The organism is Sphingopyxis sp. (genome assembly GCF_965279725.1).
Lineage (GTDB): Bacteria > Pseudomonadota > Alphaproteobacteria > Sphingomonadales > Sphingomonadaceae > Sphingopyxis.
The window spans coordinates 848,088-899,720 of record NZ_CBDIIL010000002.1 but is presented as its reverse complement, the minus strand read 5'-3'; the positions used below and the strand labels follow the sequence as shown (position 1 = coordinate 899,720).

The window sequence follows — 51,633 nt, the reverse complement described above, 5'->3', positions numbered from 1 at the left end:
TCAGCCAGCGTTTCAGCTAAGAAAAGAACCATGAACAAACGCGCCCAATCCCGCTCCGCCGCCCGTCTCGCCGCCGTCCAGGCGCTCTATCAGCACGAGATGGAGGCGACGCCGGTCGCCAAGCTGATCCATGAATTCCACCAGCACCGCATCGGCGCGACGATCGAGGACGCCGAATATGCGGGCGCCGACACCGAATTTTTCGACGACATCGTCAAGGGCGCGCTGGCACGTCTGCCCGAGATCGACGCCGCGATCGTCGCGCGGCTGGCCAGCGGCTGGTCGATGGAGCGGCTCGACCGCACGATGAAGGCGATCCTGCGCGCCGGCGCGTATGAACTGATCGCGCGCGGCGACGTGCCGGTCGGCGCCGTGGTCAGCGAATATGTCGATGTGGCGAAGGCGTTCTTCGATGCGCGCGAGGCGGGGTTTGCGAACGGCCTGCTCGATGCGATCGGCAAGGATGTGCGTTCCTCCAACTAACGCGCCCACAAAGCCGTTCGCCCTGAGCTTGTCGAAGGACCGTCCTTTTTCTGCTAGGGCGTAAAGGAAGAACGGCCCTTCGACAAGCTCAGGGCGAACGGAGAAGGGTTGGCGTTGTCCGAAACCGATTTCATCGCCCGCCTGCGGGCCATCGCCACCGATCCGGCGGCGCGCGGGCTGGCCGATGATGCGGCGGTGTGGGACGGCCTTGTCCTCACTCACGACATGATCGTCGAGGGCATCCATTTCCTGCCCGACGACACGCCGCAGGATATTGCGTGGAAACTCGTCGCGGTGAATCTGTCGGACCTTGCGGCGAAGGGCGCCGCACCTATCGGCGTGCTGGTCGGCTATAGCCTGGGCGACGAGGCCTGGGATGCGGCTTTTGTCGAAGGGCTCGACCTGGCGTTGCGAAGGTTCGGCGTCATCCTGCTGGGCGGCGATACCGTCCGTGTGCCGGCTGGCGCGCCGCGCAGTTTCGGGCTGACCGCGATCGGCCGCGCGCCGCCGGGAGGTGCGCCGTCACGGAGCGGGGTGCGGCCCGGCGACCAGCTGTGGGTGACCGGATCGATCGGCAACGCCGGTCTGGGGCTGGCGATGCGGCTGGGGCACGTCGACCCGAATGAAACCTGCCTGGCCGCCTATCGCCGCCCGCAGCCGCAACTGACGTTTGGCCAGGCGGTGGTACCGCATGTCCACGCGATGATGGATGTCTCCGACGGCCTGCTGATCGATGCACAGCGGATGGCGGACGCCAGCGCGTGCCAGTTCGTCCTGATGCTGGAGGCGGTGCCGCTGTCGGCGGCGCTGCTCGCGGTGCGGCCCGATGTGGTCGACACGCGGATCGCGGCGGCGACCGCGGGCGACGATTATCAACTGCTGTTTGCCGCCGATCCTGCCGAAACCGGCGCGATCCGCGAGATCGCCGCGGGGCTGAACGTCGTGGCGACCCCGGTCGGCCATGCCGGGGTGGGGGAGGGCATCGTGCTGACCCACCGCGCCCAGCGCATCGCGCTGCCGGAGCGTCTCGGTTTCACACACTGACGCAAAACCGTTACAAAAGTGCCGAAAAACCGGGGTTGCCCTTGGCTTTCTTTCTTCCCATAACGCGGCGTCCAAATTTTGGGGCGGTCGCATCAGGGGAGAGGGGCGAACCGGCAATCATAGTCGGACGTGCTCGACTGTTCACCTGGGTCCGCCCCCGCTCAATGGGGAAGGAAATCCACGAATGAATCCCGTTTTGATCGCGATAGCGTGCGGCCTGGTGGCCGTGCTCTATGGCTTCATTACCTCCCGTCAGGTGCTCAGCGCCTCGGCCGGTAATGAAAAGATGCAGGAAATTGCCGCCGCCATTCAGGAAGGCGCCAAGGCCTATCTCGGCCGTCAATATCGCACCATCGCCATCGTTGGCGTCGTCGTCGCCGTTCTGGTCGGGTTTTTCCTCGGCCCGATTTCGGCCACCGGCTTTGTCATCGGCGCCGTCCTGTCGGGGGTTGCCGGCTTTGTCGGCATGAACATCTCGGTGAAGGCGAACGTCCGCACCGCGGCGGCGGCCCAGACCAGCCTTCAGGCCGGCCTGACCATGGCGTTCCGCGCCGGCGCAATCACCGGGCTGCTCGTGGCGGGGCTTGCGCTGCTCGCGATCTCGGTCTTCTTCTGGTATCTGATCGGCCCCGGTGGTTTTACCGTTGGCGGTGATGACCGTACCGTCGTCGACGCGCTCGTCGCGCTCGCGTTCGGCGCGTCGCTGATCTCGATCTTCGCGCGCCTCGGCGGCGGTATCTTTACCAAGGCTGCCGACGTCGGCGCCGACCTCGTCGGCAAGGTCGAGGCCGGAATTCCCGAAGATGATCCACGCAACCCCGCGGTGATCGCCGATAACGTCGGCGATAACGTGGGCGACTGCGCCGGCATGGCGGCCGATCTGTTCGAAACCTATGTCGTGACCGTCGGCGCCACCATGGTGCTTTTGGCGCTGTTGCTGAAGAGCGCGGGCGACCAGCTGCTGCCGCTGATGAGTCTGCCGCTGCTGATGGGCGGCGTCTGCATCATCACCTCGATCATCGGTACCTATTTTGTCCGCCTCGGTGGCGGCAAGAATGTCATGGGCGCGATGTACAAGGGTTTCCTTGTCACCGCGGTCCTCTCGGTCCCGGCGATCTGGTTCTCGACCAGCTATGTGCTGAAAGGCGACATGGCGACCGACATCACCGGCCAGACGTTCAACGGCAGCGACCTCTTCTATTGCTCGCTGCTTGGCCTGATCATCACCGGGCTGATCATCTGGATCACCGAATATTACACCGGCACCAACTATCGCCCGGTGCGCTCGATCGCCAAGGCTTCGGAAACGGGGCATGGCACCAACGTCATCCAGGGTCTCGCCATCAGCCTTGAATCGACCGCGGCACCGACGCTGGTGATCTGCGCGGGCATCATCGCCGCGTTCCAGATCGCGGGCATCGTCGGCATCGCCTTTGCCGCCACTGCAATGCTGGCGCTCGCCGGCATGGTCGTCGCGCTCGACGCTTATGGTCCGGTGACCGACAACGCTGGCGGCATCGCCGAAATGGCGGGTCTCGACGATTCGGTTCGTGAAAAGACCGACCTGCTCGACGCCGTGGGCAACACCACCAAAGCGGTGACCAAGGGCTATGCGATCGGGTCTGCCGGTCTGGCAGCATTGGTGCTGTTCGGTACCTATACGGCCGACATCACCGAATATTCAGCGAAGCTCGGGCTGACCGAGCCGCTGACTTTCTCGCTGTCGTCGCCCTATGTCATCGTCGGGCTGCTGCTCGGCGCGCTGCTGCCGTACCTCTTCGGGGCGTTCGGCATGACTGCGGTCGGCCGTGCGGCGGGTGAAGTGGTCAAGGATGTTCGCGACCAGTTCAAGAACAACCCGGGCATCATGACCTATGAATCGAAGCCTGACTATGCGCGCACGGTTGATCTGGTGACCAAGGCGGCGATCAAGGAAATGATCATCCCGTCGTTGCTGCCGGTGCTCGCACCGATCGTCGTGTTCTTCGTGATCCGTGCAGTGGCCGGTCCGGCTGAGGCGCTCGAAGCGCTAGGCGCGCTTCTGCTCGGCGTCATCGTCAGCGGCCTGTTCGTCGCGATCTCGATGACCTCGGGCGGCGGCGCATGGGACAATGCGAAGAAATATATCGAAGACGGCAACCACGGCGGCAAGGGCAGCGAGGCCCACAAGGCCGCGGTGACCGGTGACACCGTCGGCGATCCGTACAAAGATACTGCGGGGCCGGCGGTCAACCCGATGATCAAGATCACCAATATCGTGGCGATCCTGCTCCTCGCAGCACTGGCCAACGGCGCGCTGTAAAACGCAACGCTTTCGGGCAAAGACAAGGCCCCGTCGGAGTGATCCGGCGGGGCTTTTTGTCGCCGCGTTGAGGCGGAAAGCTTCCCACATCTCTTCGTCATCCCGGACTTGATCCGGGATCCATAGCCGCGCCGTCGTCGTGGATCCCGGATCAAGTCCGGGATGACGAGGAGGGATAGTTCCTCCCTGTTGCTAGGCCGTGGGGAGGGGGACCGCTCGCGACGCGAGTGGTGGAGGGGCGGCAACGGTGGCGCTGTTGCCCCTCCGTCAGCGCGTTGCGCTGCCACCTCCCCATCGCTTCGCGACAAGGAGGATCAAAAGCCGTATTCCGTCGTTAGCCGCCACCTAGGCCGCCGACTTTGCCTTCATCTGCGCCGCATAGCCCGCTTGCACCATCGCGCTCATCCGGTCGAACAGCGCATTAGGATCGCTGCGGCGCAGGCTCGCGACCATCGCTTCGGCGCCCTCGGCCACTACCAACTCGCGCGTGCCCGCATCGACCGCCGTCAGTATCTGGGCCGCGGCGAAATCGGGCGACAGGCCGTTCTCGATTGCGGCGTCGCTTTCCCCGCGAGTGCTGCCATCAGCGTTGAGCGCGTTGCGGCTGACGTTGGTCTGGACCGATCCCGGCGCCACCACCAACACCTTTAGCCCCAGATGTTCATTCTCGGCGCGGACGCTGTCGTGATAGCCGATCAGCCCGTGCTTGGGCGGCACAGTAAGCGCTGCGCAGCGGCACCCCCGCGATGCCCGCGACGCTGGAGATGGCAACAATCTGACCGCCGCCCGCGCCGATCATGCGCGGCAGTAGTTGCTGGGTCAGCGCGATCGGGGCGAGGAGGTCGACGGCGACAATCTGCTGATAGACCACAAAATCAGTGTCGATCGCCAGGCTGCGCTGCGAGATGCCGGCATTGTTGACCAGCCCGTCGATGCGGCCCTGCCACCCCCAGGCCCGATCGGCGATGGCGGGCAGGGCGTCATAGTCGGTCGCCTCGAACGGCAGTACCAGCGTCTCGGTCGCGCAATCCGCGGCAACCGCCTCCAGCGCGCCGACATTGCGCCCCGACAGGATCAGCTTTGCGCCGCGCGCCGCTAGCGCTCGTGCCAGCGCCGCGCCGATGCCGGACGATGCGCCCGTGATCCACCAGATCTGATCGTTCATATCCGCTCCCATTCCATGATTTCGTTGCAACCTGAAACGGGTTCAGCCAGCCGTCAAGGCGCCGCGCTCGCACGTTCCCGGGCGGGGGTGGCAATTTTGTTGCGAATCTGTTATAATAAATATCAACGCGCTGACATTCTGCCTCTTCCCGTCTCGGGCTGGGGCGTTTCGCGGCGTTCCGATGGAGCCATATCCCTTGTCACTCTGACTGGCTAGCGCCGAGCGATTGTTGTTCCCCCTTGGCTAGAGGGCGGGATGCGCCGTTGTTGTCGCACTTTCAGATCAGGGTCAAGGCACAACAAAAGGAATTTGCATGTCCGTAAACACGCTCTTGTTCGAAGTCGGTGATTATGTCGTTTATCCCAAACATGGCGTGGGGCGCGTCATCGAGTTGCAAAAATCGGAAATCGCCGGGATGCAACTCGAACTCTATGTGCTGCGCTTCGAAAAGGAAAAAATGACGCTTCGCGTGCCGACGAACAAGGCCGAAGGCGTGGGCATGCGCAAGCTGTCGTCGGACAAGACGCTGAAGGAAGCCCTTCAGGTCCTCACCACCAAGCCGAAGGTCAAGCGCACCATGTGGTCGCGCCGCGCGCAGGAATATGAAGCGAAGATCAATTCGGGGGACCTGGTGTCGATCGCCGAAGTGACCCGCGACCTGTTCCGCGCCGACGACCAGCCCGAGCAGAGCTATTCGGAGCGCCAGATCTTCGAAGCGGCGTCGAGCCGCCTCGCGCGCGAACTCGGCGCGATGGAAGAAAGCGACGAAAAGACCGCGCAGGCGAAGATCCTCCAGATCCTCAACGAACATGCCCCGCTGTATTACGTCGAAAAGGTGTAAGCGCGCAGCATCGCGATAAGGGAAGGGGCGGTCCGCGAGGTCCGCCCTTTTTCGTGGCGGTCATTGCGAGCAGAGCGAAGCAATCTCCAGCTATCGGCCGCGCGTTCCGATAGCTGGAGATTGCCGCGTCGCTACGCTCCTCGCAATGACGGGCTAGGGATACACCGCCCCCACGAAATACAGTCCATCGGGCGGCGCATTTAGCCCCAGTGCGGTTCGGTCCGCCGCCTCCAGCGCCACTTTCAAATCGCGCGCCGACCATTTGCCGTGCCCGACCAGCGACAGGCAGCCGACCATTGATCGCACCTGATGATGCAGGAAGCTGCGCGCTGCCGCCTCGATGATCAGCTCGTCGCCGTGGCGGCTGACGGTCAGTTTATCGAGCGTCTTCACCGGACTTTGCGACTGGCAATGCGCCGAGCGGAAGGTGGTGAAATCGTGGAGGCCGACCAGCTGCTGCGCGGCGGCGTGCATCGCATCGGCGTCGAGCGGCGGGATGATCTGCCACGACAGCCCCTTGTCCCACGTCAGCGGCGCGCGGCGGTTGACGATGCGATATTCGTAACTGCGCCCGGCGCAGGTGAAGCGCGCGTGCCAGTCGTCGGGAACGATCTCGCACCCAACCACCGCGATCGGGGCAGGGCGAAGCTGCGCGTTCAGCGCCTCGGTCAGCTTGAACGGGGTCAGCGGCTTGCCGATGTCGACATGCGCGCGCATCGCGATGGCGTGGACCCCGGCGTCGGTGCGGCCGGCGCTTAACACCGACACCGTCTCGGCGGTAAAGCGGTGAATCGCTTCCTCGATTGTCTGCTGGACGCTGGGGCCGTGCACCTGGCGCTGCCAGCCCATATAGGGGCGGCCGTCATATTCGATTGTGAGGGCAAATCTTGTCATTGCCGCCCCCTTAGCCGTTCGTGTCGAGCGAAGTCGAGACACCGTTACGACCCTCTCCCCTTGCGGGAGAGGGCAGCGAGACTTGGTGGCTTCGCCACCTAGTCGCAGCGGGAGAGGGGGCAGCGCCCCATCGCTACGGTGCTACCCCTCTCCCAGCTTCAGCTAGGCAGCAAGCTGCCAAGCTTTCGCAACCCTCTCCCGCAAGGGGAGAGGGATTAGGCTAGTCGAGTGCCTGCGACGATTCCCCGCCCGCGCAGCAATTCGCCTGCCTCCATCGCGGGCTTCCCCGCCCGCTGCACCCGCGTCGCGCGGATCGCGCCGGGGTTGCAGGCGATGGTGAGGGCATCATCGAGTGTCGTGCCGGGGGTGACGCCCGCGACGGTCTCGCCCGGATGCACAACCTCGGCCGCCAATATCTTGCACCGCTCGCCCTCCAGTTCGAAAAAAGCCCCCGGTACCGGGTTGAACGCGCGGATCTGGCGTTCGACCTGCACCGCGCTGACCAGGAAATCGAGCCGAGCTTCGCTCTTGTCGATCTTGGCAGCGTAAGTGACGCCGTCGTCGGGCTGCGGCACCGGCGGAAAGGCGTGGAGGTCGCTCAGCACCCGCCGCATCATCGACGCGCCCATCTCGGCGAGTTCGTGGGTCAGCACCCCGGCGGTCTTGCCGTCGATCGGTGTCCCCCCGACCAGCCACATCGCTCCGGTGTCGAGCCCGACGTCCATCTGCATGATCGTAACGCCCGTTTCGGCATCGCCGGCGAGGATCGCGCGCTGCACCGGCGCCGCGCCGCGCCAGCGCGGCAGGATCGAGCCATGGACGTTGAGGCAGCCCTCGCGGGGCGCATCGAGAATCGCGGCGGGCAGGATCAGACCATAAGCGGCAACCACCGCGACATCGAGGTCCAGCGCGGCGAAGTCGGCCTGTTCGTCGGCGCCTTTCAGGCTCTTCGGGGTGCGGACGGGCAGGCCGTGCGCCTCAGCCCAGTCATGCACCGCGCTCTGCTTCACCTTCTTGCCGCGCTGCGCCGGGCGCGGCGGCTGGGTGTACACCGCCACGATCTCATGCCCCGCGGCATGAAGCGCGGCGAGCGTCGGTACCGCAAAGGGCGGCGTTCCCATGAAGGCGATACGCATGGTGCGGGGCTTTGGCGGACAGCCGCTCGACATTCAAGCCCCTCTCCCCTTGCGGGAGAGGGCAGCGAGACTTGCGAACTTGTTCGCTAGTCGCAGCGGGAGAGGGGGCTGCACCTTCGCAACCCCTCTCCAGCCTCCGCTAGGCGCTGCGCGCCAAGCTCCGGCATCCTCTCCCGCAAGGGGAGAGGGCTGTTGTGCGGCCGCGCGGGCCGCGATAGGTGATGTGCATGGCCTCCACCGAAATCGAAGCCCTCGTCCAGCAACTCGCCCGTCTCCCCGGCCTCGGCCCGCGGTCGGCGCGGCGCGCGGTGTTGCATTTGATGAAGAAACGCGAATCCGCGTTCGTGCCGCTGCTCGCGGCGCTCCAGACGGTCTCCGAACGGCTCGTCACCTGCACGATTTGCGGCAATGTCGACACCCACGACCCCTGCGCGATCTGCGCCGACCCGCGCCGCGATGCGCGCAGCCTGTGCGTCGTCGAGGAAGTGTCCGACCTGTGGGCGCTCGACAAGTCGCGGCTGTTCCCCGGCAAATATCATGTGCTGGGCGGGCGATTGTCGGCGCTGGAGGGCATCCGCCCGCAGGATCTGGCGATCGACGCGCTGGTCGCGCGCGTCGCGGCGGGGGGCATCGACGAGGTCGTGCTGGCGATGAACGCGACGCTGGAGGGGCAGACAACCGCCCATTATCTGGCCGAGCGGCTGGAGGGCTATCCGGTGCGGCTGACCCAACTGGCGCATGGTTTGCCGGTGGGGGGCGAGCTGGATTATCTCGATGAGGGGACGTTGGCGCAGGCGCTTAGGGCGCGGCGTCCGGTGGGTTGACGGCGGGCGTTCGAATTCATACCTGCACCCCATGGCCATTCTATCCATCATAGAGACCCCGGATCCCCGGCTGCGCGTCATTTCGAAGCCCGTCGAGACCTTTGACGCCGAGCTGAAGCAGCTGGTCGCCGATATGTTCGAGACGATGTACGACGCGCCCGGCATCGGGCTGGCGGCGATTCAGGTCGGGGTGGCGAAGCGCATTCTGGTGATCGACCTGCAGGAACCCGATCCCGAGGATGAAGAGGGCAAGAAGGTGATCCGCGAGCCGCGCGTGTTTATCAACCCCGTGTTTTCCGACGAGAGCGAGGAGCATAGCGTCTATTCGGAAGGCTGCCTGTCGGTCCCCGAACAATATGCCGATGTGACGCGCCCCGCCGAGGTCACCGTCGATTGGCAGGACGAAGACGGCAAGCATCACCAGGAACGCATGACCGGGCTGATGGCGACGTGCATCCAGCACGAGCATGACCATCTGGAGGGCGTTCTCTTCATCGACCATCTATCGCGGTTGAAACGCGATATGGTGCTGAAGAAGCTGCTCAAGATGCGGAAGGCGGCGTGACGCTTAAGCCCCTCCCCCTTGCGGGGAGGGTTTGGGGTGGGGGTCCGCGCGCTCGCGCGCGAACAAACTCTGGCCCCGACCTTGAAGTTGCAAATTCTTATGCGGCGCAGACGCGCCGCTACCCCCACCCCTTGGTCCCCTCCCCGCAAGGGGGAGGGGAGAATGACTTCAACCCGCCTTCGCCACCGCGACCATCGCGGGCCGGAGCAAGCGGTCTTTCATCATATAACCCGCCTGCATTTCCTGCACGATCGTGCCGGGCTCGGCATCGCTGCTCGGAATCTCCAGCATCGCCTGATGCTGGTTCGGGTCGAGCGGCAGGCCGATCGCGGCGATGCGGGTGATGCCGTTGCGTTCGAACACACCGAGCAATTCGCGCTCGGTCGCTTCAAGCCCGATGATTAGCGGCTTGATCGCGTCCGATGCGCGCTGTTCCTCGCTGAGCGCGGCAAGCGCGCGGCCAAGGTTGTCAGCGACCGACAGGATGTCGCGCGCAAATTTGGTCGCGGCATAGGCGTGCGCGTCGGCAATTTCCTTTTCCTTGCGACGACCGAGATTCTGGGTCTCGGCGCGTGCGTAGAGCAGGTCCTGCTGCACCGCGGCGAGTTGTTCGGTCAGCAGTGCCACTTCGTCGTTGACCGCCTCGGCGGGCGCGGCAGCTTCGGTTTCGGTGTCTTGTCCATCGTCGATGGGGGTGTCGTTTTCGATGTTCGTCATAAACCTATCGTATCAGTCTGGAGAGCGATTGTGCGGTGAAATCCACCATGGGAACGATGCGGGCATAGTTCAAGCGGGTGGGGCCGATTACGCCCACCACGCCGACCACGCGCCCGTCCGATCCGCGATAGGGCGCCGCTATCACGGAAGAGCCCGAAAGCGAGAATAATTTATTTTCCGACCCTATGAAAATACGGGTTGCGGCGCCATCGCGCGCGCTGTCGAGCAACCCTGCGATCTCCTGCTTGGTTTCGAGTTCGTCGAGCAGTTGCCGGACGCGGTCGAGATCACCAACCGCATTTTCGTCGAGCAGATTCGCTTGGCCGCGCACGATCAGCACCGGGCGGTCGGCGCCATCGGACGACCAGATGGCGAGCCCGCGCGACACCAGATCCTGCGCGGCACGGTCGATCGCGATGCGCTCGGCCTCGATCTCATGGCGCACCCGCGCCATTGCTTCAGTCAGCGTCAGCCCCGCCAGCATCGCGCTGATATAATTGCCCGCCTCGACCAGCGCCGACGGGTCGAGTCCGGGCGGGGTGTCGATGACGCGATTCTCGACCGCGCCGTCGCCCGCGACCAGCACGACGAGCGCCTGCGCGTCGGACAGCGGCACGAACGCAACTTGTTTCAGGATACGCTCATGCTTGGGGACGAGGACCAGTCCGGCGCACGCCGACAGGCCTGACAGCGCCGACGTCGCCTGCGCCAGAGCGCTTTCGATCGGGCCGGGGTCGGACAGGCTCGCCTCGATCTGGGCGCGGTCCTCGGCGCTCGGCTCGGCGACCTGCATCATGCCGTCGACGAACAGGCGCAGGCCTTGTTCGGTCGGCAGGCGGCCGGCGCTGGTGTGCGGGCTGGCAAGCAGGCCAAACTCCTCCAGATCCTGCATGACGTTGCGGATCGACGCGGGGGAGAGGTTGAGGCCGGTGAATTTCGACAGGGTGCGCGACCCCACCGGCTGTCCGGTTTCGAGATAAGCGTCGACGACCAGCCGGAACACGTCGCGGGCGCGCGTGGTGAGTTCGGTGATCGGCGCGGTGGTCATAAGGGGGATTTAGGGATGCGTGGGCGTGGGGGCAAGCGGACGATCCTCCCCATCGACTTGCGATGGGGAGGTGGCAGCCCGCAGGGCTGACGGAGGGGCCGCGACGTTGCTGCCCCTCCACCACCGCCTGCGGCGGCGGTCCCCCCTCCCCATCGCAAGTCGATGGGGAGGATCAGGTTTGCGCTCGCCGCGCTTCACCGCTAAGCGCGCCGCACACAATCACAGGAGAATCCCCCCATGCGCCCATCCGGCCGCGCCCCTGACCAAATGCGCCCCATCGCCATTGAAACCGAATTCACCATCCATGCCGAGGGCAGCGTCCTCGTCAGCTTTGGCAACACCAAGGTGCTGGTGACCGCCAGCGTCGATGAAAAAGTGCCGCCGTTCCTGCGCGGCAAGGGACAGGGGTGGGTCACCGCCGAATATGGCATGCTGCCCCGTGCGACGCACACCCGCGGCAACCGCGAAGCGGCAAAGGGCAAGCAGTCGGGAAGAACGCAGGAAATTCAGCGGCTTATCGGGCGTAGCTTGCGCGCCGTCGTCGATATGAAGAAGCTCGGCGAGCGCCAGATCATCATCGATTGCGACGTGATTCAGGCCGATGGCGGCACCCGCACCGCAGCGATTTCGGGCGCCTGGGTCGCGCTCCGCATCGCAGTCGACAAGCTGCTGGCGGCGAAGACAATCGCCGAGGATCCGATTGAGGACAAGGTCGGTGCGATTTCGTGCGGCATGTACAAGGGTGCGCCGGTGCTCGACCTCGATTATGACGAGGATAGCAACGCCGAAGCCGATGGCAATTTCGTACTGACCGGCAAGGGGCAGATTGTCGAAGTGCAGGCGAGCGCCGAGGGCGCGACCTATGACGAGGAAGGCCTGCTGCGCCTCCTGCGTCTAGCACGCATCGGCTGCACCGAAATTTTCGCGGCGCAGGACAAGGCGACGGGGCGGTAGTCTCCATCGTCACCCCGGACTTGATCCGGGGGCCATCGACCGCGAGGGAATGGATGCCGGATCAAGTCCGGCATGACGGCAGATAGGGTCGTTGGATGTCGCATAGAAAACTCACCCCCGGCAGGCTCGTCATCGCCAGCCACAACGCGGGCAAGGTGCGCGAGATTCGGGCGCTGCTCGAACCCTATGGCATCGAACCGGTGTCGGCGGGCGACCTCGGTCTGCCCGAGCCCGAAGAAACGGGAACGACGTTCCGCGACAATGCGCTGCTGAAAGCGAATGCGAGCGCGTCGGCATCGGGTCTGCCCGCGCTCGCCGACGACAGTGGGCTGGAAGTCACCGCGCTTGGCGGCCGCCCCGGCGTTTACACCGCCGACTGGGCCGAACGGCAATGGTTCGAGGGCGAACCCGGCCGCGACTGGTATATGGCGATGGGCAAGGTCGAAGGCCTGCTCGCCGAGCAAGGACCGGACGTCGACCGCAGCGCCTGCTTCGTCTGCACCCTCGCGCTCGCTTGGCCCGACGGCCATGCCGAAGTGTTCGAGGGCCGCGCGCAAGGCAGCCTGACCTGGGCCGCCGCGCGGGATGCTGGGTTTTGGTTATGATCCGGTATTCATTCCAGTCGGTAAGTCACTGACTTATGCCGAAATCGATCCGGCGGAAAAACATGCGACTAGTCACCGAGCCGATGCGTTTGCGAAGCTGGTGGCGGGGGTGTTTTAGATCGGACGACGAAACGTGAAGAGCGGATGCGCTATGAAATGGATCCTCTTGTTTTTTTGCGGGGCGTTGTCGTCGTGTACCACGCCCATTTCGCGAGAAGAGCGCCTGATGGACGCGATCGATCGTGAGGTGCGCCTTCCCGCAACTGCGCGAGCCATTGACGAGTATGCTCGCTACTACAGCCATGGTGCGGAGGGCCAAGTCGTCGCGGTATTTCTGCTTCCGCTGACGCCTCGTGAAACGGTTACAATGGATCGGGAAATGGCTGCTGGCAAACGGCGCTGGATGGCCAAAGAGGCAGACCTCCCCTGGATTTCCGACGGCCTTTGTGACCAAATTACTGTTCGCTATGAAATCGCATCGGAGCGTTTTCTGAGTGTTAGATGCAACGGGTCATAACATTCAACGCTGGAAGACAGAGCCCAAAACAATCCCTATATCGCCCCGCATGGCCGAACCGCTTGCCCTTTATGTCCATTGGCCGTTTTGCGTGTCGAAATGCCCTTATTGCGACTTCAACAGCCATGTCCGCGAGAGCGTCGATCAGGCGGTGTGGCGCGATGCGCTGCTGGCAGATCTGCGGCATGAGGCGGCGTTGCTGCCGGATCGCACCGTCGGCTCAATCTTCTTTGGCGGTGGCACGCCCAGCCTGATGCCCCCCGCCACCGTCGCGGCGGTGATCGCGGCGGCGGAGGTCGAATGGGGGCTGACTGACGATGTCGAGATCACGCTGGAAGCGAACCCCAACTCGGTCGAGGTCGCCAATTTCGCCGACCTCGCGGCCGCCGGGGTCAATCGCGTGTCGATTGGCGTTCAGAGCTTCGATTCCGAAGTGCTTGAATTTCTTGGCCGCGCGCACAGCGAAGACGAGGCGCGGCGCGCGATTGCGACGGCGCAGGAGCATTTCGCGCGGGTCAGTTTCGACCTGATCTATGCGCGCCCCGGCCAGACGATGGCGGCGTGGGAAAGCGAGTTGGCGGGCGCGCTGGCGTTTGGCACCGGTCATCTGTCGCTCTACCAGCTCACCATCGAGCCCGGCACGCGCTTTGCGACGCTCGCCGCCAAGGGCGACCTCACCATTCCCGACGGCGATGCGGCGGCCGACCTGTTCGACACGACGCAAGCGATGGCAAGCGCCGCGGGCTTGCCGCGTTACGAGGTGTCGAACCATGCCCGCGTCGGGCAGGAGAGCCGCCACAATCTCTCTTACTGGCGCTACGCCGATTATGCCGGGGTCGGACCCGGTGCGCATGGACGGCGGTTAGGACAGGCGACCGAGCGGCACAAAAAGCCCGAGAATTTCATCGCGGCGGTGGCGCGCAACGGGCATGGGCTGAAGGTCGAAGCCGATCTGTCGGCGCACGAGCGCGCGACCGAGGCGATGCTGATGGGGCTGCGGCTGACCGAAGGGATCGACCTGTCGCGCATCGAGACGCGTAGCGGGCTGGCGCGTGAGGCTTTCGTCGATGTGCGGGCGGTGGTGCGGTTGGTCGATCAGGGGCTGATGGCGCAGGACGGCGACCGACTGGCTGTCACCGACGGCGGCATATTGCTGCTCGACAGCATCCTTTCCGAGGTGGTGCAGACCAGCTAAACCCCACCAGACCCGTTCGTGTCGAGCGAAGTCGAGACACCCCTCGGCGTTGCGTGACTCCGATGGGCATCTCGACTTCGCTCGATGCGAACGGAATTTGGGAAAACGGTTTGCCGCAGCAGTTGATCCACGATTGGGATGCCCATCTGGCGCATGAAAAGCGCCGGTCGGAACACACCCGCCGCGCCTATATCGCGACCGCCGAGCGGTTCTGCGCCTTTCTGTCCAAGCACCGCGGTGGCGCGGTCGATGCCAAGCTTCTTGTTTCGCTGACCCCCAATGACTTGCGCGCCTATTTGGCCGACCGCCGCGCCGAGGGGCTCGGCAATGCATCGGCGGCGCGCGAGCTTTCCGCCTTGCGCGGATTCCTGCGCTTCGTTGGCGGATCGGGCGCGAGCGTGCCGCCCATGCGCGGCCCGCGGGTCAAGAAAGGCCTGCCGCGCCCCGTTGCGCCCGCCGAGGCGTTGGCATTGGCGCAAGATGTCGAGGATAACGCGCGGCAGGGCTGGACCGGGGCGCGCGATTTTGCGCTATTGTTGCTGCTCTATGGCGCAGGGCTGCGCATTGGTGAGGCGCTGGGGCTGACCGGCGCTGCGCTGCCGCTGGGCGAGACGCTGCGCGTGACCGGCAAAAGGAACAAGACGCGGGTCGTGCCGATCCTGCCGGCGGTCGCCAGCGCGGTGGCGCGCTATGTGGCGGCTTGCCCTTATCCGATCGCCAAGGATCAATCGCTGTTCTTGGGCGCACGCGGCGGCCCGCTGGCGCCCGGCGTGATCCGCGCCAGCGTGCGTTCGGCGCGGCGCGCGCTGGGGCTATCGGAGCGGACGACGCCGCACGCTTTGCGCCACAGTTTCGCGACGCATTTGCTGGCGGGAGGAGCCGACTTGCGGAGTTTGCAGGAATTGCTCGGCCACGCGAGCCTCGCCTCGACGCAGATCTATACCGCCGTCGATGCCGCGCATCTGCTCGACATCTATCGCAGCGCGCATCCGCGGGCGGGTTAACCCGCCGTCGTCATTGCGAGCGAAGCGAAGCAATCTCCAGCTATCGACCTCGCGCTGGGAGCGATAGCTGGATATTGCCGCGTCGCCTACGGATCCTCGCAATGACGATTTTTGTTATTCGGCCTGCTTCGGCTTCCAGGTAACCACCCGATAAAGATAGATCAGCACCAGCGAGCCGATCGCGATGAGGGCGACGGGGCCGACGAACGCGTCGAGATTGGCGAAATTACCCCCGAACCAATGCCCGGCCCCCGCGAGCGCGGCGATCCAGATCGTCGATCCGGCTGCGGTCCAGAGCAGGAATTTCGCCTGATGCATCTTCACCATCCCGGCGGGCAATGACACCATCGTCCGCGCGACGGGCAGGAATCGCGCGACGAAGACGATACCGGGGCCATATTTCAGGAAAAAGCTATGGAGCCGCTCAACCTCGGCCCAGTCGAGGGTCAGCCAGCGACCGTGGCGGTCAATAAAAGGTTTCAGCCGCTCGTAACCGATCCAGCGCCCGATGCCGTACCACACCCAGTTGCCCGCGGTTGTCCCCGCGACGGCGACCGTGATCAGCGTCCAGAAATCGAAATGGCCCTTGGCCACAGCGATGCCGCCGAGCCCCATGATCACTTCCGACGGGATCGGCGGGAACACATTCTCGAGGAACATGAGGATGAATATCCCCATATAGCCCCAGCTCTGAATCAGGTTCAGGATGAAATCGGTCATGGCAGGGGTAACGCGCCGGACTGGTCAGCCGATCCCATGCCGTCATTGCGAGCGAAGCGAAGCAATCTCAAGCCATCGCGATTAGCGAAACCCCGACGGCTGCAGATTGCTTCGTCGCTACGCTCCTCGCAATGGCGAGATCGCATCGTTCAACCGATCCGCCGGACGATCGCGTCCCAGATCATGCCTGCGGTATCGCTGTTGTTGAACCGGTCGATCGCGACGATGCCGGTGGGCGAGGTGACGTTGATTTCGGTCAGCCATTCGCCGCCGATCACGTCGATGCCGACGAACACCAAGCCACGTTCGCGTAGCTGCGGGCCGAGCACGGCGCAGATTTCCTGTTCGCGCGGGGTCAGCGTCGCGGCTTCGGCATAGCCCCCGACCGCTAGGTTCGAACGGAATTCGCCCTCGCCGGGTTTGCGGTTGATCGCGCCCGCGACCTCGCCGTCAACCAGCACGATGCGCTTGTCGCCCTGCGAAACGCTCGGCAGGAACTGCTGGACCATGAAGGGTTCGGGCCACACCTGGCCGAACATCTCGACCAGCGCCCCCAGATTGCCGCCATCGGCGTCGATCTTGAATACCGCCTTGCCGCCATTGCCGTGCAGCGGCTTGATGACGACGGCGCCGTGGCGCGCCTGAAAATCCTTCACCGCGTCGAGATCGCGGGTAACCATCGTCGGCGGCATATATTCCGGGAAATCGAGCACGAATATTTTTTCGGGCGCATCGCGGACCGCAGCGGGATCGTTGACTACCAGCGTTTCGCCCTTGATGCGTTCAAGCAGCCAGGTGCCGGTGAGGTAGCCGAGATCGAACGGCGGATCTTGCCGCATCAGCACGACATCAACGTCGCGGCCAAGGTCGAGCGTCACCTCGTCCCCGAAGCTGTAGTGCGCCCCGGCTTCGCGCTTTACGTCGATTACGGGATAGGCCTTGGTCGTCAGCCGCCCGGCCTCCCACGTCAGCCCGCGGACATCATAGTGATAAAGGGTGTAACCACGCGTTTGCGCCGTCAGCATCAGGTGGAAACTGCTGTCGCCCTCGATGTTGATGCCATCCATCGGGTCCATTTGTACCGCGGCGCGCAGGGTCATTCGATATTCCTCAGGGTTGCCAGACGTGGACCAGATGGCGTGGCGGGCGCCCGGGCGCAAGGAGCATCACGTCGATCCGTATATCGTCGGTCGGCCCGGCGAAGCGTGGGCTGAGCATCGCCGCCGCTGCCGCGACCCGGCGCAGCCGCCATTGGTCGATCGCCAGGTCCAGATCTTCGGGCCTTTCGCGCCATTTCACTTCGATAAAGGCGACAATGCGTCCGCGCCGCGCGACAAGGTCGACTTCGCCCGTGGGGACGCGCAGCCGCTCGCCCAATATGCGCCAGCCGTGCAGCCGCAGCCACCATGCGGCGCGGCGTTCGGCCTTACGGCCGCGCGCTTCAGCGGCGGCGCGTTTCAACCAGCGTCTTTCAGCGTCAGGGCGCGGGCATAGATGTCGTGGCGGTCGAGTCCGAAGCGCTTGGCCACCGCTTTTGCCGCCTGTGCGACGGGCTTGTCGGCCATCGCGTCACGCAGCGCGGTGTCGAGCGTCGCATCGTCGGCCTGTTCGGGCACCGCATCGCCCGGCGGGCCGACGACAACGACGATCTCGCCCTTGGGCGGCGCGTCCGCATAGCGCGCCGCAAGTTCGGTCAGCGTGCCGGTCACGCATTCCTCGAACATTTTGCTGATCTCACGCGCGACCGCCGCCTCGCGGTCACCCAAGCCCTCGGCCATCGCGGCGAGCGCCGAGGCGAGGCGCGGCCCGCTTTCGTAAAACACCAATGTCGCGCGCAGCCCCGCGAATTCGGCCAGTGTATCGGCGCGCGCCTTGGCTTTCGACGGCAGGAACCCTGCGAACAGGAACCGGTCGCTCGGCAATCCCGACAGGGTGATCGCGGCGATGGCCGCGCAGGGGCCGGGCAGGGTGGCGACATGCCGTCCCGCCGCGCGCGCGTCGCGGACCAGCTTGTATCCCGGATCGGAAATCAGCGGGGTTCCCGCGTCCGACACCAGAACGACGACCTCGTTCGCCATCCGCGCCACCAATGCCGCGCGGGTGCGTTCGTCGCTATGATCGTGATAGGGGGTCATCTGCACCCGCAAACCCAGATGCGACAAGAGCTTTGCCGTCACCCGCGTATCCTCCGCCGCGATCAGGTCGGCGCGCGCCAGCATCGCCCCGGCGCGTGCGGTGATGTCGCCAAGGTTGCCGATGGGGGTCGCGACGATATAGAGACCGGGCAAGGGAGAATTTGAGATGGTCGAATCTGGCATGACGCCGAAAATGGCAGAAACTGCTGTCGAGCGCCAAACATATGCATCGCCGCGCCGGCAAATGTTGCGCGGGCTTGGTGTCGTCGCGATGGCAGGTCTGCTCGCGGCGTGTCAGGTCGTACCCAAGAGTGCTGGTCCGGTCGCGCCGCCGCCGCCCGAAACCCCGACCGACAATGTCGGCCCCGGCCTGCCCACCGACACCGATCGCCACCGCGTCGCGCTGTTGGTGCCGCAGACCGGCCCCAACGCCGACGTCGGCATGGCGATCGCCAATGCCACGACGCTGGCGCTGCTCGATTCGCGCACCGAACGCGTCCGCATCACGACGTATGACACGGCGCTCGGTGCGGCAGCGGCGGCGCGGCAGGCGGTCGCCGACGGCAACCGCCTGATCCTCGGCCCGCTGCTCAGCGAAGACGTCGCTGCGGTGGCGCCGATCGCGCGCGACGCAAAGGTGCCGGTGCTCAGCTTCTCGAACGACAGCAGTGTCGCGGGCAACGGCGTTTTTATCATGGGCTTTGTCCCCGGCCAGTCGGTCGAGCGTGTCGTCGCCTTCGCGCGCGGCAAAGGGCATCAGCGCTTTGGCGCGCTGGTGCCGAAGAATGTCTATGGCGACCGGTCGGTCGCGGCGTTCCGCAGCGCGGTCGCAGCGGCGGGCGGCACTCTGGTCGCGGTCGAAAGCTATGACCGCAGCGCGACCGCGCTGACCGGCGCGGCGCGGCGGATCGCCAATGCCGGCGCGATGGACGCGGTGCTGATCGCCGACAGCGGCGGCAATGCGATCCGTGCGGTACCGGTGATCAAGGGCGCCGGACAGCGCCAGATCCTCGGCACCGAATTGTGGAACACCGACGCGTCGCTCGGCACCAGCGCCGTGATGCGCGGGTCGTGGTTCGCCAGCGTTTCGGACGGCCTTTATGGTCAGCTCGCCGGCAAATATCGTACCCGGTTCGGCAAGGCGCCATACCGGCTCGCGAGTTTGGGCTATGACTCGGTGCTGCTGACGGTCCGCATATCGCGCGACTGGAAACCCGGCACCAGCTTCCCGGTCAACAAGCTGCTCGCAGCCGACGGATTTGGCGGGATTGACGGCATTTTCCGCTTCAACAATCGCGGCATTGCCCAGCGCGCGCTGGAGGTCAGCGAGATCGGCGCGGGGGGCTTCCGCGTCGTCGATCCGGCGCCAACCAAATGGTGATCGGCGTGGCCTGACCGCCACAGTCGCTCAAAAAGCGTCACCTTCACGCCACGCGCGGCCTTTACGCCGTGCGCGCGTTCACTATATGAGCAGGGCGTGCGTATATCGCGCTGATTCCGCACGCCACCCGTCCACGATCAGGAGATACAGCTATACCACCGCCCACGACCCGCCGCCCGATGGAGCGCACGCCGCCCAAGAATGGCCCGCGATACAATGAATTCATCGCCTCTCCGAAGGTCCGCGTGATCGACGACGAAGGCGAAAATCTGGGCGTGATGCTGACCGCCGAAGCGATCGAACAGGCGGCCTCTGTGGGCCTCGACCTGGTCGAAGTATCCCCTAACGCCGATCCGCCGGTGTGCAAATTCCTCGACGTGGGCAAGTTCAAATACGAAGCCCAGAAAAAAGCGAACCTGGCGCGCAAGAGCCAGAAGACGCAGGAAATCAAAGAGATCAAGATGCGTCCGAATATCGACGATCATGATTTCGATACGAAGATGAAGAAGGTCTTCGATTTCCTCGGCGAAGGCGACAAGGTCAAGATGACCATGCGTTTCCGCGGCCGCGAAATGAGCCACACCCAACTGGGCTTGAACGTGCTGCAGCGCGTTGCCGAACTGACGTCGGAAATCGCGAAGGTCGAGGCGCATCCGCGCACCGAAGGCCGCCAGATGTTGATGGTCATCGCGCCGAAGTAAGCGCGTCCGGCTTAGCCGATACGAAATTGCAGGGCGGTCGTTCCAACGGGACGGCCGCCCGCTTCGTATCGCCGCTCGATGATCTTCCCGTTCCCGTCCGCCGCCACCGCGACCAGCGTTGACGCGCGGGTGCCATAGACGTCGCCGCGCAGGAACAGCGCCGGATCGCCCTCGGCGGTCAGCGTGTCGAGCAGGCCTTCGGGGTCGGCGCGCGCATCGACCACCGCCGACAGTGCCGCGCGCAGGCGCTCGGCGCGCGGGCAGGGGCTGTCGATCGGCTCGTTGGCGAGCGCATGGACTCCGGCGCCCAGCGTCAAGATTTGGGATTGCGGGCGATTGGTCAGCAGCCGCGCCCTGCCATCGCCCATCGCAAACAAATTGAACGCGTTAAAGCTATCGAGATCACCCTCTGCCGGGTCGGCGAAGCGTCCATCACCGCGCAGTAGATCGACCACCAGCGACCCGCGCGATTCCTTGGCCGGATCGGGCAATGCGCCGCGCACATTGGTCACGACAACGGTCCGCCCGCTCGCCGGATGCGCGCCAAGCCAAGTGCCACCCGCCAACAAATCGCGCCCCGCGACGATCCCGCTGCCGTCGTCCCATGCGGCGAGCGGTGCGGCGGGCCGCGCATGAAACTCGTCGCGGTTGCCGATCAGGATCAGCGGCCAGTCGGCATGAACCTGCCAAGCGAGGGCGACGACGCACATGCTGCGCTTATTGCCCGTCGATCGCCGCTTGCCAAGCCTTTCACAACCACACTGTATTGTGCAACTACATCACCGCATTGCTGGCGTCCGCAAAGCATGATAGCCTCCCCGCATCTTTCTGGAGGGGGAGACGATTATGACCGAAGCTGGAAAAACGCCGTGGCATCTGTGGGTGGTCGGCATCGCATCGTTCTTTTGGCACTGCATTCCGGTGTCCGATTACATCGGCTTCAAGACCAAGGCGGCCTGGTATCTGGAAGGCGCGGGCCTGAAGCCCGAGCAGATCGCGTGGGTCGACGCCTATCCGATCTGGGCCGACGCGGGCTGGGCGCTCGGCGTATGGGGCGCGATGGCCGGGTCTTTGCTGTTGCTGGCCCGCAGTCGGCACGCGGTGACCGCCTTTATCGTGTCGCTCGTCGGGCTGGCGATCATGAGCCTGTATCAAGTGGGCATGCAGGCCGCCGAGTATAAGGCATTGTTCGGCGATAGCATCCTGATGTTCCTGGGCTTTATCTGGATCGTCGCCATCGCGCTGTTCTTCTATGCGCGCGCGATGAAGGCGCAAGGCGTGCTGCGCTGACATGGACTGAGCCGGTCCTCCCTGTCGCGGAGCGATGGGAGGGGCAGCGCGAAGCGCTGACGGAGGGGCAATGACACGGCCGTCGCGGCCCCTCCACCCTTCGCTTCGCTAACGGTCCCCCTCCCCATGGCTGCGCCACGGGGAGGATATAATGTCCGCAACCGGTCGTTAGCCGAAACCCGGTCCGGCCTTACCGCGCCCGAATAAACGCGCGAATGTCCGCCGATAATTTGTGGCGATCCTCGTCGCGGATATACATCATATGGCCCGCGCCATAATATTGATACTGGATGCGGTCCTGCGGGATGCCGGTGCGTGAAAGCGCATATTCGGCGGCGAAGAACGGCGTCGCGAAATCATAATAGCCCTGCGCTACCAGCACCTTCAGCCCCGAATTTTCGCGCAGCGCCTGCCCGATATAAGGCGCGACGTTGAGATAAGAATTGCTGTCGCGGCCGCCGATCCGCCAGTCCCACTGACCGCCGATGCTGCCGATCGACTGATATTCGCGGTCGGTCTTGAACCCCAGCCCATCACGGCTCCAGCTGTTGATTGCCGCGGTATAGCTCGCGTCGATGCCGTAAAAGCTGGGGTCGTTGTCAGGACCTTCACCCGCGTTGTCATAATCCTTGCCGGTATAGCGACTGTCGAGGCGGCCGACGGTCAGACCGCGGTCACGGAGCAGCTCTTTGTAAAAGCGTTGCGGCGTGACGCGCAGGTCAGCGCTGTCGAGATAGGTTTCGGACAGGCCGGTGAAGCGCGCGAGATCGCGGCGGATCGCGGCGCGTTCCTCGCCCTGCAACTTCTGACCCTTGAGCAGCGCGGTGGCATAGGGGCCGATCGCCCATTGTCGCGCCTCTTCCACGAACGCCTCGACCGACGGCGCCGTCGCCTTGCCATGATAGAGCGCGGTCGCCGCCATCGAGGGCAGGTTGGTGATCGGCGACAGCTCGTTGCCCGGGGTATCGGCGCCCGCCGCGAAATCGAGCACGGTCGAGATCAGGATGATGCCGTTCAGCGCGACGTCGTTGTACGTCTCGTTCATCAGCTGGTTCGCGACCGCCGCCGAGCGCGTCGTGCCATAGCTTTCGCCGCCGAGGAACTTGGGGCTGTTCCAGCGGCCGTTGTCGTTCAGCCAGCGGCGGATCACCTCGGCGACCAGTTTGGCGTCCTGCGTCACCCCGTAATAATCCTTGGGGTCGGCCTTGCCGATCAGGTGCGAGAAGCCGGTGCCCGGCGGGTCGATGAACACGACATCGGTGACGTCCATCAACGCATCGGGATTGTCGACGATCGGATAGGGCGGGGCGCCATCGTCGACGCCGGTGCCGGGGATCGCAACGCGCTTCGGCCCGAACGCGCCCATCATCAACCAAACGGTGCCCGATCCCGGACCGCCGTTGAACAGGAAGGTGATCGGCCGGCTGGGGTCGCGCGGCTCCTTGACGTAAGAGGTGGTGACGACGGCGACTTCGGGGACGCCGTCCTTGTTCTTGATGATCGTCTCCCCGATCGTCGCGGCATAATTGATCCGCTGGCCGCCGAAGGTGCCGCTGAGTTTGGTGGTGCGGACCTGCGGTTCATAATCAGCGGGCTTTTCGGCTTTCGCCTTGTCGTCGGCATCCTGCGCGTAGAGGACCGAAGGCGCGGCGGCGGCCAGCGCCAGCGCGATAAGCGAAAGACCCGATTTCATAAGTATTTTCTCCCCGACTGCGCGCGAACCCTATGCAGCGCGTGGCGAGGCGGCAAGGCTACTTGTCGGTAACAGGCGGGGTTTCGTCGAAGGGAGGAGCGGGCGGCCTTCGCGCTACTTGCGCATCAATTTCGGATGTCGGTCGCCGAACCAGCCCTTGCCATCCTTGTCGGAACTCCAAGGATTGACCAGATCCCACCGCTTTCCCGGGAAATCGTGCGTGTCCAATTCTTTGACCAGCTTCTGTTTGACGCCGTGTCGCAATGCGCGCGCCGCCGCAGCTTTCCACTGCGCGTTCGATTCTGCCGATGTTATCCCGCCGATCGGGGTCTTTTTGCGCGAGCGAGACATGGCACGACCTCAGGCGGCTGCGTAAATCGCCGGGCGATATCGGGGAGGCGGGATCGGCAAGCCATTTTCCTGGGCCGTCTCCAGCCAAAGCTCAATGGCAATTTCGGCTTCGGCGATTGCTTCGGATGGCGTGTCGCCATGCGCCGAGCACGGCTTCAGATCGGGGACGTCCGCGATCCAGCAACTATCGTCGGGATACCAGAAAACATTGATGTGGTAGCGGTGCAGCATCATTCGTCCAAGGCTAAGCCATATTCCTCGACCATATCAAGCAATTCGCGAACTTGGTAGCGCTTTGCATCCTTGCCTCTCGGCTGGACGACCAGAAGTTTCGGGCATTTTGCGTGCACAAAGATTTGATGGCTGCCCTTGGTCCGCGAGTGGACGAATCCGAGCGCCGCGATCAAAGCCAAGAAATCGCGAAACGGCACGTCGCGGTTCGAGTTTTCTAGAAGCAGCGTGAATAGTCTCGCGGGCTTTACCACCAACCGATCCTTTCAAAGAAAATCGGTAACCAAATAACGTGTTATTCGATCTCGGCAACGAGGCAGGGTGTAAAAATACTGAAACAAAAATCTTGACCTATGGCGCCCGCCTGTTGGCGTTTTTCAAAGAAATCGTGAGATTTTAGACGCCGGCTATCGCCCCCACTTCGTCTTGCTCTGCTTCCCGTACCGCCCTTTGCGCGTTCCCGGCTTGCCCTCGTTCGAGCGCCCCACACGCGGTGCTACTTGTTCGCCCGCGGGCAGGCCCAACTCGTCCGCCTCCAGCTTGCGGATCTCGTCGCGGAGCCGTCCGGCTTCTTCGAACTCCAGATCCGCTGCCGCATCGCGCATCCGTTTCTCCAGATCCTGGATGTACGCGCGCAAATTATGCCCGACCATATGCACCGGCTTGTCCTCGCCGATGTCGATCGTCACCTGATCCTTCGACGCGACATGTGCGATGATGTCGCCGATGTTGCGCTTGATCGTCGTCGGGGTGATGCCGTGCTCGATATTATAGGCATTCTGCTTTTCGCGGCGGCGGTCGGTTTCGCGCATCGCGCGTTCCATGCTGCCGGTGATGCGGTCGGCGTAGAGGATGACGCGGCCGTCGACGTTGCGCGCGGCGCGGCCGATCGTCTGGACCAGGCTGGTTTCGCTGCGCAGGAACCCCTCCTTGTCGGCGTCGAGGATCGCGACCAGCCCACATTCGGGAATATCGAGCCCCTCGCGCAGCAGGTTGATCCCGATGAGCACGTCGAACACCCCGAGCCGCAGGTCGCGGATGATCTCGATACGCTCCAGCGTCTCGATGTCGCTATGCATATAGCGGACCTTCATCCCCGCTTCGTGGAGGAATTCGGTCAGATCCTCGGCCATGCGCTTGGTCAGTGTCGTCACCAAGGTGCGATACCCCGCCGCCGCAGTCTTTTTCGCCTCGACGATCAGGTCGTCGACCTGTTCCTCGACCGGCTTGATCTCGACCGGCGGATCGATCAGCCCGGTGGGGCGGATCACCTGTTCGGCGAACACACCCTGCGTGCGGTCCATCTCCCAGGTGCCGGGGGTGGCCGAGACGCTGACCGTCTGCGGGCGCATCATGTCCCATTCGGCAAAGCGCAGCGGCCGGTTATCGATGCAGCTGGGCAGGCGGAAGCCATATTCGGCGAGCGTGATCTTGCGGCGGTGATCGCCCTTTGACATTGCGCCGATCTGCGGGATGGTCTGATGGCTTTCGTCGACGAAGAGCAGCGCATTGTCGGGCAGATATTCGAACAGGGTCGGCGGTGGCTCGCCCGGCAGGCGGCCGGTGAGGAAGCGGCTGTAATTCTCGATCCCGGCGCAGCTGCCCGTCGCGGCGATCATCTCGAGGTCGAAATTGGTGCGCTGTTCGAGCCGCTGGGCTTCGAGCAACCGGCCTTCAATTTCTAGCTCCTTGAGTCGTTCGGATAGCTCGTGCTTGATCGCCTCGCTGGCCTGCTTGAGCGTCGGGCCGGGGGTAACATAGTGCGAGTTGGCATAGATGCGGACATGGTTGAGCGTCGCGATCTTTTTGCCGGTCAGCGGGTCGAACTCGGTGATTTCCTCGATCTCGTCGCCGAAAAAGCTGATCCGCCACGCCATATCTTCATAATGGGAGGGGAAAATCTCCAGATTGTCGCCGCGCACCCGGAAATTGCCGCGCGCGAACGCCTGATCGTTGCGCTTGTACTGGAGCGCGACGAGCTTGCGGATGATCTCGCGATTGTCGGCGACCTGGCCCTTCTTCAAATCGAAGATCATCGCCGAATAGGTCTCGACCGAACCGATACCGTAAAGGCATGACACCGACGCGACGATGATCACGTCGTCGCGTTCGAGCAGCGCGCGCGTCGCCGAATGGCGCATGCGGTCGATCGCCTCATTCACGCTCGACTCTTTTTCGATGTAGGTGTCGGACCGCGGCACATAGGCTTCGGGCTGGTAATAATCATAATAGCTGACGAAATATTCGACCGCATTGTTCGGGAAAAAACTCTTGAACTCGCCATATAATTGCGCCGCGAGAATCTTGTTCGGGGCCAAGATCAGCGCGGGGCGTTGCAACGCCTCGATCATCTTGGCCATTGTGAAGGTCTTGCCCGATCCGGTGACGCCCAGGAGCACCTGATCGCGCTCGCCGGTCAGCGCCGTATCGACCAGCTCGCGGATCGCGGTCGGCTGATCGCCCGCCGGTTCATATTCGCTAACCAGTTCAAATCGTTTGCCGCCTTCAACCTTGTCGGGGCGTACCGGGCGATGCGGAACATAGCCTTCGGCGGTGTCAATTTCGTCGAGCGAGGTGCGAATCTGGATTGCCATCGCGGCCAATATGGTATCGATGGGTCGGGTCCACAATCGCAATGAGTCCGCCAACGAGCAGGCACCGGCAAGTCACAGGAGACAGGGTATGAAAAAGATTTTGACGATTGCAGCCGTCGGCACGCTTTTAGCGGTGTCGGGCTGCGGTAAAAGCGAAAATGCAGGTGGCGCCGTGAAGCGCGAGGCCGGCAACTGGAAAACCGACGTCAAGCTGGTGAAATTCGAAGTCCCCGGCATGCCGGCCGAAATGAAGGACGGCATGGCCAAGATGATGGAAGGCGCCAGCGGCATGGACCAGTGCTTCACCCAGGAACAGGTCGATAAGGAAGATATCGCGTCCGAACTGGCCAAGGGTCCGGGCAATGGCGGCGAATGCAAATGGTCGAAAAAGGACATCGCAGGCGGCAAGATCGATATCGCGGGCACCTGCACCGCGAATGGTCAAACGGTCGACATGGCGATGAACGGCACGATGGAAGCCAAGAAATCCGACGTGACGATCACCACCAAGGGCAAGGTACCGACCGGCGGCGACATGGAAATGGTCATGCAGATGACCAGCACCCACACCGGCCCGTGCAAAGCGCCGACGACGACCTGAGCCATTTGGCAATCTGAAAAACGATCGGGGCGTCGGCGAAAGCTGGCGCCCTTTTCCATGCAAAGCGAATGGTCGCAACGATGTTTCGCTGCGGGACGGCGGCGGGCGGCGATCTGAGCCGCAACGGTCCCGTCTGACACGGGGTCTGAAGCAGATCCGTCGTTTGAAAGGTCGACTTGCCGGGCGGGCGACAGGTGGGGCTGTCGGTCCACCCGGCGAAGTCTTGAACGGAGACCGGAGGGAGTTGAAGAATGCCAGGGACCAGCTCGCACCCTTCGGCTGTCGGCCTCAACGCCGCCCCGTCGTAGGAATGAGGCGGCATCCAAAGAATGACAGGGTTTCGCCGTCGCGGCAGTTACATGGGGTCACATTGCTTAATGTCGCCGCTTGATAACCCGTTCTTCGCCATAATATCGATTTTTGCCTTGCCGATTGGCGATGGGCCGTGCTTCTGATATGATGGACGGTGCGCCTGTTACCGTTACATAGAAGTAACAATGGCTGGTCGCACTTGTTGATTGGCGTATCACCCGCACCGCCCGCCTTGGGCATTTGAGGGTAGCATGGACCACGCGAAGGCAAACGAGACTCAAAATCCTGGCGAAACAGAGCGAATTATCGCGGAGGAACTGGAGCGATTGCTCGATTCTCCCCTGTTCATCCGGTCGCCGGTTCTGACGCGTCTGCTGCAATTTCTCGTCGAACATCGGCTGCGCGGCGGCCGCAGCTCACCCAAGGCCTATGCCATCGCCACAGAGGCGCTGGGCCGCAGCGAAGATTTCGATCCTGCGGTGGACAGCTATCCGCGGGTCATGGTCGGACGGCTCCGCACATTGCTCGATCGCTACTATGCCGACACCCCCTGGATCCATCGCTTACGGGTGCCGCAGGGCAGCTATGAAGTCGTCGTCCAGCACCGCGTCGCGCCGCCGGCGCGGTCGGGAAACAACGCTGGTGTCGAAGGTGACGTCAAGACGGCCACCAGCGCGGACGGCGCGGGCGTACCGCGCGCGCCAGATATCGCCGGGCGCTCGCCGACGGCGGCACCGCGCTATGGGCGCTGGGTCGTCGCGCTCGTCCTGCTGGCGCTCGCAATCTTGGCGCTGTGGGCGTTGCGCGGCGGACCCGATCGGCTTTTTGTCGGCGAATCGGTGCCGATGCCGTCGCTGGAGATTAGCGCCCCGATCGCCGGCAACACGCCGGCATCGCGCGCCCTTGCGCGCGCGCTCGATGGAAAATTGCGCGACGGGCTGCGTCGATTTGGCATGGTGAACTTGCTCAGTTCCAAGGCGCCCGGCGGCGCGGCGCCGCGGCACGGCGACTACCGGCTCGACACGTCGCTTGTGCGTGATCTGGAAGGCGGGGCCGAAGTTACGCTGGTGCTCAACCGGGTCACCGATCAACGCGCCATCTGGTCACAGCAAATCCGCTTCGCCGATTTGGATATCCCGATATTCGCGGCGATTGAGCCCGTCATCGCCCAGATCGGCGGCGATTACGGCATCATCGTACGCGATCAGGTGCAGCGCCAACCCGACAATTTTTCGCCCGGCTTTCCGTGCCTCGCGCAGTTCAACCGGATGCGCCAGATGCGCAACACCCCCAATGCCAAACAGGTGGACATTTGCCTGCGCGCGACGCTGAAACGGGACGAGCGCGATCCCGTCGCGCTCGCCGCGCTGTCGCTGTTGCGTTACGGTGACTGGCAGCCGCAGCGGATGACGCCGACGGGCCGCGCAGCCCTCGCCGAAGCCGACGCGCTCGCCCTGCAAGCATATGAAAGCAGCCCCAATTCATCGGCGGGACTGTTCGCCATGGCCCGCGCGAATTTCTATGGCGGCAATTGTTCGGGCGGCAACACGATGGGCGAAGCCGCGCTCCGCCTCAATCCCTTTGATCCTGACATGGTCGGCTTTCTGGGGTTGTTCAAGATAACGTGCGGGCAGGCGGCCGAGGGCGAGGCGTTGCTGCGTCGGTCGCTGTCACTCGACGATTCCTACCCTGGCGTCCCCGCGGTCACCTTGGCGTTCATCCTCTCGCAGCGCGGCGAACAGGTCGAAGCGCGCGCCGTGCTCGATCACATGCCCTCGCCCAGCAATATGGAGCCGCAATATTTGATGGTTCGCGCGATCGTACTGGCGCGGCAGGGCGATGTCGCGGCGGGGCGCACACAATGGCGCCAGCTGCTCGCCTACACCCGGCAGCCGGCGAACGCGGCGCCCGAAACGGTGCTTGGCCGGTTCTTGATCACCCCGGTCGTCATCCAGCGGGCGTCGATGGCATTGCGCGATTCGGGGGTCGTTCCGGCCCGTCCCACGGCTTGACGCGCTGAAGGGCGCCGAGCAGAACAGAACGATGCTGCTCGCGATTGCCTTGCTCGCCTCTGCGCCTTCCGCGCCCGCTGCGGTGGCGGTTGATTTCGACCGCAAGGGGACGTTCGAAACGCGCGTGGTCGTGGGGCAGGCCGACCGGGCGAACGAACGCGCGCTGACGCCGGATGACCCGGTGCGCATTGCGTCGGTGTCGAAGCTCGTCGTCGCGCTCGGCGTGCTGCGGCTGGTCGAGCAAGGGCGGCTCGACCTCGACCGCGATGTCTCGGACTATCTCGGCTGGCGGCTTCGCCACCCGGCCTATCCCGACCAGCCAATCACCCTGGCGCAGCTGCTGGGGCATCGTTCCGGGCTGGCCGATCGGGTCGATTATGCGCTGCCGCTCGACGCCGATCTGGAATCGGCGCTGCGGAATCCCGCGGCATGGGATACGCCGCGCCGTCCGGGCGGCGATTTCGTCTATGCCAATCTCAACTATCCGGTCGTCGCCGCGGCGATCGAAGGCGCGACGGGTGAGCGGTTCGATCAAGCGATGGCGCGGCTGGTGCTGCGCCCGCTGGGGATCGACGCCTGCTTCAACTGGCCAACCTGCAGCGACGCGGCGGTGGCGCGCGCGGTGGTGCTTTACGGCGCCGACGGCGCGGTCGTGCGCGACGACATGAAGGGCGTTCGTCCCGCATGCCCGGTCGTTCCGGCGACCGACGGCAGCTGCGATCTCGGCACCTATCGGCTCGCCCGCCACGGCGCCGGGTTCAGCCCGCAAGGCGGCCTGCGCATATCCGCCAATGGACTGGCGCGGATCGGCGTCATGCTGCTGCGCCGCGGCGATAATTTTCTGACCGCCGACAGTCTGGCCCGGCTGGAAGCCATGACGCCGGTCCGCCCGGCGACGGGCGAGGGCATCGGCGGGTTTTTCTGCGAATATGGCGCCGCGATGCACAGCACGGGCAGCGGCGCCGCGACCGGGCCGGGGTGCCGCGACGACCTGTTCGGTGACGGGCGGCGGCGGCTCGGCCACTCTGGCGATGCCTATGGATTGCGCTCGGGGCTGTGGTACGATCTTGAAGCGGGCACCGGCACTGCCTATTTCGTGACGCAGGTGCCGGACGGACAGAAAGGGAAGCGTTCCGCCTATAGCGCGGCGGAGGAGGAACTGGTCGATACCAGCCCTCTTGCCAGCCCCGTCCACGGACACTAGGGCAATTTCCAACATTCACGGCTTAGTCAGAAAAGGAATAGCGCATGAGCGATTCGGCCGAAAAGGTTAAGAAGATCGTCGTCGAACATCTGGGCGTCGAAGCCGACAAGGTTACCGAAGAAGCGAGCTTCATCGATGATCTGGGCGCCGACAGCCTCGACATCGTCGAACTGGTGATGGCGTTCGAAGAAGAATTTGGCGTCGAAATCCCCGACGATGCGGCGGAAAAGATCGCGACCGTCAAGGATGCGATCGACTATATCGAAGCGAACAAGGGCTAAAGCGGCCCGGTCCGGCATCGCCGGACGCGGCAGCTACGCTGCCCACGCGTTTCCGGCTTCCCGGTTCCGAGCGCTAGCGTGCAGGGGCCGGGAAGCTTTTTTTATGGCCCAGCGTTCTCTAGAAGCGTGCCGATAGATATGATGCGGGAACCTGCGGGGGCAGGGACCGACGAAAGGACAGACTATGCGCCGGGTTGTGGTGACGGGATTGGGTTTGGTGACGCCGCTGGGCGCCGACGTGGAAACCGTGTGGGCCAATCTGCTCGCGGGCAAATCGGGCGCCGGTCAGATCACCCATTTCGACGCTTCCGACTATAAATGCACGATCGCGTGCGAGGTGAAGGGGCCGGATCATGAATATGGTTTCGACCCCGGCAAGCGCGTCGACCACAAGGTGCAGCGCCAGGTCGATCCCTTCATCATCTATGGCATCGACGCCGCGGGTCAGGCGATCGAGGACGCGGGCCTCGAGGACATGTCCGACGAAATGAAGCTGCGCGCCGGTTGCTCGATCGGTTCGGGCATCGGCGGCCTGCCGGGGATCGAAAGCGAAAGCCTGTTGCTCGCCGAAAAGGGTCCGGGCCGGGTCAGCCCCCACTTCGTCCATGGCCGCCTGATCAACCTGATCTCGGGCCAGGTCAGCATCAAATACGGCCTGCAAGGCCCCAATCATGCCGTGGTCACCGCATGCTCGACCGGCGCCCATTCGATCGGCGACGCGGCGCGGATGATCCGCGACGACGATGCCGACATCATGCTGGCCGGCGGCGCGGAGGCGACGATCTGCCCGATCGGCATCGCTGGCTTCGCGCAGGCGCGTGCGCTCAACATGAGCTATAACGACCGTCCCGAGCAGGCGAGCCGCCCTTATGACAAGGATCGCGACGGCTTTGTGATGGGTGAGGGCGCGGGCGTCGTCGTGCTTGAAGAATATGAACATGCCAAGGCGCGCGGTGCGAAGATTTATGCCGAGGTCGTTGGTTACGGCCTGTCGGGCGACGCCTATCACGTCACCGCGCCGCATCCCGACGGTTCGGGCGCATATCGTTCGATGGAAATGGCGCTGAAAAAGGCGGGCATGACCCCAGCCGACATCGACTATATCAACGCGCATGGCACCTCGACGATGGCCGACACGATCGAACTCGGCGCGGTGAAGCGCCTGTTCGGCGAGGCGATCGGCACCGTGTCGATGAGCTCGACCAAATCGGCGATCGGCCACCTGCTCGGCGGCGCCGGCGCGGTCGAGGCGATCTTCTGCATCCTCGCGATCCGTGACCAGATCGTCCCGCCGACGCTCAACCTCGACAATCCCGATGAGGGTACCGAGGGCGTCGACCTGGTTCCGCACACGGCGAAGAAACGTAAAGTGAAGGCCGCGCTCAACAACAGCTTCGGGTTCGGCGGCACCAACGCGAGTGTGATCGTGAAGGCGATCGACTGATCAAGTAATCCTCCCTGTCGCGCAGCGATGGGGAGGGGGACCGCCCGCACAGCGGGTGGTGGAGGGGCGGCGACGGCAGCGCCAAAGCCCCTCCGTCAGCGCTCCGCGCTGCCACCTCCCTATGGCTTCGCCACAGGGAGGATCAAAACCTCTTTCCTACATTTCGCCGCCATGCTCTATCACCCCGTCGCTGCCGCTGGCTTAAAGCGACAAAGGAGACATTCGCGACGCGTTCAAGCGTATCTTTTGTCGCTTTAAGGACAAGATTGGGAGAATCAGGTGCATCCGTTCCGCTGGCTGACGATGGCAATCTTGGGCCTCCTGCTCGCCGCCTGCTCGGGCGGTGCGCCCGCGGATACCGTCGTCGTGATCCCGCAGGGCGCCAGCATCGCCAAGGCGGGCGAAATCCTCGAAAAGGCCGGCGCCGTCTCCGCCTCCAGCTTCCGCAACGAAGCGCGCTTCTTTGCCTCCGACGATCCGATCAAGCCCGGCGAATACAAGATCGACAAGGGGATGGACGCGGGCGACATCCTCGAACTGTTCCAGGCGGGCAAGACGATCCAGCGCCTCGTCATGATCCCCGAAGGCATGCCGTCGATCATGGTCTGGGATCGGCTGATGGCTGAAAAGCGGCTGACCGGCACAATCCCCGTGCCTGCCGAGGGCAGCATCCTGCCCGACAGCTACGCCTTCACCACCGGCGAAAGCCGCGCCGCGGTCGTCAAGCGCATGCAGGCGGCGATGGACAAGGCGTTCAACGAGTTATGGGCCAAGCGCACCCCGCGCACCGCGGCGAAGGACCGCAACGAAGCGATCACGCTCGCCTCGATCGTCGAGAAAGAAACCGGCGTTCCCGCGGAGCGCCGCACCGTCGCGGGGGTCTATACCAACCGGCTGGCGGTCGGCATGCGGCTCCAGGCCGACCCGACGATCATCTATCCGCTGACCAAGGGCAAACCGCTCGGCCGCCGGATATTGCGATCCGAAATCCAAGCGGTGAATGATTACAACACCTACAGCATGATCGGTCTGCCCAAGGGGCCGATCGCCAACCCCGGCAAAGCCTCAATCGCCGCGGTGCTCGATCCCGAACCGACTGATTACCTGTTCTTTGTCGCCAAGGGAGACGGCGGCCATATCTTTGCCCGCACGCTGTCCGAGCATAATGCCAATGTGCAGAAATGGTATCAGCTGCGCCGCGAGCGCGGAGAGATCGAGTAACGTCAATTTGTGATCGGGGAGGGTGGTGATGCGGAATGTTTCGGGGCTGATCGTCTTTTCGCTTTTGCTGACCGCCTGCATGGCGGGCGGCGGCAGCGCGGCGGAGCAGAGCGGCAGCGACATTCGGATCGAAGCTGGCCCGCGTCTCGGCGCACCGCGCGCCACGCACCAGCTGGTTGCAGCGGGGGAGGGGCGCTTGCTCGCCATTGGCGGCTGTGTCCGTTCGGGCTGCGAGGCTGGTCCCGCGAGTGCAACGGTCGATGTTATCGATGCGCAAAGCATGGAACTGGTCGGCAGCGGCAACCTGCTCGTCCAGCGCATCCAACCTTCCGCTGCCGCATTGCCCGATGGGCGTGTCCTCGTTTTTGGTGGCTGGGTCGACGGGCGCGTGTCGGCGACGAGCGAAATCTTCGATGCCGCATCTGGAAAGTCGCTAGCGGGACCAGCAATGGCCGCGCCGCGAAACGCGCCTGCGGTCGTCCGCCTTGCTGATGGCCGCATCCTGATCGCGGGCGGTTATGACGGGAGCGATGTGCGCTCCGATGCCGAAATTTTTGATCCCGCCACAGGCCACATGACGGTCACCGGTTCGTTCGGTACCGCCCGCAGCGGCGCAACCGCGACCTTGCTGACGGATGGGCGGGTGTTGATAGTCGGGGGTGGGCGACCCGATCGTGCACCGACGCGGGCGCTGGCGAGCGCTGAAATTTTCGACCCGAAGACCGGACGTTTCAGTCCCGCCGGGCAATTGGCGCAGGGCCGCTACAAACATGGCGCGCTGCGTCTGGCAAACGGCGATGTGTTGATCGTCGGCGGATCCGACGCGCGCGACTATGACGGCAAGCTACGCTCGGTCGAGCGCTTCGATGTCGCCGCGAGCCGCTTTGTTCCGGCGGGCCATCTCGCCGCTCCGCGGTTCAAGATCGCCGACGGTTTGCTGTTGCTGCCGGGCAACAAGGTGCTGGTGGCGGCGGGCGACACCGCGCCTGAAATCTTCGACGTCGCCAGCGGTACTGGCGCGCGTCTGGATTACGACCTCGGCGGGCAGTGGAATTACATGACCGTCGTTCGCGCCGATGCCCACACTGCGCTGCTCGCGGGCGGCTATCGCGAAGGGCGGATCGAACCGACCGATCAAAGCTGGATCATCCATTTGCCAAAGGGCTGATATGACCACCGCGAAACTTTTCCTCCACGGCGTTCCCGACAGTCCGGCGATCTGGCGCCCCCTGATCGCCGCCCTCGACCTTGGCGACACGCCGGTTGCGGTCCCCGCGCTCCCCGGCTTTACCGCGCCGCTGCCCGCGGGTTTCCCGGCAACCAAGGAAGCCTATGCCGATTGGGCGATCGGACAGGCCGAAGCGCTTTTCGTTCAGCACGGCCCGATCGATATCGTCGGCCACGACTGGGGCGCGCTCATCGCGCAGCGCGTCGCGATGCTCCGTCCTGATCTGCTGCGCAGCTGGGTAATCTCGAACGCGGTGATCGATCCCGATTATCGCGGCCACCGCGTCGCGCGGATCTGGAACACGCCGGTGCTTGGCGAACTCTTCATGGCGCTGAGCAAACCTGCGAAGCTCGCCGAGGGGTTGGCGGCGCAGGGCATGCCTGCCGCTATCGCACGCGAAGAGGCGGAGCAGTGGCGGAGCAAGGACAAGCGCCGCGCAATCCTGAAACTCTATCGGTCGGCCAAGGGACTGAGTTTCGCGCATGACTGGGCGCGCGATATCGACAAATTGCCCGCGCATGGGGCGTTGATCTGGGGCGCCGACGACCCATATGTGCCATTGCCGGTCGCGCAGCGTTTCGCCGCCAACACCGGCATCCCGCTCACCGTCATCGATGGGGCAGGGCATTGGGCGATTGCCGAGCGATCCGCAGAGGTCGCGGCGGCACTGCATCGCTTCTGGGCCGCGCTCTGATCGCCTGACGCAATCAATATAAGCGGCCCACTCGATTTGACCTGCGCCCGCTGGTCTGCTTTTGGTGCGCTGCACAAAAATCCCACAGAAAGGATTCTCTCCCATGATCAATCAACCCGTTCCCGCCGTGACCCTCAAAACGCGCGTCCGCGACGAGGCCGTCGACGGCCCGAACCCCTTCCGCTGGCAGGACGTCGACACCGGCGAAGCCTTTGGCACCGGTCGCCACATCCTGTTCGGCCTGCCCGGCGCCTACACTCCGACCTGCTCGAACGAGCAGTGCCCGGGCTTCGAGCGCCTCTATGGCGATTTCGCCGCCGAAGGCGTCGCCGACATCCATTGCATCAGCGTCAACGACGCGTTCGTGATGTATAATTGGGGCAAGAGCCTGGGCGTCCAGAACGTCAAGATGGTCCCCGACGGTTCGGGTGCCTTCACGCGCCGCATGGGGATGTTGATCAACAAGGATCACGTCGGTTTCGGCATGCGCAGCTGGCGCTACACCGCGATCGTCGATGACGGCGTCGTGGTCCAGATGTTTGTCGAACCCGGCATCAACGACGTCGGCACCGACGCCGATCCCTATGTCGAATCGACCCCCGAAAAGGCGCTCGAGTGGGTGAAGGCGAACCCTTATCAGGGCAAGCTGGCGCAGGCGGCCTAAACCGGCGCTGATATGACATTAGGCGGCCCGGCCATCCCCCCTCCCGTCCGGGCCGCCGGCGCCGCACCCATCATCGTAACCGCGACGATGGGTGCGGCCGACCAGCGTTTTTTTGACCATCTCCGCGCGGCGCATTTTCCGCCCGAGCGCAACTATCTGACCGCGCATATCACGCTGTTTCACCAGCTGCCGCCGTCTGCGCTGGACGAACTCGACGGCTTGATCCGTCGCATCGCCGCTGACACCCCGCCGCCCGCTGCGCGGCTGCGCGAGCTTTACTCGCTGGGCAAAGGCGTCGCCTATCGCATCGACAGCTCTGACCTGCTCGCGGTCCGCGAGCGGATCGCCGAGCATTTCACCGGCATGCTGACCGCGCAGGACCAAGGCACCCCGCGGCTCCATATCACCGTCCAGAACAAGGTCGCGCCCAGCGAGGCGCGCGCGCTGCTCGCCGAACTCGCCGCCGATTTTCAGCCGCGCCCGCTGACCATCACGGGCCTCGCCGCGCACCACTATCGCGGCGGCCCATGGGAAGCCGCCTTCGCACGGAATTTTCGCGGCCCGCGCGCACCATATTGACCGGCGCCGACACCATGCCTATAGGCGCGGCTCGCCCGTCGCGGCGACCCTTCGGGGCGGAGTAGCTCAGCTGGTTAGAGCAGCGGAATCATAATCCGCGTGTCGGGGGTTCGAGTCCCTCCTCCGCTACCAAGGCATTTAAGTCATTGAAATAATTTGATATTTTCAGAATTCGTCGCTACCGCATTGACGGCCCGATGAAACCTAACCCATTGAATAATGAGGTTCAATTTTCGCCTTCGGCGTAAATTTGCGATTCAACACCTGATCTTTTTTGGGTGTCATTTGTCCCCGCTTAAAGCGCCGTTTTGCGCCTCATCCCGGACTTAAGGTCATGATCGGGACATGCCTGAAAGGGGCCATTGGATGGGGCGCCGGCATCGACCGCTCGGCGCCTGATTTCGGAAGTCGTACGGTTAGTTCGATCCCTGCGGATGCTGCCATTTAGCGTTAAGTAAACCGAGGACACCGTCACTTCGGCGATTATGACCGCTCGCGCTCCTTTCGCGCTTTTTCCTCCAGGCCTCAACTATGCTTCGCGCCATTCTATCCCGTCCGAATCGGCAGGAACTTCCTAGTGAGAACAGACTTTTCATCCGGCGTTCACCGATCTTGATCAGTGAGCTTTCACCGCAGCGGCAGGGCAGCATTTACGGAGGCTATTCTGTCCCTCGTGCCCGCAAAGCTCGCGACATTTCTGTGTCGCAACGCATCTTTAGCCAATTCACGTGAAATGCGACGAATCGACCCGTTCTGATCCATTTCTGCACAAGAATTTAAGCACTTGGTATCATTTTACGGCCCAAAAAGCGGTTATGGTCCAAAAAGGGGCAACTTCGGGAGCAATCCTACTGCGTCGCCTTGCGCTGGCGTCGGTTTTTGTCGCCGGCGCGTGCCTGGTGCACGTCGGCGCCGGAGATTTCGCTACCTTCGCGCTGATCGCTGCTGCCGTTGGATGCGGCTGGGCTGGATCGGCCTGGCGGCATGACTGGAAATTGTGGCGACTGTCGCAGCGGCTGGAAGTCATTTCGGGCGAAGGGCAGAAAATAGGGATCGCCGAGCGGCTAGCGGAAAATGCGAAGGGTCTCGAGCAGGCGCTTGCCACGATCGAGCGACGTTTGATCGAGCGTCATGGCGTGAGCGGCTTGCCCACCCGCGAACCTTTGCTTGAACAGATGGAACAAGATGGTTCGGGCGTGCTCGGCACGTTTGCACTGGACGACTTCGAAAGACTGGCCGGGTTTGATCCTGATCTTGCCGAGCGAGTACTTCTGGAAATTGTCGCGCGCATTGTTCGCATGATTCCGGTCGAGCGCCTGATTGCCCACGTCGATCAGGGCCATTTCGCCATCTGGTACGGCAACGACATCGATCCTTTGTTGGCGCGATCAGAGATCGATGCAATCGCCTATGCGCTAGGAGGGCGGCTTAAAATCGATCAACGCGAGATATTGCCGAGCATTGCGACACGCTGTGCGGCTTTGGTTGACGGCATCACGCCGCAGCTTTTGTTGACGCGAACGCTGGCGTCTTTCGCGCTGGAAGACATGCAGGACACGCACGAGCTCAGCGATCAGGCGATTGCTCAGGTGCAGCAGCGATATGCCATCGAGCAAGATCTGCGTAGCGCGATCCACCGAAATGAGTTTCAGCTGCATTTTCAGCCACTGATAGACGCACATTGGCAATGTGTGACAGGCGCCGAGGCGCTGATCCGATGGCATCACCCCGAGCGCGGCAGCGTGCCGCCATCACTGTTTATCCCGATCGTCGAAGCCGCAGGACTGGCGGAGCAGGTCGGCATGTGGGTCCTTAACGCCGCGGCGCGCCAAGCGAGCGAATGGGAGGGACGCGCGGCAGGCCCCTTAAGAATCGCCATCAATGTCTCCGCCAACCAGCTTCACGATGCGAAATTCGCAGAGTTCCTCAGCCGGACGCTGCACAATCATTCGCTCGACCCGGCATGTCTGGAGATCGAACTGACCGAAGGGGTGGCGAGCGCTGACGATGCCGACCTCGCGCGCCTGTTCGCCAAAATAAGGGCGCTCGGCGTGAAGATCGCGATCGACGATTTCGGCACCGGCTATTCGAGCTTCAGCACGCTTCGCCAGCTTGCCTTCGACAAGATCAAGATCGATCGCGAGTTCGTAACCGATGTTCATCTTTGCCCGCAAAGCCAGGCGATCTGCCACAGTATCATCGCCTTGGGCCGCGGCCTCGACATCCGTGTCCTCGCCGAAGGTGTTGAAACGGCCGAGGAATATCGCTGGCTGTCGCAGAATGGCTGCCGTCATTTCCAGGGTTATTATTTTTCGCGCCCACTGTCGGCCAACGACTTCCTGAGCTTCATCAACGACCGGGCGGGCCTTGCGGCTATGCTCGAGTTGACCGCCGACATTCCCCAAATCGAGAGAATTACATCATGACGATCGCTGCTCAAATACGCCCGTGCCGATATCTCCGGCGCACTATGGTCTTCGCTGTTGCGCTGGCTCTGGCGGGCTGCGCGAGCGGTCCGAAGCCAAGTGCTGCATCGGCTTCGGCGAGCAGCGCACAAAGTATCGACGCAATAGCCGAACATCTGAACCAAGGCGATGTGTCGGCGGCGCGCAAGCTGATCAAGTCAGGGCTCAAGCGCGATCCGAACAATCCGTCGCTCGCCCTGCTCCGCGATTCCATCGCGCGGGATCCGGTTGAACTGCTTGGGCCGCAATCCTTCGATTATGTCGTACAGCCCGGCGACACGCTCGTCGGCATCGCCCAACGCTTTCTCGGCAATCGGCTGATGACCTATCAGCTGGCCCGGTATAACGGCATCGAAAAGCCGATCACGCTGGCCACGGGACAGACATTGCGGATTCCCGGTACCAAGCCGGCACCGGCGCGCCGGGCGGCAACGCCCGCCCCGCCGACACCGTCGACGCCGTCCGCGCCGCGCGCGCAGCCCCCTAAACGGGCGGTCGCGCCGCCGGCTGCGCGGACCGATCCCGCGGCTGCCCGCCAACTGCGAACGCAGGGACTGGCCGCGCTCAACAAAGGTTCCGCGACGCGCGCGGTGCAGCTGCTCCGGCGCGCTTCGGCGCTCGATCCCGCCAGCTCGGTGATCAAGGCGGATCTGGCGCGCGCCGAGCGGATCGAGGCGACGGTTCGGTCGCGCCGCTAGCGATGTTTCAATCTTTGCCCGATACAATGATTGATGAAGAGAGTGCCGACTGATGAAATCGCTGGGACGCTATAGTATTGAGGGCCGCCTAGGCGAAGGCGCAATGGCCGACGTCTATCGCGCGATCGACCCGAGCATCGGCCGCAAAGTCGCGATCAAGGTGCTCAAGCCCGAATATGCTCGCAATCCCGGGCTCAATATCCGCTTCCTGCGCGAGGCGCGCGCGGCAGGCGCGCTGAGCCATCCCAATATTGCCACGATTTACGAGGTGGGTGAAGAAGAGGGCATCGCCTACATCGCGATGGAGCTCATTGAAGGGCAGCCGCTCGACACGTTGCTGCAGGCCAATGGCCGGATGCCCTACGAGCGTGTGCTGGTACTCGGCCAGCAGCTCTCCGCCGCGCTCGCCTATGCGCACCAGATGGGCGTGGTGCACCGCGACGTGAAACCGTCAAACATCCTGCTGTCGCATGATGGCCGCACCGCAAAGCTCGTCGATTTCGGCGTCGCGCGCATCGACGATTCTGATCCCGAGGGGAGCGGCGACCAGCTGGCGCAGACCCAGTTCGGCCAGATGATCGGGACGCCGCGCTATATGAGCCCCGAACAGGCGCTCAGTCTCCCCGTCGATCATCGCTCGGACCTGTTTTCGCTCGGCATAGTGCTGTACGAAATGGTGACGGGCAAGGCAGCGTTCCCCGGCATCGGCCTCGCAACGCTGGCGATACAGATTGCGCAGGAAAGGGTGGAGCCGATCGAGCGGTCGGCCAGCGATTGTCCGCCGGGACTGCGCTTCATCATCGACAAGCTGCTGTCGAAAAAACCCGAACAACGCTTTGCCGACGGCGATGCGGTCCGCAAGGCGATCATGCGCGAGATGAGCGCGCGCGAAGAGAGCGCGGTGCCGCGCCGCGGCCTGTCGCTGCGCGTCAAATTGCCGCTGTTTCTGGCCACTGTCACCTTCGGGGTGCTGGCCATCTGCGGCGCCTTGATCAGCACACGCGAAGAGCGGGCGTTCGAGGATATGGCCGCAACCTCTGGTCGAACGATCGCCGCTTTTGTCGCAAGCAATGCGGGGGTGGTCGCGGTCGATAATGCCGGGCTGCCGGCAGATCAACAGGATTGGGGCGCCCTGCAAGCCTTTGTCTCGAGCGCCAGCGAGGATCGTGAAGTTCGCGCCATGACGGTTGTGGACGCAAACAATATTGTCCGCGCTGCGACCGATGGTCGCCGCATTGGCGCACGTTACGTAGCGCCGCAAGGCGAGGCGCATGTCGGCGCAGGCAATGGTGCAGCGGTTAGTTATGTCGGGGGAGGCCAGAATGCCGGGATGCGGATCGTGCAACCGATACGCTATGCGGGAGCGAGCTACGGCAAGGTCGATGTTGTCGTCCGCACCGACGCGCTTGTGGCCGCTACCAATAACACGCGTTGGCTCTTGGTCATGCTGTCGCTGGTCGTGATGGTGACCGTGATGATCGTCGGCTATTTGAGCGGCGCAGCGGTGACGCGGCCGATCGGGCGGCTTCGCAAGGCGCTCGACGAGGCGGCGACATCGCGCTTTGCGCTGCGTATTTCGCATCGACGGGGCGATGAATTTGGCGCGGCATTTGACGCGTTCAATCGGGCCGCTGGAGCGGCCGAAGAAAAGTTCGTCGCGGGTGTGGCAGATGACGACGCGTCGACGCTCGCCACCCGAATTGCGGAACCGGTTGCGGTCACAGCGCCTCGGCGCCAGGTTGCCTGAGGAAAGCGCACACCATGTACATGTTACAACTCTTCGAGCGCGGCGACGAAATCCATCCGGTCGATGCCAAGCTGCTGCGCGAAGGGGTGCTGCGGGTCGGCCGGGACAAAAGCGCCGATTGGTCGATCCCCGATCCCAATTGCGCCTTGTCGCGCACCCACTGTGAATTCGCTGTCGGCGCCGACGGCCTTACCTTGCGTCCACTCGGCGCAAACGGGGTCTTCAACGCAGCCACTGGCGAACGGCTTGCGGATGAGGCAGCGATTCCCGTGTCCCTGCCGTTCGCAATCCGCCTCGGCGATTTCCGTATTGTCGTATCCGAAGCGCCGCATGGCGATATTGCAGGCCAGGAAACGCGCACCATGGTCCTGACGCCGCCGCTCGGTGACTCGATCGAGGTCCCCAGCGACTGGACCGACACCGCAGCCGCGGCACGGTCCGGCGGGGCGGCGATCACCACCGGGTCACTGCTGGATGCTTTTTGCGAGGGTGCAGGCCTCGATGCTTCGTTGCTGGCGAGCGAGGACCCGGTCGAGATCATGCGCCGCGTCGGCGGCGTGTACCGGCAGATGGTACTCGGCGTTGGCGACCTGATGAGCGAACGTGATCACGCGCGCTCGCATTACCAGATGACGCGGACGACGATCGGCAGCGCCGACAACAATCCGTTCAAATGGGCGCCGACGCAGCGACTGGCGATCGATCTGATCCTGGGCGGATCGCACGGCTTTCTTTCGGGTCCGGCCGCGCTGCAATCGTCGTTTCGCGACATCAAGCGCCATTTGGTGGCGACTTTTGCCGGGCTGCGCGGAAGCTTGCAGCAAGCGATTGCCTGCTTCGACCCTGATAGCCTCGACGGCCAGACGCCAGGCCGGTCGTTGTTCCAGAACAAAGCGGCGGCGCAGCTCAAAGAGTTGGAAAAGCGGCATGCCGATCTGCTTGAGGAGATCGAAGGCAAGAAATCGGGCGTGCTTGATCGGGCGTTTGTGCAAGCATACAATGTTGCCGACGCGGCGGTGACTGACTTTCGCGAATGAAATTTTTCCGCATCTTTGGTCGTGACGCCCCCCAGGTCATCGACGGTAGCGTCACAGCAATCGAATCTGTTGCGTTGACTCATGTCGGCCATGTCCGTGCCGTCAACGAAGATCGTATCCTTAATCTGCCCGATTCCAAACTCTGGGCGGTGGCGGACGGGATGGGGGGCCATCAATCTGGTGATGTTGCCGCGCAGATCGCCATCGATGCACTGGGTGATCTCGCGAGCAGCGGGCAAATTTTATGCGGGGACGATATTTTGCGCGCGATACAGTCCGCAAATATGCTGATCTTTGACCGCTATTCCGAAGCCGAACGGCGCAGCGGTACGACCATCGTGGCGGCCTTGCTCGTCAATGACCGGCTCGAGATATTCTGGGCGGGCGATAGCCGCGCCTACCGACTTCGCGGCGGCACTTGGCAACAGTTGACCTGTGATCACAGCGTCGTGCAGCAAATGGTCGATGCGGGGGCGCTGCCACCCTCTGCTGCGGCTCATCATCCAAAGTCGAACGTGATAACGCGCGCGCTGGGGGTGGATCGCGAGGTTGTCATCGACCGGGTGGCGATTCCGATCGTAACGGGGGATATCATCATGCTTTGTTCTGACGGCGTCTCGCGAACGCTAGACGCGGACAGGGTCGGAGCCCCACCGCTACGCGCGCTTGCGCAATCGCTGATCGATCGAGCCTTGATGCGCGACGGTAGCGACAACGCCAGTCTGGTCGTGATCCAAGCCTAATTTATTTGCTATCTGCAACGCCCGTCGAATCGGTCCGCGAGACGAGCGCGCACGACAAATAAGCTGGCCGGACGACCGCTTTCGCACACTTTTCTCCGCAAAGCAGCCGATCCGCTATCGGCCATAACGAGAAGGTCACATATCGCGGTTTTCCATCAGACGCAGGCTCACGCGAGACGTTGTTAGCCCTCGAAGTCCGCCACTGGGCACTCCAAGAACTGAATAGAAATTTCGCTGTCGTTGGAACGGCGCGATGGTATCTAGCGCACGATGACTTCCTATTCCGATTCACATATCAACTCACCGCCTGCAGCGGCTTGGTCAGAAGCCGATCGCGTGGCGGCGCTTCAGGGGTATGCAATACTCGATACACCGGTAGAAACAGAGTTTGAGGACGTAGTGCGGCTTGCCGCCGAGACGTTCTCGGCGCCAATCGCTGTGGTCAACCTCGTCTCCAACGATCGCCAGTGGTTCAAGGCCGAGGTGGGGATCGGCGCACGCGAACTGCCCCTAGACGTTTCAATCTGTGCGCACGCAATTTTGCAAGACGACTTTCTCGTCGTCCCCGATACGCGCGCTGACTCGCGGTTCGATTGCAATCCCCTCGTGACAGCCGATGATGGACTCCGCTTTTACGCCGGCGCGATCCTTCGCAGTGCATCTGGATTCCCAATCGGCACCGTGTGTGTGCTCGATCGCGAGGCTAGGCCGGAAGGGATAACGGCGCACCAGCGCCTTGTTCTCGAGGTCCTGGCCCGGCAGGTGATGACCCAGCTGGAGCTGCGCAAAGCACTGGTCGAACAGAATGTTCGCGCCGAGGAACTGCGCGCCGAAGCCCGTCAGCGCACCGAGGCAGAAGCGGCCCTGCGCAGCGTTGAGGAGCGTTATCGTCTCGTCAGCCGCGCGACCAACGATGCGATCTGGGACTGGGACTTCGCCACCGACCATGTCATCTGGAACGAGGCACTCGAAGCGGCGCACGGCCATCGGCCCGATGCCGTCGAGCCGAAGGGCGCGTGGTGGATTGAGCATATCCATCCCGATGATCGGGCGCGTGTTGACGCGAGCATTCACGAGGCAATCGATGGCAGGGCAGCCAGCTGGTCGGGTGAATACCGGTTCCTTCGGGCGGATGGAAGCTACGCGGCAATCCTCGACCGCGGCCATATCATCCGCAACGAGGCCGGAGCCGCCGTTCGCATGATTGGCGCCATGCTCGATCTGACCGAGCGTCAGCGCACGCGGGCGATCCTTATGAGAAGCGAAGAACGGCTCCGGCTCGCAACCGATGCGGCCGAGGTCGGCTTCTGGGACGTCGATATCGTGAACGATGCGCTGATCTGGCCGCCGATCGTGAAAGGCATGTTTGGGATTTCGCCCGACGTTCCGGTATCGATTGCGGACTTCTACGCTGGAATTCATCCCGACGATCAACCCGCTACGTTCGAGGCGTTCGAGGGGGCGTGCGATCCCGTTCGGCGCGCGCTCTACGATGTCGATTATCGGACCGTGGGCAAGGAAGACGGAAAAATACGCTGGGTAGCGGCGAAAGGCCGCGGTGTCTTCGACGACGAAGGAAACTGCGTTCGGGTCGTGGGAACGGCGATCGACGTGACAGCGCGCAAAGCTGACGAAGCCGAGCTTCGCGAGTTGAACGATCATTTGGAGCGACGCGTCGCCGAGGCGATCAGTGAACGCGAGAAAATCGAGGAGGCGCTTCGGCAGTCCCAGAAGATGGAGGCCGTTGGCCAACTGACCGGCGGCATCGCGCACGATTTTAACAATATGCTGGCGGTGATCATCGGGTCGCTCGATCTGCTCGGCAGACGCCTCGGCAGCGAGGACGAGCGCGCGAGACGTCATGTAGACAACGCCGCAGAGGCATCGCAGCGCGCCGCAATGCTGACCCAGCGCCTGCTCGCTTTTTCGCGCCAGCAGCCGCTCAACCCCGAAGTTCTTGACCCGAACAAGCTCGTCCCCGGAATGTCCGAACTGCTCAGCCACACGCTAGGCGCCGAGATAAGGCAGGAAACCGTTCTTGCTGCCGGGCTGTGGCGAACGCACACCGATCGCAACCAGCTCGAAAACGCGATCCTCAATCTTGCGGTCAATGCGCGCGACGCCATGCCCGAAGGCGGACGGCTCACGATCGAAACGCTGAACTGCCATATCGACGAGCGTTATGCGGCGGCTAATATCGGCGTTCCGCACGGCCAATATGTCATGATCGCGATTTCCGATACGGGAACGGGCATGCCGCCCGACGTGATCGCCAAGGCCTTCGATCCCTTCTTCACGACAAAGAGTGTCGGTAAAGGAACGGGGCTCGGGCTCAGCCAGGTCTATGGTTTCGTCAAACAGTCTGGCGGCCACGTAAAAATCTATTCGGAGGCGGGCGAGGGAACAACCATCAAGATTTACCTGCCCCGGTTCATTGGAGATGATGTCGAAGCCGAAGCCAAACGGCCCACCGATCTGCCCCGCGGCGACGCGCGCGAGCTGATCCTCGTCGTCGAGGATGAGCCGTCCGTGCGCCAGTTCAGCGTCGATGCCCTGACCGAGCTCGGTTATAATGTGATCGAGGCCGATGGCGCGCTCGCGGCGCTTCGTCTGCTCGACGCCCATCCGGAAATCTTGCTGCTTTTCACCGACATTGTTATGCCGGACATCAACGGACGCAAACTTGCCGACGAAGCGCTTCGGCGGCGTCCGGACCTCAAAGTCCTTTATACCACGGGGTATACGCGCAACGCGGTGGTGCATAACGGCGTCGTCGATCCCGGAGTGGAGTTGCTCGGTAAACCATTCACAGTCGAGCAGCTCGCTACCAAGATACGCGCAGTTCTCGAAGGCTGATTCCGTCCGCCGGGTGCGGTAATGCAGTCGTTTATGACGGCGAGATTTCCTCAAACAGGCTGAGTGCCTGTTCAAAACTGGCCATGGTGAAAGGTTTAAGAAGAACTGGGCGCCCCGCAAATACGGGGCCAGGCGGCGCGATAAATCCACCGGTGGTCACGATAAACGGGATACCACGCGCGGCCAACGCTTCTGCAACCGGCTCCGAGGTTTCGCCGTTGGCGAGGTGAACATCCACGATGGCGGCATCGATATTGCCCTCATCCAGCTGTGCGAGGGCTGCCTGGACACTATCAACAGGACCTAAGGCTTGCCGATCGAGCGCTTCGAGAAGGCCTTCCAGCATCATCGCGACGAGCGGATCATCCTCAACGATCAAAATTCTGCTTTGCATTCCCTGCTTCAAACCAACTCCTGCGCGGCCGTCAATATGTGAGCGCACTCCAGGTATAAATTCATGTCGACAGGCAAATGCAGCCAATCTCAATCGCGCGCGCAACGAAAATTCAAAGCTTCGGAACCGACACAAGATTCAGTGAGTATTCCCGTCGAGCTTCAAAACACAAAGGTTTGGACGCTTTCACCGGGCCGCGCTCTCGCGCGGTCCGGACTAGCTTCATGAGATGTCCGCTCTTCAAGATTTGCGTCTTTAAAGCGGACGGTCTTCAGTCGGCCAGTTTGAGCTTCAGAGCGGCGCGGGTGCAATGCGCCTAATTTCGATCGTTCCGACACCGATCGGATAGTGCCCGAAAGCAGTCATTCTTCGCTGCTTGAGCCGATGCAGCTTCGCGCCCCGTCAAGTCATAGTCGGCAGCGAGACGGCTGTCCGGAGCCTGTCGTTCGAGGATGTGAGGAAGAATGTAAGAAACGTGCCTAAACGTTAGTCGTCCAAGTCACTATCGGACTTTACCTGAATTCGGTCATCCCGACGGCTCAGGACGATTCAGCACTTACCGGTAACGGCAGAGGGGAAATTGCCCAAGTCTCCGCAAGGACGTTTGACCAACTTCCGGCTCTCGGGTTGACCAGATGAAGGTGACCTGCTTGGATCGCTTTTTTCTCACGTTGGGAGCAACTTATGCGGTGGCTTATTTCGGCAATGATGCTGATGCTACCTTTTTGTGCGCATGCTTCCAGTGAAATCCGTGCGCCTACCAGTGCTGAGCTGGCAACGGTTGTTAACCCACCGCCTCCGATTTCCACTTGGGATAATAGCGTGCCGGAGGGGCATCGCAAGCTGGCTGGATGCGTGGGCTTCGATACGCGACAAGAAGTCGCAATCGGAGCTCGACCTGCGATCTGGGTCACCACCATGGTGAATCGATGCCGCTTTGCCGTTTCGATAGGAGGGCAACTCGGCTCGATGCAGACCGGCGGCTGCAGCAGATTGATCAATTTTTCACTAGTTCTCGCTGCCGGAGAGGCCGCGGTACGAACGACGACCAATGATCGTCCCGTTTGTATAGCTGTCGTAAATCATCTGGAGATCGGTGATCCGGCTAATCACGTTGCCGACGAGCTTCGCCGGATCCGCGCCATAAGCCGCGAACCGACCGCGGCAGAGCTTGCAGCGATAGCAGTTCCTGTACCCGATAACGCATGGGCAGCTGACGTGCCCGTTGCCAGCCGCAAGCTGGCTGCGTGTATCACCAGCGAGGTGAAAGACGAGCAGGGAACGGGCGAGAATAAATTCATGATTTATACGCAAATCACGCTTCGCAACCGGTGCGAAATCGCGATAGTGATTGCGCTGCAATATGGACTGCTGCAGTCGGACGGACGCTGCGTAAGCGACGCATTCTCCAGCGTCACATTGATGCCGAAAAATTGGATGCCAATTTCGCTGAACGCGGTGGGTCGTGAATGCGTGGTGTCGATCAACTGGATTGGCGTTGGATCCTGATCAAGAGGGAAAGCCGAGGGCGACCTAAGTAAAGAATTTAGCGAATTACACCTGTGGTACGCTGGCTACTGCTGTGAGACGATCCGGGGGGCAAAGAACGATTGCTCACACGCTGCTTATCAGGCCGCGCTGAGCAACATTGTGATGACCAGAACGTGCCTAATAACTGATCCGTTGGCAGTCCGTATGCAGTTGGCAGCCAACGAAGCGACGCGAGCCGCTTGAAATGCCCATCGAAGCGTAAAATCAGGCTCACAATATGAAAACCTCACACTCTGCTGACGATATTCGGGCTTTATTCTTGGGTCAGATCGAGGAACAGAGCGCAGAGGCTGCGAAGCATCGGCTGGACCCTTATTGGACGGATATGAACACCGGTCGCAATGTGAGCGTCGACGAATATGAGGCCATTTATCAGATCGAGAAGATCGACCTTGAACCAACGGACGACGAAAGGCTTTCGCCTAAGGTCTATGCTGATCGACTGATATCCGATCTTACCGAATTGGCTGACCGCTATCGCTCTACCGCACTTGATCCAGATGGATACGGCATCGCTACGATTGGAACGGTGATGAGGAATTTAAGGGCATTTGCATTTTCCACCTCAGATCACCCCAGCCACGGAGAAGGCGGATGACAACAGCTTCGACAGTCGAAGAATTGCTCAGTGCCATTGACGCCGAAAGTGCAAATCGCGAGGATTTCTCGCCGAGTTTAAACCGCGATCGGGCGGCGAAGGCCATTGAGGCCATTCTGTGGTCCTATTCAGCGAGACAGGGAAGCACAGCATCGGTCTACGCAGCCGTCAGCCTTTGGGACGCGCTGGGGGTGGATATGCAATCGCTGCGGTTTCTTGATGAAAATAGCGTGGCCAAGCGGCCCGGACCTGACTGAATGATCCAATCGGACCTGGGCAAAGCTGACCGATCTTAACCGGAGAGATCCGAGGATAAAAAAGGTCCACCCCTGGATCTCTCTCTGAGGCCGGAGCACAGCAGTGTCCGCCATGGATCGAAAGCGGTCGCGACGCCCTAACCTGATCTAACGGCAAATTTTACGAATCTGCGCCCAAAGCGGACGGCGCGCTAACAGCTAGATCCAGCGGTAAATGACCCACTGGCGGCCGTCGCCAGCAGAATGGCTTCTGTGGGGGGGAAGCGGAAATAGGAAATGCTAACATTGGCGCATTTGGCGACAACGTAGGCGCGTTAACTGCGGCAATGGCGTGGGCGTCGAGGAACCGAATGCCGATAATGTGGTTTCCTCAATAGTTTCAACGGATGCGGAGCCCGGATATGGTTTTCCTGAAACAGGTTGGCGTAAGCGCTTTTACTCTTTTGCTCGCCGCTTGCTCGTCTCCTACACCGCCATCCCAGGATGAAACCGAGAAGCGCGCCGAGATGGCCTCCACGGTCGCTGGCGAACAGATCACAGCTGATAAAACACGGACGATCACGCTCAATACGCAGGGCGTTGCGCCGATTGGTTTGACCGTGCGCCTCAAAGGGATCGAGTTAGGGACCGACGCGACGGTCCTGCAAGTCAGCGCATCCTACGGTGGTACCGAGACCAACAATGTGCCCCTTGCGTCTGAAGCGACCTATTTGCGCGACGAGCATGGCAACAAGCTGATGCTCAAGCCGCCGCAAGACAATCCGCGATTGGATATCATTCGCGGCGAACAGCTCGACGGGCAGCTTGTGTTTCTTGGCTCGGTGCCGCCGGATACCAAGCAACTGACGCTCGTTATAAATGATAATAATCCCGGCGACTCCACGCTCGCGCCGGGCCTTGCGATCCCATTCTCGCTGGAGAGTGCCGAACCGTGAACCAGATGGTCGCTGCGATCCGGCCGGTCCTCGTTGGCGTACTGGGCCTCGCTGCGCTTTCCGGATGCGACGTCCGGCCGACGCAGCGCAGCTTAGTCGACGCTGAGACCGTTATGACACTGCGAAGCGACGTAGCTGAGACCCGTTTGTCGCTCGCGGCGGCGTCAGGCGAAGTGGGCAGCGTCGGCGTAGAAAGCCATCTTGCGCCGCCCGGTCAAGAGTCGCTGTTTCGCCAAGCCGAGGTGGCTCCGAGCAAAGTTGCGGAAACCCGGGCATTACTCAGCGATCTTGGCGCTCAAGAGGGAGTTGACCGCTCGATACGTTTCAACCTGCCTGCCGATATCTTGTTTGATTTCGACAAGGCGACGCTCCGGACCGATACCAGCGCCGCGCTTGAGAAAACTGCGCGTCTGGTCATGAACTATCCGAATGCGCCGCTTCTGGTGGCCGGCCACACCGATGCAAAGGGCGATGATGCCTATAATATTGCACTGTCGAAGCGGCGCGCGGACACGGTAGCGAAATGGCTGACGGCGAAGACCGGGCGGGGTGTGAAGACGCAAGGTATTGGCGAGAGTCAACCTGTCGCTTCCAATGCCCGTGCCGATGGCAGCGACGATCCCGACGGCCGGCAGCGCAACCGGCGGGTTGAGGTCATCATGCTACCCAGTCCGATTTGACGAGGAAGTGATCATGTCCAGATGTGACCGGAGACAATCATGCACGGTGTAAAACTGGCCGCTGGGGCGCTGCTGGCTCTTGCTGCGTGCTCGCCTGGTTCTGAAAGCAATGATTGGTCTGTGGAGGGGGGCGACGAGATACGGCCGCCTTCGAGCGAAGACGCGCGTCGGCTCCTGCAAAGCTGGTTTGACGCCAATCCACAATGCACGCCCTTTTTTACGATCCCGCATGATGTTGCCGTCGAAGCAGAGTATAGTCACAGGCTGGCGCAGGCCTTTGTCGATGCCGGTTTGCTGGAGAGGCAGGGCGAGGTCTCGATCGCCGATCCCAATTCAGGGTCAGGCGCGCGAAAGGTCGTCAGGTACATTGCGACGCCGGAAGGCCGAACCCAATTCAAACCCGGCAAGGGAGCGTTGGCGGACACGCCAACCATAGTCTGTTACGGCACGCGGGACGTAAAAGACGTCAAGGTCGGCGAGATCGGTACCATGGGCGACCGGGTTAGCGTGGCATATAGCTATCGGCTGAGCAAAATACCCGCATGGGCGCGATCATCTTCGATCGTGGAATTTTATCCGACGTTCCAGCAATGGCTAGACCGCGACGAAGAAGCGAACGAAGAATTGGTGTGGAAGGGCGGCAACTGGTCACTGGAACGGCCGCCTTCATCCGGCATGTTCGATCTTCGTCAATTGTCGCACTGACCTCATGCAGGGGCCACCTAAAGCACTCGTCGCGTTGTCCGGCTGCCACATTGGCAAGGTCGAGCTAATCCGGACAGAGATATCTAGGCCATCGTTCCTGAGATAGCACGATTTCTACCTATCAGTGGGTGCCTCCAACGCCCGAAAGGCGACACGATGAAAGGCGATTTTTCCCGCGATACCTCCGATCCCCGCCGGGGCTATCAAAGTGTGCTGCATCAGCAGGGCCGGATGGTGCTGGATGCGGACCTGAACGAGCAAGCTGCTTCTCACCTTCATCTCATGCGACAATTGGCGTGCGATCTCATTGGGCCGCACGGCGGTCCGGGCGCGGAAG

53 protein-coding genes, 1 tRNA gene and 1 pseudogene (1 of these 55 cut by a window edge) are annotated in these 51,633 nt (G+C 62.8%); 38 read left to right on the top strand and 17 right to left on the bottom strand.

The annotated features are described in order from the left end of the window. The first annotated feature begins 30 nt into the window (after window positions 1-30). The 3 genes from nusB to ACQY6T_RS08775 all read left to right on the top strand — a co-directional run bounded on the left by nusB (window position 31) and on the right by ACQY6T_RS08775 (window position 3,829). Entirely contained in the window at window positions 31-483 is a 453-nt protein-coding gene (gene nusB / locus ACQY6T_RS08785; protein ID WP_428630372.1) for a transcription antitermination factor NusB, read from the top strand. A 114-nt stretch (window positions 484-597) separates the two neighbouring features. Beyond that, a complete protein-coding gene (gene thiL / locus ACQY6T_RS08780) occupies window positions 598-1,527 on the top strand; it encodes a thiamine-phosphate kinase (RefSeq protein ID WP_428630371.1) in 930 nt (309 codons plus the stop codon). Between the two features lie 184 nt (window positions 1,528-1,711). Further along, window positions 1,712-3,829, top strand: a complete 2,118-nt coding sequence (locus ACQY6T_RS08775) for a sodium-translocating pyrophosphatase (protein ID WP_428630370.1) — start codon at window positions 1,712-1,714, stop codon at window positions 3,827-3,829. A 345-nt stretch (window positions 3,830-4,174) separates the two neighbouring features. Here ACQY6T_RS08775 and ACQY6T_RS08770 read toward each other — a convergent pair whose 3' ends face one another. Together ACQY6T_RS08770 and ACQY6T_RS08765 are read right to left on the bottom strand one after the other, a co-directional pair. After that, on the bottom strand, window positions 4,175-4,546 hold the full coding sequence (locus ACQY6T_RS08770) for a hypothetical protein (RefSeq protein WP_428630369.1): 372 nt from the start codon (window positions 4,544-4,546) through the stop codon (window positions 4,175-4,177). Then, on the bottom strand, window positions 4,491-4,994 hold the full coding sequence (locus tag ACQY6T_RS08765; RefSeq protein ID WP_428630368.1) for an SDR family NAD(P)-dependent oxidoreductase: 504 nt from the start codon (window positions 4,992-4,994) through the stop codon (window positions 4,491-4,493). Before ACQY6T_RS08765 ends, ACQY6T_RS08770 begins: the two co-directional genes overlap by 56 nt. Window positions 4,995-5,307: 313 nt before the next feature. Between ACQY6T_RS08765 and ACQY6T_RS08760 the strand changes: the two genes are divergently transcribed. Continuing rightward, the gene (locus ACQY6T_RS08760) at window positions 5,308-5,835 is read left to right on the top strand and encodes a CarD family transcriptional regulator (RefSeq protein WP_105998065.1); all 528 of its coding nucleotides are present in this window, start codon (window positions 5,308-5,310) and stop codon (window positions 5,833-5,835) included. Window positions 5,836-5,988: 153 nt separating this feature from the next. Here the strand turns inward: ACQY6T_RS08760 and truA are convergent, their stop codons facing one another. Both truA and fmt read right to left on the bottom strand, forming a co-directional pair. Then, window positions 5,989-6,729 (bottom strand): tRNA pseudouridine(38-40) synthase TruA, encoded by a 741-nt coding sequence (gene truA / locus ACQY6T_RS08755; protein ID WP_428630367.1) that lies wholly within the window; start codon window positions 6,727-6,729, stop codon window positions 5,989-5,991. Window positions 6,730-6,944: 215 nt separating this feature from the next. After that, window positions 6,945-7,865, bottom strand: coding sequence for a methionyl-tRNA formyltransferase (gene fmt, locus ACQY6T_RS08750; protein ID WP_428630366.1), 921 nt, complete (start codon window positions 7,863-7,865; stop codon window positions 6,945-6,947). Between the two features lie 227 nt (window positions 7,866-8,092). On the opposite strand from fmt, the gene recR reads away from it, so the two are divergent. Together recR and def are read left to right on the top strand one after the other, a co-directional pair. Continuing rightward, window positions 8,093-8,689, top strand: coding sequence for a recombination mediator RecR (gene recR, locus ACQY6T_RS08745; RefSeq protein WP_039579914.1), 597 nt, complete (start codon window positions 8,093-8,095; stop codon window positions 8,687-8,689). Between the two features lie 31 nt (window positions 8,690-8,720). Continuing rightward, window positions 8,721-9,254 (top strand): peptide deformylase, encoded by a 534-nt coding sequence (def, locus tag ACQY6T_RS08740; RefSeq protein ID WP_428630365.1) that lies wholly within the window; start codon window positions 8,721-8,723, stop codon window positions 9,252-9,254. A 168-nt stretch (window positions 9,255-9,422) separates the two neighbouring features. On the opposite strand, the gene grpE is transcribed toward def, so the two are convergent. Continuing rightward, window positions 9,423-9,971: a nucleotide exchange factor GrpE gene (gene grpE, locus ACQY6T_RS08735; protein ID WP_428630364.1), complete on the bottom strand. Its 549-nt coding sequence runs from the start codon at window positions 9,969-9,971 to the stop codon at window positions 9,423-9,425. Window positions 9,972-9,975: 4 nt separating this feature from the next. Continuing rightward, entirely contained in the window at window positions 9,976-11,019 is a 1,044-nt protein-coding gene (gene hrcA, locus ACQY6T_RS08730) for a heat-inducible transcriptional repressor HrcA (RefSeq protein WP_428630363.1), read from the bottom strand. 237 nt (window positions 11,020-11,256) lie between these two features. Here hrcA and rph point away from each other — a divergent pair, with 237 nt between their 5' ends. From rph to ACQY6T_RS08705, 5 genes and pseudogenes are all read left to right on the top strand, one after another. Continuing rightward, entirely contained in the window at window positions 11,257-11,973 is a 717-nt protein-coding gene (rph, locus tag ACQY6T_RS08725) for a ribonuclease PH (RefSeq protein ID WP_428630362.1), read from the top strand. A 95-nt stretch (window positions 11,974-12,068) separates the two neighbouring features. Then, a pseudogene (gene rdgB / locus ACQY6T_RS08720) lies at window positions 12,069-12,696 on the top strand (RdgB/HAM1 family non-canonical purine NTP pyrophosphatase). A gap of 33 nt (window positions 12,697-12,729) precedes the next feature. Further along, window positions 12,730-13,095 (top strand): hypothetical protein, encoded by a 366-nt coding sequence (locus ACQY6T_RS08715; protein ID WP_428630361.1) that lies wholly within the window; start codon window positions 12,730-12,732, stop codon window positions 13,093-13,095. A 49-nt stretch (window positions 13,096-13,144) separates the two neighbouring features. After that, window positions 13,145-14,290 (top strand): radical SAM family heme chaperone HemW, encoded by a 1,146-nt coding sequence (hemW, locus tag ACQY6T_RS08710; protein ID WP_428630360.1) that lies wholly within the window; start codon window positions 13,145-13,147, stop codon window positions 14,288-14,290. A 62-nt stretch (window positions 14,291-14,352) separates the two neighbouring features. Continuing rightward, complete coding sequence (locus ACQY6T_RS08705; RefSeq protein WP_428630359.1) at window positions 14,353-15,294, top strand: tyrosine recombinase XerC; 942 nt, start codon at window positions 14,353-14,355, stop codon at window positions 15,292-15,294. A gap of 114 nt (window positions 15,295-15,408) precedes the next feature. Here ACQY6T_RS08705 and ACQY6T_RS08700 read toward each other — a convergent pair whose 3' ends face one another. The 4 genes from ACQY6T_RS08700 to rsmI form a co-directional block, all read right to left on the bottom strand. After that, entirely contained in the window at window positions 15,409-16,014 is a 606-nt protein-coding gene (locus ACQY6T_RS08700) for a DedA family protein (RefSeq protein WP_428630358.1), read from the bottom strand. 149 nt (window positions 16,015-16,163) lie between these two features. Beyond that, window positions 16,164-17,114, bottom strand: a complete 951-nt coding sequence (gshB, locus tag ACQY6T_RS08695; RefSeq protein ID WP_428630357.1) for a glutathione synthase — start codon at window positions 17,112-17,114, stop codon at window positions 16,164-16,166. A gap of 10 nt (window positions 17,115-17,124) precedes the next feature. Further along, window positions 17,125-17,475: a YraN family protein gene (locus tag ACQY6T_RS08690; protein WP_428630356.1), complete on the bottom strand. Its 351-nt coding sequence runs from the start codon at window positions 17,473-17,475 to the stop codon at window positions 17,125-17,127. Further along, a complete protein-coding gene (gene rsmI, locus ACQY6T_RS08685; RefSeq protein WP_428630355.1) occupies window positions 17,472-18,332 on the bottom strand; it encodes a 16S rRNA (cytidine(1402)-2'-O)-methyltransferase in 861 nt (286 codons plus the stop codon). Before rsmI ends, ACQY6T_RS08690 begins: the two co-directional genes overlap by 4 nt. 61 nt (window positions 18,333-18,393) lie before the next feature. Here rsmI and ACQY6T_RS08680 point away from each other — a divergent pair, with 61 nt between their 5' ends. After that, window positions 18,394-19,530, top strand: coding sequence for a penicillin-binding protein activator (locus ACQY6T_RS08680; RefSeq protein WP_428630354.1), 1,137 nt, complete (start codon window positions 18,394-18,396; stop codon window positions 19,528-19,530). Window positions 19,531-19,709: 179 nt separating this feature from the next. Further along, window positions 19,710-20,231 carry a translation initiation factor IF-3 gene (gene infC, locus ACQY6T_RS08675; RefSeq protein ID WP_428630353.1) on the top strand — a complete coding sequence of 174 codons (522 nt, stop codon included), beginning with the start codon at window positions 19,710-19,712 and terminating at the stop codon, window positions 20,229-20,231. 11 nt (window positions 20,232-20,242) lie between these two features. Here the strand turns inward: infC and ACQY6T_RS08670 are convergent, their stop codons facing one another. Further along, on the bottom strand, window positions 20,243-20,941 hold the full coding sequence (locus tag ACQY6T_RS08670; protein ID WP_428630352.1) for an NRDE family protein: 699 nt from the start codon (window positions 20,939-20,941) through the stop codon (window positions 20,243-20,245). A 136-nt stretch (window positions 20,942-21,077) separates the two neighbouring features. Between ACQY6T_RS08670 and ACQY6T_RS08665 the strand changes: the two genes are divergently transcribed. Further along, window positions 21,078-21,521, top strand: a complete 444-nt coding sequence (locus ACQY6T_RS08665; protein ID WP_428630351.1) for a hypothetical protein — start codon at window positions 21,078-21,080, stop codon at window positions 21,519-21,521. 190 nt (window positions 21,522-21,711) lie between these two features. On the opposite strand, the gene ACQY6T_RS08660 is transcribed toward ACQY6T_RS08665, so the two are convergent. The 5 genes from ACQY6T_RS08660 to uvrB form a co-directional block, all read right to left on the bottom strand. Then, window positions 21,712-23,214, bottom strand: a complete 1,503-nt coding sequence (locus ACQY6T_RS08660; RefSeq protein WP_428630350.1) for a S10 family peptidase — start codon at window positions 23,212-23,214, stop codon at window positions 21,712-21,714. 114 nt (window positions 23,215-23,328) lie between these two features. After that, on the bottom strand, window positions 23,329-23,565 hold the full coding sequence (locus ACQY6T_RS08655; RefSeq protein WP_428630349.1) for a hypothetical protein: 237 nt from the start codon (window positions 23,563-23,565) through the stop codon (window positions 23,329-23,331). Between the two features lie 9 nt (window positions 23,566-23,574). Next, window positions 23,575-23,796, bottom strand: a complete 222-nt coding sequence (locus ACQY6T_RS08650) for a type II toxin-antitoxin system HicB family antitoxin (RefSeq protein ID WP_428630401.1) — start codon at window positions 23,794-23,796, stop codon at window positions 23,575-23,577. Continuing rightward, window positions 23,796-24,050 carry a type II toxin-antitoxin system HicA family toxin gene (locus ACQY6T_RS08645; protein WP_428630348.1) on the bottom strand — a complete coding sequence of 85 codons (255 nt, stop codon included), beginning with the start codon at window positions 24,048-24,050 and terminating at the stop codon, window positions 23,796-23,798. Before ACQY6T_RS08645 ends, ACQY6T_RS08650 begins: the two co-directional genes overlap by 1 nt. Before the next feature lie 153 nt (window positions 24,051-24,203). Then, window positions 24,204-26,390 (bottom strand): excinuclease ABC subunit UvrB, encoded by a 2,187-nt coding sequence (uvrB, locus tag ACQY6T_RS08640; protein WP_428630347.1) that lies wholly within the window; start codon window positions 26,388-26,390, stop codon window positions 24,204-24,206. A gap of 88 nt (window positions 26,391-26,478) precedes the next feature. Between uvrB and ACQY6T_RS08635 the strand changes: the two genes are divergently transcribed. From ACQY6T_RS08635 to ACQY6T_RS08555, 17 genes are all read left to right on the top strand, one after another. Continuing rightward, a complete protein-coding gene (locus ACQY6T_RS08635) occupies window positions 26,479-26,991 on the top strand; it encodes a DUF3617 family protein (RefSeq protein ID WP_428630346.1) in 513 nt (170 codons plus the stop codon). Window positions 26,992-27,629: 638 nt separating this feature from the next. After that, window positions 27,630-29,315 (top strand): tetratricopeptide repeat protein, encoded by a 1,686-nt coding sequence (locus ACQY6T_RS08630; RefSeq protein WP_428630345.1) that lies wholly within the window; start codon window positions 27,630-27,632, stop codon window positions 29,313-29,315. Between the two features lie 31 nt (window positions 29,316-29,346). Next, window positions 29,347-30,519 (top strand): serine hydrolase domain-containing protein, encoded by a 1,173-nt coding sequence (locus ACQY6T_RS08625; protein WP_428630344.1) that lies wholly within the window; start codon window positions 29,347-29,349, stop codon window positions 30,517-30,519. 44 nt (window positions 30,520-30,563) lie between these two features. Then, window positions 30,564-30,800, top strand: a complete 237-nt coding sequence (locus ACQY6T_RS08620; protein ID WP_003039428.1) for an acyl carrier protein — start codon at window positions 30,564-30,566, stop codon at window positions 30,798-30,800. A gap of 184 nt (window positions 30,801-30,984) precedes the next feature. Further along, window positions 30,985-32,244, top strand: coding sequence for a beta-ketoacyl-ACP synthase II (fabF, locus tag ACQY6T_RS08615; protein ID WP_428630343.1), 1,260 nt, complete (start codon window positions 30,985-30,987; stop codon window positions 32,242-32,244). Window positions 32,245-32,547: 303 nt separating this feature from the next. Beyond that, entirely contained in the window at window positions 32,548-33,465 is a 918-nt protein-coding gene (mltG, locus tag ACQY6T_RS08610; protein WP_428630342.1) for an endolytic transglycosylase MltG, read from the top strand. Window positions 33,466-33,493: 28 nt separating this feature from the next. Continuing rightward, window positions 33,494-34,633, top strand: coding sequence for a Kelch repeat-containing protein (locus tag ACQY6T_RS08605; RefSeq protein WP_428630341.1), 1,140 nt, complete (start codon window positions 33,494-33,496; stop codon window positions 34,631-34,633). Window position 34,634: 1 nt separating this feature from the next. Next, complete coding sequence (locus ACQY6T_RS08600; protein ID WP_428630339.1) at window positions 34,635-35,387, top strand: alpha/beta fold hydrolase; 753 nt, start codon at window positions 34,635-34,637, stop codon at window positions 35,385-35,387. Between the two features lie 103 nt (window positions 35,388-35,490). Further along, window positions 35,491-36,051 (top strand): peroxiredoxin, encoded by a 561-nt coding sequence (locus ACQY6T_RS08595; RefSeq protein WP_428630337.1) that lies wholly within the window; start codon window positions 35,491-35,493, stop codon window positions 36,049-36,051. 87 nt (window positions 36,052-36,138) lie between these two features. Beyond that, entirely contained in the window at window positions 36,139-36,630 is a 492-nt protein-coding gene (locus ACQY6T_RS08590; protein ID WP_428630335.1) for a 2'-5' RNA ligase family protein, read from the top strand. A gap of 55 nt (window positions 36,631-36,685) precedes the next feature. After that, a tRNA-Met gene (locus ACQY6T_RS08585) sits at window positions 36,686-36,762 on the top strand. A gap of 596 nt (window positions 36,763-37,358) precedes the next feature. Further along, window positions 37,359-39,056: a putative bifunctional diguanylate cyclase/phosphodiesterase gene (locus tag ACQY6T_RS08580; RefSeq protein ID WP_428630333.1), complete on the top strand. Its 1,698-nt coding sequence runs from the start codon at window positions 37,359-37,361 to the stop codon at window positions 39,054-39,056. 170 nt (window positions 39,057-39,226) lie between these two features. Continuing rightward, window positions 39,227-39,793: a LysM peptidoglycan-binding domain-containing protein gene (locus ACQY6T_RS08575; RefSeq protein WP_428630331.1), complete on the top strand. Its 567-nt coding sequence runs from the start codon at window positions 39,227-39,229 to the stop codon at window positions 39,791-39,793. A 52-nt stretch (window positions 39,794-39,845) separates the two neighbouring features. Further along, window positions 39,846-41,540, top strand: a complete 1,695-nt coding sequence (locus ACQY6T_RS08570) for a protein kinase domain-containing protein (RefSeq protein ID WP_428630329.1) — start codon at window positions 39,846-39,848, stop codon at window positions 41,538-41,540. Between the two features lie 14 nt (window positions 41,541-41,554). Beyond that, window positions 41,555-42,577, top strand: a complete 1,023-nt coding sequence (locus ACQY6T_RS08565; protein ID WP_428630327.1) for a type VI secretion system-associated FHA domain protein — start codon at window positions 41,555-41,557, stop codon at window positions 42,575-42,577. After that, a complete protein-coding gene (locus tag ACQY6T_RS08560; RefSeq protein WP_428630326.1) occupies window positions 42,574-43,320 on the top strand; it encodes a PP2C family protein-serine/threonine phosphatase in 747 nt (248 codons plus the stop codon). The genes ACQY6T_RS08565 and ACQY6T_RS08560 overlap by 4 nt, the downstream gene beginning before the upstream one ends. A gap of 270 nt (window positions 43,321-43,590) precedes the next feature. Continuing rightward, complete coding sequence (locus ACQY6T_RS08555) at window positions 43,591-46,176, top strand: PAS domain-containing protein (RefSeq protein ID WP_428630324.1); 2,586 nt, start codon at window positions 43,591-43,593, stop codon at window positions 46,174-46,176. Between the two features lie 31 nt (window positions 46,177-46,207). Here the strand turns inward: ACQY6T_RS08555 and ACQY6T_RS08550 are convergent, their stop codons facing one another. Beyond that, window positions 46,208-46,570: a response regulator gene (locus ACQY6T_RS08550; protein WP_428630322.1), complete on the bottom strand. Its 363-nt coding sequence runs from the start codon at window positions 46,568-46,570 to the stop codon at window positions 46,208-46,210. 684 nt (window positions 46,571-47,254) lie between these two features. Between ACQY6T_RS08550 and ACQY6T_RS08545 the strand changes: the two genes are divergently transcribed. The 7 genes from ACQY6T_RS08545 to ACQY6T_RS08515 all read left to right on the top strand — a co-directional run. Continuing rightward, on the top strand, window positions 47,255-48,079 hold the full coding sequence (locus ACQY6T_RS08545; protein WP_428630320.1) for a hypothetical protein: 825 nt from the start codon (window positions 47,255-47,257) through the stop codon (window positions 48,077-48,079). Window positions 48,080-48,338: 259 nt separating this feature from the next. Next, window positions 48,339-48,719 carry a hypothetical protein gene (locus ACQY6T_RS08540; RefSeq protein ID WP_428630319.1) on the top strand — a complete coding sequence of 127 codons (381 nt, stop codon included), beginning with the start codon at window positions 48,339-48,341 and terminating at the stop codon, window positions 48,717-48,719. After that, entirely contained in the window at window positions 48,716-48,976 is a 261-nt protein-coding gene (locus ACQY6T_RS08535; protein WP_428630318.1) for a hypothetical protein, read from the top strand. The genes ACQY6T_RS08540 and ACQY6T_RS08535 overlap by 4 nt, the downstream gene beginning before the upstream one ends. Window positions 48,977-49,377: 401 nt before the next feature. Next, a complete protein-coding gene (locus tag ACQY6T_RS08530; RefSeq protein WP_428630316.1) occupies window positions 49,378-49,911 on the top strand; it encodes a hypothetical protein in 534 nt (177 codons plus the stop codon). 5 nt (window positions 49,912-49,916) lie between these two features. After that, entirely contained in the window at window positions 49,917-50,591 is a 675-nt protein-coding gene (locus tag ACQY6T_RS08525; RefSeq protein ID WP_428630400.1) for an OmpA family protein, read from the top strand. A 39-nt stretch (window positions 50,592-50,630) separates the two neighbouring features. Further along, window positions 50,631-51,296 (top strand): hypothetical protein, encoded by a 666-nt coding sequence (locus ACQY6T_RS08520; RefSeq protein ID WP_428630315.1) that lies wholly within the window; start codon window positions 50,631-50,633, stop codon window positions 51,294-51,296. A gap of 156 nt (window positions 51,297-51,452) precedes the next feature. Further along, a protein-coding gene (locus ACQY6T_RS08515) for a DUF6519 domain-containing protein (protein WP_428630313.1) crosses the window boundary here: on the top strand, window positions 51,453-51,633 show its 5' portion. The gene runs 1,097 nt beyond the window's last position; 181 of the gene's 1,278 nt are visible here — the first part of the coding sequence; it begins with the start codon at window positions 51,453-51,455; its stop codon lies beyond the right edge, outside the window.

Bases quoted from the DNA above. Each gene is read 5' to 3' on its own strand.
- gshB (WP_428630357.1), bottom strand. From the start codon at position 17,114: ATGACCCTGCGCGCCGCGGTACAAATGGACCCGATGGATGGCATCAAC.
- infC (WP_428630353.1), top strand. From the start codon at position 19,710: ATGGAGCGCACGCCGCCCAAGAATGGCCCGCGATACAATGAATTCATC.
- ACQY6T_RS08520 (WP_428630315.1), top strand. From the start codon at position 50,631: ATGCACGGTGTAAAACTGGCCGCTGGGGCGCTGCTGGCTCTTGCTGCG.
- ACQY6T_RS08715 (WP_428630361.1), top strand. From the start codon at position 12,730: ATGAAATGGATCCTCTTGTTTTTTTGCGGGGCGTTGTCGTCGTGTACC.
- ACQY6T_RS08665 (WP_428630351.1), top strand. From the start codon at position 21,078: ATGACCGAAGCTGGAAAAACGCCGTGGCATCTGTGGGTGGTCGGCATC.
- mltG (WP_428630342.1), top strand. From the start codon at position 32,548: ATGGCAATCTTGGGCCTCCTGCTCGCCGCCTGCTCGGGCGGTGCGCCC.
- ACQY6T_RS08680 (WP_428630354.1), top strand. From the start codon at position 18,394: ATGTTGCGCGGGCTTGGTGTCGTCGCGATGGCAGGTCTGCTCGCGGCG.
- def (WP_428630365.1), top strand. From the start codon at position 8,721: ATGGCCATTCTATCCATCATAGAGACCCCGGATCCCCGGCTGCGCGTC.
- ACQY6T_RS08655 (WP_428630349.1), bottom strand. From the start codon at position 23,565: ATGTCTCGCTCGCGCAAAAAGACCCCGATCGGCGGGATAACATCGGCA.
- ACQY6T_RS08625 (WP_428630344.1), top strand. From the start codon at position 29,347: ATGCTGCTCGCGATTGCCTTGCTCGCCTCTGCGCCTTCCGCGCCCGCT.
- ACQY6T_RS08540 (WP_428630319.1), top strand. From the start codon at position 48,339: ATGAAAACCTCACACTCTGCTGACGATATTCGGGCTTTATTCTTGGGT.
- ACQY6T_RS08775 (WP_428630370.1), top strand. From the start codon at position 1,712: ATGAATCCCGTTTTGATCGCGATAGCGTGCGGCCTGGTGGCCGTGCTC.
- truA (WP_428630367.1), bottom strand. From the start codon at position 6,729: ATGACAAGATTTGCCCTCACAATCGAATATGACGGCCGCCCCTATATG.
- nusB (WP_428630372.1), top strand. From the start codon at position 31: ATGAACAAACGCGCCCAATCCCGCTCCGCCGCCCGTCTCGCCGCCGTC.
- ACQY6T_RS08765 (WP_428630368.1), bottom strand. From the start codon at position 4,994: ATGAACGATCAGATCTGGTGGATCACGGGCGCATCGTCCGGCATCGGC.
- ACQY6T_RS08650 (WP_428630401.1), bottom strand. From the start codon at position 23,796: ATGCTGCACCGCTACCACATCAATGTTTTCTGGTATCCCGACGATAGT.
- recR (WP_039579914.1), top strand. From the start codon at position 8,093: ATGGCCTCCACCGAAATCGAAGCCCTCGTCCAGCAACTCGCCCGTCTC.
- hemW (WP_428630360.1), top strand. From the start codon at position 13,145: ATGGCCGAACCGCTTGCCCTTTATGTCCATTGGCCGTTTTGCGTGTCG.
- ACQY6T_RS08530 (WP_428630316.1), top strand. From the start codon at position 49,378: ATGGTTTTCCTGAAACAGGTTGGCGTAAGCGCTTTTACTCTTTTGCTC.
- ACQY6T_RS08535 (WP_428630318.1), top strand. From the start codon at position 48,716: ATGACAACAGCTTCGACAGTCGAAGAATTGCTCAGTGCCATTGACGCC.
- ACQY6T_RS08660 (WP_428630350.1), bottom strand. From the start codon at position 23,214: ATGAAATCGGGTCTTTCGCTTATCGCGCTGGCGCTGGCCGCCGCCGCG.
- hrcA (WP_428630363.1), bottom strand. From the start codon at position 11,019: ATGACCACCGCGCCGATCACCGAACTCACCACGCGCGCCCGCGACGTG.
- fmt (WP_428630366.1), bottom strand. From the start codon at position 7,865: ATGCGTATCGCCTTCATGGGAACGCCGCCCTTTGCGGTACCGACGCTC.
- ACQY6T_RS08670 (WP_428630352.1), bottom strand. From the start codon at position 20,941: ATGTGCGTCGTCGCCCTCGCTTGGCAGGTTCATGCCGACTGGCCGCTG.
- ACQY6T_RS08590 (WP_428630335.1), top strand. From the start codon at position 36,139: ATGGGTGCGGCCGACCAGCGTTTTTTTGACCATCTCCGCGCGGCGCAT.
- ACQY6T_RS08620 (WP_003039428.1), top strand. From the start codon at position 30,564: ATGAGCGATTCGGCCGAAAAGGTTAAGAAGATCGTCGTCGAACATCTG.
- ACQY6T_RS08560 (WP_428630326.1), top strand. From the start codon at position 42,574: ATGAAATTTTTCCGCATCTTTGGTCGTGACGCCCCCCAGGTCATCGAC.
- rph (WP_428630362.1), top strand. From the start codon at position 11,257: ATGCGCCCATCCGGCCGCGCCCCTGACCAAATGCGCCCCATCGCCATT.
- fabF (WP_428630343.1), top strand. From the start codon at position 30,985: ATGCGCCGGGTTGTGGTGACGGGATTGGGTTTGGTGACGCCGCTGGGC.
- ACQY6T_RS08700 (WP_428630358.1), bottom strand. From the start codon at position 16,014: ATGACCGATTTCATCCTGAACCTGATTCAGAGCTGGGGCTATATGGGG.
- ACQY6T_RS08565 (WP_428630327.1), top strand. From the start codon at position 41,555: ATGTACATGTTACAACTCTTCGAGCGCGGCGACGAAATCCATCCGGTC.
- ACQY6T_RS08635 (WP_428630346.1), top strand. From the start codon at position 26,479: ATGAAAAAGATTTTGACGATTGCAGCCGTCGGCACGCTTTTAGCGGTG.
- ACQY6T_RS08570 (WP_428630329.1), top strand. From the start codon at position 39,846: ATGAAATCGCTGGGACGCTATAGTATTGAGGGCCGCCTAGGCGAAGGC.
- ACQY6T_RS08545 (WP_428630320.1), top strand. From the start codon at position 47,255: ATGCGGTGGCTTATTTCGGCAATGATGCTGATGCTACCTTTTTGTGCG.
- ACQY6T_RS08605 (WP_428630341.1), top strand. From the start codon at position 33,494: ATGCGGAATGTTTCGGGGCTGATCGTCTTTTCGCTTTTGCTGACCGCC.
- grpE (WP_428630364.1), bottom strand. From the start codon at position 9,971: ATGACGAACATCGAAAACGACACCCCCATCGACGATGGACAAGACACC.
- ACQY6T_RS08760 (WP_105998065.1), top strand. From the start codon at position 5,308: ATGTCCGTAAACACGCTCTTGTTCGAAGTCGGTGATTATGTCGTTTAT.
- uvrB (WP_428630347.1), bottom strand. From the start codon at position 26,390: ATGGCAATCCAGATTCGCACCTCGCTCGACGAAATTGACACCGCCGAA.
- ACQY6T_RS08600 (WP_428630339.1), top strand. From the start codon at position 34,635: ATGACCACCGCGAAACTTTTCCTCCACGGCGTTCCCGACAGTCCGGCG.
- ACQY6T_RS08595 (WP_428630337.1), top strand. From the start codon at position 35,491: ATGATCAATCAACCCGTTCCCGCCGTGACCCTCAAAACGCGCGTCCGC.
- rsmI (WP_428630355.1), bottom strand. From the start codon at position 18,332: ATGCCAGATTCGACCATCTCAAATTCTCCCTTGCCCGGTCTCTATATC.
- ACQY6T_RS08705 (WP_428630359.1), top strand. From the start codon at position 14,353: ATGGGCATCTCGACTTCGCTCGATGCGAACGGAATTTGGGAAAACGGT.
- ACQY6T_RS08550 (WP_428630322.1), bottom strand. From the start codon at position 46,570: ATGCAAAGCAGAATTTTGATCGTTGAGGATGATCCGCTCGTCGCGATG.
- ACQY6T_RS08525 (WP_428630400.1), top strand. From the start codon at position 49,917: ATGGTCGCTGCGATCCGGCCGGTCCTCGTTGGCGTACTGGGCCTCGCT.
- ACQY6T_RS08555 (WP_428630324.1), top strand. From the start codon at position 43,591: ATGACTTCCTATTCCGATTCACATATCAACTCACCGCCTGCAGCGGCT.